General features: G+C 67.0%; 39 protein-coding genes and 1 pseudogene. 28 read left to right on the plus strand and 12 right to left on the minus strand.

The features are described 5' to 3' along the window. The first annotated feature begins 25 nt into the window (after positions 1–25). From VT03_RS34150 to VT03_RS10440, 9 genes are all read left to right on the plus strand, one after another. Positions 26–2,221, plus strand: a complete 2,196-nt coding sequence (locus VT03_RS34150) for a hypothetical protein (protein WP_197489284.1) — start codon at positions 26–28, stop codon at positions 2,219–2,221. Between the two features lie 105 nt (positions 2,222–2,326). Next, complete coding sequence (locus tag VT03_RS10405; protein WP_075092924.1) at positions 2,327–3,577, plus strand: efflux RND transporter periplasmic adaptor subunit; 1,251 nt, start codon at positions 2,327–2,329, stop codon at positions 3,575–3,577. 115 nt (positions 3,578–3,692) lie between these two features. Further along, a complete protein-coding gene (locus tag VT03_RS10410) occupies positions 3,693–7,136 on the plus strand; it encodes an efflux RND transporter permease subunit (RefSeq protein ID WP_075092925.1) in 3,444 nt (1,147 codons plus the stop codon). Positions 7,137–7,233: 97 nt separating this feature from the next. After that, a complete protein-coding gene (locus VT03_RS10415; RefSeq protein ID WP_075092926.1) occupies positions 7,234–7,878 on the plus strand; it encodes a hypothetical protein in 645 nt (214 codons plus the stop codon). Between the two features lie 87 nt (positions 7,879–7,965). Then, positions 7,966–8,871 carry a polyphosphate kinase 2 family protein gene (locus VT03_RS10420; protein ID WP_075092927.1) on the plus strand — a complete coding sequence of 302 codons (906 nt, stop codon included), beginning with the start codon at positions 7,966–7,968 and terminating at the stop codon, positions 8,869–8,871. Between the two features lie 32 nt (positions 8,872–8,903). Continuing rightward, positions 8,904–9,410 carry a cytochrome c nitrite reductase small subunit gene (nrfH, locus tag VT03_RS10425; RefSeq protein WP_075092928.1) on the plus strand — a complete coding sequence of 169 codons (507 nt, stop codon included), beginning with the start codon at positions 8,904–8,906 and terminating at the stop codon, positions 9,408–9,410. 4 nt (positions 9,411–9,414) lie between these two features. Continuing rightward, positions 9,415–10,881: an ammonia-forming cytochrome c nitrite reductase subunit c552 gene (locus VT03_RS10430; protein ID WP_231870635.1), complete on the plus strand. Its 1,467-nt coding sequence runs from the start codon at positions 9,415–9,417 to the stop codon at positions 10,879–10,881. Positions 10,882–11,393: 512 nt separating this feature from the next. Next, on the plus strand, positions 11,394–14,555 hold the full coding sequence (locus tag VT03_RS10435; RefSeq protein ID WP_082846106.1) for a DUF1553 domain-containing protein: 3,162 nt from the start codon (positions 11,394–11,396) through the stop codon (positions 14,553–14,555). A gap of 64 nt (positions 14,556–14,619) precedes the next feature. Then, positions 14,620–16,059: a DUF1501 domain-containing protein gene (locus tag VT03_RS10440; protein ID WP_075092929.1), complete on the plus strand. Its 1,440-nt coding sequence runs from the start codon at positions 14,620–14,622 to the stop codon at positions 16,057–16,059. Positions 16,060–16,119: 60 nt separating this feature from the next. Here VT03_RS10440 and VT03_RS10445 read toward each other — a convergent pair whose 3' ends face one another. The 7 genes from VT03_RS10445 to VT03_RS10475 all read right to left on the minus strand — a co-directional run bounded on the left by VT03_RS10445 (position 16,120) and on the right by VT03_RS10475 (position 25,702). Then, complete coding sequence (locus tag VT03_RS10445; protein ID WP_082846107.1) at positions 16,120–16,905, minus strand: hypothetical protein; 786 nt, start codon at positions 16,903–16,905, stop codon at positions 16,120–16,122. Between the two features lie 247 nt (positions 16,906–17,152). Next, on the minus strand, positions 17,153–18,436 hold the full coding sequence (locus VT03_RS10450; protein WP_075092931.1) for a tetratricopeptide repeat protein: 1,284 nt from the start codon (positions 18,434–18,436) through the stop codon (positions 17,153–17,155). Next, entirely contained in the window at positions 18,433–18,960 is a 528-nt protein-coding gene (locus VT03_RS33355; RefSeq protein WP_075092932.1) for a hypothetical protein, read from the minus strand. The genes VT03_RS10450 and VT03_RS33355 overlap by 4 nt, the downstream gene beginning before the upstream one ends. A 576-nt stretch (positions 18,961–19,536) precedes the next feature. Next, positions 19,537–20,559, minus strand: a complete 1,023-nt coding sequence (locus VT03_RS10460) for a YybH family protein (protein WP_197489285.1) — start codon at positions 20,557–20,559, stop codon at positions 19,537–19,539. A 310-nt stretch (positions 20,560–20,869) separates the two neighbouring features. Further along, the gene (aspA, locus tag VT03_RS10465) at positions 20,870–22,741 is read right to left on the minus strand and encodes an aspartate ammonia-lyase (RefSeq protein ID WP_075092934.1); all 1,872 of its coding nucleotides are present in this window, start codon (positions 22,739–22,741) and stop codon (positions 20,870–20,872) included. A gap of 11 nt (positions 22,742–22,752) precedes the next feature. Then, positions 22,753–24,078: an anaerobic C4-dicarboxylate transporter family protein gene (locus VT03_RS10470; protein WP_075092935.1), complete on the minus strand. Its 1,326-nt coding sequence runs from the start codon at positions 24,076–24,078 to the stop codon at positions 22,753–22,755. A 265-nt stretch (positions 24,079–24,343) separates the two neighbouring features. Further along, a complete protein-coding gene (locus VT03_RS10475) occupies positions 24,344–25,702 on the minus strand; it encodes a DcaP family trimeric outer membrane transporter (protein WP_075092936.1) in 1,359 nt (452 codons plus the stop codon). Positions 25,703–26,202: 500 nt separating this feature from the next. Between VT03_RS10475 and VT03_RS10480 the strand changes: the two genes are divergently transcribed. The 3 genes from VT03_RS10480 to VT03_RS10490 all read left to right on the plus strand — a co-directional run bounded on the left by VT03_RS10480 (position 26,203) and on the right by VT03_RS10490 (position 31,233). Further along, a complete protein-coding gene (locus tag VT03_RS10480) occupies positions 26,203–27,594 on the plus strand; it encodes an MBL fold metallo-hydrolase RNA specificity domain-containing protein (RefSeq protein ID WP_075092937.1) in 1,392 nt (463 codons plus the stop codon). A 126-nt stretch (positions 27,595–27,720) separates the two neighbouring features. Beyond that, positions 27,721–29,397 (plus strand): putative transporter, encoded by a 1,677-nt coding sequence (locus VT03_RS10485; RefSeq protein ID WP_075092938.1) that lies wholly within the window; start codon positions 27,721–27,723, stop codon positions 29,395–29,397. 48 nt (positions 29,398–29,445) lie between these two features. Next, the gene (locus VT03_RS10490) at positions 29,446–31,233 is read left to right on the plus strand and encodes a SulP family inorganic anion transporter (RefSeq protein WP_075092939.1); all 1,788 of its coding nucleotides are present in this window, start codon (positions 29,446–29,448) and stop codon (positions 31,231–31,233) included. A gap of 164 nt (positions 31,234–31,397) precedes the next feature. On the opposite strand, the gene VT03_RS10495 is transcribed toward VT03_RS10490, so the two are convergent. From VT03_RS10495 to VT03_RS10505, 3 genes are all read right to left on the minus strand, one after another. Then, a complete protein-coding gene (locus VT03_RS10495) occupies positions 31,398–32,402 on the minus strand; it encodes a DUF1207 domain-containing protein (protein ID WP_075092940.1) in 1,005 nt (334 codons plus the stop codon). Between the two features lie 123 nt (positions 32,403–32,525). Continuing rightward, a complete protein-coding gene (locus tag VT03_RS10500; RefSeq protein ID WP_075092941.1) occupies positions 32,526–33,362 on the minus strand; it encodes a glycosyltransferase in 837 nt (278 codons plus the stop codon). 37 nt (positions 33,363–33,399) lie between these two features. Next, the gene (locus VT03_RS10505) at positions 33,400–34,842 is read right to left on the minus strand and encodes an ArnT family glycosyltransferase (RefSeq protein ID WP_075092942.1); all 1,443 of its coding nucleotides are present in this window, start codon (positions 34,840–34,842) and stop codon (positions 33,400–33,402) included. A gap of 286 nt (positions 34,843–35,128) precedes the next feature. Between VT03_RS10505 and VT03_RS10510 the strand changes: the two genes are divergently transcribed. Next, positions 35,129–35,428 carry a hypothetical protein gene (locus VT03_RS10510; RefSeq protein ID WP_156514395.1) on the plus strand — a complete coding sequence of 100 codons (300 nt, stop codon included), beginning with the start codon at positions 35,129–35,131 and terminating at the stop codon, positions 35,426–35,428. Positions 35,429–35,881: 453 nt separating this feature from the next. Here VT03_RS10510 and VT03_RS10515 read toward each other — a convergent pair whose 3' ends face one another. Beyond that, the gene (locus tag VT03_RS10515) at positions 35,882–37,414 is read right to left on the minus strand and encodes a TolC family protein (RefSeq protein ID WP_197489286.1); all 1,533 of its coding nucleotides are present in this window, start codon (positions 37,412–37,414) and stop codon (positions 35,882–35,884) included. A 602-nt stretch (positions 37,415–38,016) separates the two neighbouring features. Between VT03_RS10515 and VT03_RS10520 the strand changes: the two genes are divergently transcribed. The 9 genes from VT03_RS10520 to VT03_RS10560 all read left to right on the plus strand — a co-directional run bounded on the left by VT03_RS10520 (position 38,017) and on the right by VT03_RS10560 (position 51,809). Continuing rightward, the gene (locus tag VT03_RS10520) at positions 38,017–39,192 is read left to right on the plus strand and encodes an efflux RND transporter periplasmic adaptor subunit (RefSeq protein WP_197489287.1); all 1,176 of its coding nucleotides are present in this window, start codon (positions 38,017–38,019) and stop codon (positions 39,190–39,192) included. A gap of 69 nt (positions 39,193–39,261) precedes the next feature. Further along, positions 39,262–42,336 (plus strand): efflux RND transporter permease subunit, encoded by a 3,075-nt coding sequence (locus VT03_RS10525; RefSeq protein WP_075097047.1) that lies wholly within the window; start codon positions 39,262–39,264, stop codon positions 42,334–42,336. Positions 42,337–42,781: 445 nt separating this feature from the next. Then, a complete protein-coding gene (locus VT03_RS10530; protein WP_075092945.1) occupies positions 42,782–43,459 on the plus strand; it encodes a response regulator transcription factor in 678 nt (225 codons plus the stop codon). After that, positions 43,456–44,847 (plus strand): sensor histidine kinase, encoded by a 1,392-nt coding sequence (locus VT03_RS10535; protein ID WP_075092946.1) that lies wholly within the window; start codon positions 43,456–43,458, stop codon positions 44,845–44,847. Before VT03_RS10530 ends, VT03_RS10535 begins: the two co-directional genes overlap by 4 nt. Positions 44,848–45,146: 299 nt before the next feature. Further along, a complete protein-coding gene (locus VT03_RS33360) occupies positions 45,147–45,434 on the plus strand; it encodes a hypothetical protein (protein WP_075092947.1) in 288 nt (95 codons plus the stop codon). Between the two features lie 145 nt (positions 45,435–45,579). Continuing rightward, a complete protein-coding gene (locus VT03_RS10545) occupies positions 45,580–46,536 on the plus strand; it encodes a DUF1559 domain-containing protein (protein ID WP_197489288.1) in 957 nt (318 codons plus the stop codon). Between the two features lie 23 nt (positions 46,537–46,559). Continuing rightward, positions 46,560–50,792 carry a cobaltochelatase subunit CobN gene (locus tag VT03_RS10550; RefSeq protein ID WP_075092949.1) on the plus strand — a complete coding sequence of 1,411 codons (4,233 nt, stop codon included), beginning with the start codon at positions 46,560–46,562 and terminating at the stop codon, positions 50,790–50,792. Continuing rightward, complete coding sequence (locus VT03_RS10555; protein WP_075092950.1) at positions 50,789–51,496, plus strand: MotA/TolQ/ExbB proton channel family protein; 708 nt, start codon at positions 50,789–50,791, stop codon at positions 51,494–51,496. The genes VT03_RS10550 and VT03_RS10555 overlap by 4 nt, the downstream gene beginning before the upstream one ends. After that, positions 51,489–51,809 (plus strand): DUF2149 domain-containing protein, encoded by a 321-nt coding sequence (locus VT03_RS10560; RefSeq protein WP_075097048.1) that lies wholly within the window; start codon positions 51,489–51,491, stop codon positions 51,807–51,809. The genes VT03_RS10555 and VT03_RS10560 overlap by 8 nt, the downstream gene beginning before the upstream one ends. Before the next feature lie 137 nt (positions 51,810–51,946). Here the strand turns inward: VT03_RS10560 and VT03_RS35210 are convergent, their stop codons facing one another. Continuing rightward, positions 51,947–52,360, minus strand: a complete 414-nt coding sequence (locus VT03_RS35210; protein ID WP_082846764.1) for a TolC family protein — start codon at positions 52,358–52,360, stop codon at positions 51,947–51,949. A gap of 259 nt (positions 52,361–52,619) precedes the next feature. Between VT03_RS35210 and VT03_RS10570 the strand changes: the two genes are divergently transcribed. The 6 genes and pseudogenes from VT03_RS10570 to VT03_RS33375 all read left to right on the plus strand — a co-directional run bounded on the left by VT03_RS10570 (position 52,620) and on the right by VT03_RS33375 (position 57,065). Continuing rightward, positions 52,620–52,835, plus strand: coding sequence for a hypothetical protein (locus tag VT03_RS10570; protein ID WP_075092951.1), 216 nt, complete (start codon positions 52,620–52,622; stop codon positions 52,833–52,835). Next, entirely contained in the window at positions 52,832–52,999 is a 168-nt protein-coding gene (locus tag VT03_RS33365) for a hypothetical protein (protein ID WP_156514396.1), read from the plus strand. The genes VT03_RS10570 and VT03_RS33365 overlap by 4 nt, the downstream gene beginning before the upstream one ends. Before the next feature lie 211 nt (positions 53,000–53,210). Then, on the plus strand, positions 53,211–53,873 hold the full coding sequence (locus tag VT03_RS10575; protein WP_156514397.1) for a hypothetical protein: 663 nt from the start codon (positions 53,211–53,213) through the stop codon (positions 53,871–53,873). Between the two features lie 79 nt (positions 53,874–53,952). Next, complete coding sequence (locus VT03_RS34970) at positions 53,953–54,078, plus strand: hypothetical protein (protein WP_255378586.1); 126 nt, start codon at positions 53,953–53,955, stop codon at positions 54,076–54,078. A gap of 596 nt (positions 54,079–54,674) precedes the next feature. Further along, positions 54,675–55,493, plus strand: a pseudogene (locus VT03_RS10580) (IS5 family transposase). 879 nt (positions 55,494–56,372) lie between these two features. Further along, positions 56,373–57,065: a hypothetical protein gene (locus VT03_RS33375; protein ID WP_156514398.1), complete on the plus strand. Its 693-nt coding sequence runs from the start codon at positions 56,373–56,375 to the stop codon at positions 57,063–57,065. Positions 57,066–57,671: the final 606 nt, after the last annotated feature.

The following is a 57,671-nucleotide window of genomic DNA, read 5'->3' on the forward strand; positions in this document are numbered from 1 at the left end:
AATTTCCCTGCCGGGAGATGGATTCATGAAACGTTCGGTTTGGCATTTCGCCCTCGTCGGCCTTCTCTCGGTCGCCTTCGCGTCCGGTCCCGCCTGGGGCCGCGGCTTCGGCGGTGGGGGTGGCGGCGGCTTTCGTGGCGGCGGCGGAGGCGGCGGAGGATTCCGCGGGGGCGGCGGTGGTGGCTTTGGCGGCGGGGGCGGGGGCGGTGGCTACCGCGGCGGCGGCGGCGGTTTCGGCGGTGGGGGGGGAATGCCCTCGGGAATGAATCGCGGGGGTGGTGGTGGCGGCGGCGGCGGTCTCTCGGGGAGCGGCTATCGCCCGGCTCCCGCCTCCCGGCCTTCGGCAGCGAGTCGACCCGCCACGAGGCCGTCGAGCCCCGGCGCCGGCAGTCGGCCGGCAACCGGATCAGGTGTCGCGGGACGCCCGGGGGCCGCGACCCGTCCCGGCACGGGGAGCGGTGCGGGCAACCGGCTTCCGACCAGCGGCGGATCGGGCCGCGTCCATCTTCCCGGCAGCGGCGGAGCGGGGGGCGGCAACGGCCTGCAGATCGGCTCGCGTCCGGAGATCAGTCCCGGCGGAGGAATCAGTCGCCCCGATCTCGGAGGGGGCTCGCGGCCGCAGTTGCCCGGCGGCGGCCTGAGCGGGAACCGTCCCGCGCCGCGGCCCGGCGAGGGCTTCGGCGGGGATCGCGGCAACATCGGCAACCTGCCTGGCATCGGTCAGTCACGGCCGGGGGCCGGCAACCGGCTTCCTGGCGCGGGGAACGCGGGCGTCCTTCCGGGACTGGGGGGCGCTGGCCTGGCCGGCGCGGGGCTCGCCGGGAATCGAGGGCCTGGCGCGGGCGCCATCGGTGACCGCGTCGGCGCGGGGAACCTCGGCACGGTCGCCGACCGGCGGCAGGATCTCTCGAGCCGCTTCGATCAGCTCCAGAACAACTGGGGCACCCGCGACGGGAACTTCAATCACTGGGACGGTCCGAACGGCGGCGGCGTCAACCACATCGGCTTCTGGGGGCCCAACGGCTACTGGGGTCACACCGGAGCCTGGGGTCCGAACGGCGGACACTGGGGACACTCGACCGGCATCGGCCGCTACGGGGCCTACGGATCGAGCCGCTACTTCGGCCCGGCGGGGCATTGGTCCCGCAACTGGGGGGGCTGGTACAACGGCTACGGCCCCGCCTGGGGGAACGGCCGCTGGAATTACCTGTGGGATAACTACCCCGTCGCGATGGCCTTCGGCGCGACGATGTGGGGCCTGAACGCGGTCTCGTGGGCGTTCGGCGTCGGGACGTACTGGAACCCCTACTACGACACACCGGTCTATTACAACAACCAGCCGATCGCCACCTACTCCGAGCCGATCTTCGGCGATCCGGTCTATCCCGCGGATCAGCCCGCGGCCGACACCGCCGCCGCGGAACCGGCGGCGGACGCCCCGGCGGACCCGCTGGTCCAGACGTTCGATCAGGCCCGGACCGCCTTCTACAACGAGAACTACGCGGACGCTCTCAAGCTGACGAACGAGGCGCTCTCCAAGGCCCCGCAGGACGCGGCGATCAACGAGTTCCGCAGCCTCGTCCTGTTCGCCCTCGGGCAGTACCGCGAGTCGGCGGCGACGATTCACGCCGTCCTCGCCGCCGGACCGGGGTGGAACTGGACGACCCTCATCAGCCTCTACCCGCGGCCCGAGGTCTACACGGAGCAGCTCCGCAAGCTGGAGATGCAGGCCAAGGCGAGTCCCGACGCGGCCGACCTCCGGTTCCTGCTCGCCTACCACTACCTGACGTGCGACCACAAGGACGCCGCCCTGGTCATGCTCCGCGAGGTGACGCGGCTCCAGCCCAAGGACGAGCTGTCGGCCGAGCTCCTCAAGATGTACTCCCTCGCGACGGAGTCCGCAGACGCGGCTCCCTCCGGTCCGCCTCCCAAGCTCGACGAGCCGGCCTACCCGATCGCGAAGCTGGTGGGAGAATGGACCGCGCGGGATCCTTCGGGTGAGTTCAAGCTCGCTCTCGAAGAGGCGGGCGGGTTCACCTGGAGCTTCCGCAGCAAGGACAAGCCGGTCTCCGTCCGCGGGGCGTACGTCGTCCGCGGCGACAACCTCGTGATGCAGCCCGACTCCGGCGGAACGATGCTCAGCACGATCAAGCTCCAGGACGACAAGACGCTGCTGTTCACGCCGATCGGCAACGCCCGGCCCCTGACGTTCACTCGCTAGCAACCGCGGACGCGCGGGCCGAGAATACCCGCGTGGCCCGCTCGACTTCCCGACGAAACACCAGTCGGACCCGCTCTCGATCAAAGTCTTCACAGGATTGGCAACATGAATCGATGGTGCGAATGGCCCCTCGCGGGGCTCCTGGGCACGGCTCTGCTGACCGGCTCGCTCTCCGGATGCGGAGGGAGCGTGGAGGGGACACCGACCGCCCCGGAGGCGATCAAGGTCATGATCGGCCGTCCCACCGCGAAGGAGGTGACGGACTATCAGGACTTCACCGGCCGGATCGAGGCGGTCGCTTCGGTCGAGATCCGGGCCCGCGTGGCGGGGTACCTGAAGAAGATCGACTTCGACCCCGCCATCGACCGCGGCGCGGAGGTCAAGGAGGGGGACCTGCTGTTCGAGATCGACGAGCGGCCTTTCAAGATCGCCCTCCAGAACGCGGACGCGCAGCTGCTGCAGGCCCAGGCCAAGCTCAAGACCTCGACCGCCGAGCTCGAGCGGGTCCAGCGGCTCATCGACCGGGACGCCGCCACGCAGTCCGATCTCGACCGCACGACCGGCTCGAAGCTGCTGGCCGAGGCGGAGATCCAGTCGGCCAACGCCGCGATCGACCAGGCCAAGCTCGACCTCGAGTTCTCGAAGATCACCTCTCCGCTGACGGGCCGCATCAGCCGGAACCTCGTCTCGGTGGGGGACCTCATCACCGCATCGACCGGCAAGCTGACGACCGTGGTTTCGGTCGACCCCGTCTATGTCTACTTCGACATGGACGAGTCGACGCTGCAGCGGATCCAGACGGCGATGCGGGAAGGGAAGCTCAAGGGCCCCATGGAGGGAGAGATCCCGGTCCTGATGGGGCTCGGCTCCGAGGAGGGATATCCCTACCGCGGCCGGCTGGACTTCATCGAGAACCAGGTCGATCCCAACACCGGCACGATCCGGGTCCGCGGCGTCTTCGCCAACCCGAAGACCGAACGCGGACCGCGGCCCCTCGCGCCTGGCTATTTCGCCCGGGTCCGCCTTCCCCTCGGGGAGCCGCACCCGGCGGTCCTCGTCCCCGAACGGGCGATCGGCCGCGACCTGGGGCAGCCGTTCGTGTACGTCGTCGACGGCGAAAACCGCGTCGTGTTCCGGAAGGTGACGCTCGGCTCCCTGCAGGACGGACTGCGGGTCCTGACCGAGGGCCTCTCCGGTGGAGAACAGATCATCGTCAACGGCCTCCAGCGGGTTCGGGCGGGAGTGAAGGTCGCGGACGCTACGCCCGCCGGCAACCCGGCCGCCCCCCCCGCCGAAACCCCGGCGGCGGCTCCGGAGTCGAAGCCGGCCGCGGAGTCCGCCAAGCCGTCGACCTGACTCCGCTCGCGTGACCGCCCAAGGGGAAACCCTCCGCGCCATGCGATCGTCCTGTTGATCCCTTCGCCCTTCCGTCCCCTTCGGTGTTCGCTCATTCGAGCAGGCAAGACCCCTCATGGCGAAATTTTTCATCGAGCGCCCTGTCTTTGCGATCGTCATCTCGCTGGTGATCGTCTTCGCCGGCGGCGCGTCGCTGATGACGCTCCCGATCGCCCAGTACCCGGAGATCGCCCCCCCGAGCGTCGAAGTTTCGGCGACTTATCCCGGCGCCAACGCGACCGTCGTCCAGGAGACGGTCGCGGCTCCCATTGAGCAGGAGGTGAACGGTGTCGAGAACATGCTCTACATGTCCTCGCAGTCGACGAACGACGGCGGCTACAAGCTGACCGTGACGTTCAAGCTCGGCACGAACCTCGACATGGCCCAGGTCCTCGTCCAGAACCGGGTCTCGCTGGCCCTCCCCAAGCTCCCCGACGTCGTCAAGACGACCGGCGTGAGCACCAAGAAGAAGTCGCCCAGCATCCTGCTGGTGGTCAATCTCTTTTCGGACCTCGACAAGACGACCGGCCAGCCCCTCTACGACCAGCTCTATCTCAGCAACTACGCCACGGTCTACATCAAGGACGAGCTGCTGCGGATCTCCGGCGTCGGCGACGTCGGGTTCCTGGGCCAGCAGGATTACAGCATGCGGGTCTGGCTCGACCCGGAGAGGCTCGCCTCGCGGAATCTGACCGCCAACGACGTCATCGGGGCTCTTAAGGAGCAGAACGTCCAGGTCGCCGCCGGCCGCCTCGGACAGCCCCCGGTCCCGACCGGCGTCGACTTCCAGTACATCCTCTCCACGCTGGGGCGGCTGATCGAGCCGGAGCAGTTCGGCGACATCACGATCAAGACCGGCGAGGCGGGGCAGATCACGCGGCTGCGGGACGTGGCCCGGATCGAGCTGGGGGCCAAGAACCAGGACATGCAGTGCTCCCTCGACGGACAGCCGTCGGTCGGGATGTCGGTCTTCCAGCTCCCGGGCTCGAACGCCCTCGACGTCGCGAACGCGGTGCGGAGCAAGATGAAGGAGCTCGAGGCCAAGCTCCCCGGGTTCCAGGCGGGGGTCAAGTACGCGATCGTCTACGACACGACGCCGTTCATCGAACAGTCGGTCGACGAAGTGTTCCACGCCCTGCGGGACGCCATCGTCCTCGTGGCCATCGTGGTGCTGCTGTTCCTGCAGGACTGGAAGTCGATGATCCTGCCGATGATCGACGTCCCGGTCTCGCTGATCGGGACGCTGGCGGTGATGGCGGCCCTCGGCTTCACGCTGAACAACCTGACGCTGTTCGGGCTCGTGCTGGCGATCGGGATCGTGGTCGACGACGCGATCGTGGTCCTCGAGAACATCGAGGTCTGGCTGGCGAAGGGCTACGACGCCAAGACGGCGACGATCAACGCCATGAACGAGATCACCGGGCCGATCATCGCGATCACGCTGGTGCTCAGCTCCGTGTTCCTGCCGAGCGCCTTCCTCGGCGGGATCAGCGGCCAGTTCTACCGGCAGTTCGCCCTGACGATCTCCGCCTCGATGCTGATCTCGGCGATCAACGCCATGACCATGACCCCCGCCCGCGCGGTGGCGATCTTCCAGTCCCGCGAGCACAAGCCGGGGGCGGAGGGGGGACATGAGCACGGCCACGGACTCGAAGCTCTGCCGTGGTGGGGTTACGTGATCCTGCTGGGCTGGCTCTCGAAGGTGCTCCTCTACCCGCTCGTCGCCGGCCGGCTGGAGGGAGCCTCCTCCTCCGTTCAGTGGGCCGTCGTCCTGCTGTTGGCGGCCCCGGGAGCGGTCCTCGGTTACTGGATCGCCGCCCCGGCCAACGCCGCCCTGGGGGCGTTCTTCCGCCTCTTCAACAAGGGGTTCGACTGGGTGACGCGGATCTACGGGCGGATCGTCGCCGGAATGCTCCGGGTCTCGGCGATCGTCGTCCTCGTCTACGGCGGCCTGCTCGCCGCCACCTACGTGGGGCTCGTCAAAACGCCGATCGGCTTCATCCCGAACCAGGACAAGGGGTACCTGATCGTCAACATCCAGCTCCCCGATTCCGCCTCGCTGGAGCGGACGGCGGAGGTCGTGAAGCGGGTCGAGAAGATCGCCCGCGAGACCCACGGCGTGGCCCACACGATCGGGATTCCCGGCCAGTCGTTCGTCCTCAACGCCGTGAACTCGAACTTCGGCTCGATGTTCGTGATCCTCGACGACTTCGACCACCGCCACGGACCGGAGACCTACTCCGCCAACGTGGGGCAGAAGATCCGCCGGCAGTGCTTCGACGAGATTCTCGACGCCCAGATTTCGGTGTTCGGCGCCCCGCCCGTGGACGGCCTCGGGAACGCCGGCGGCTTCAAGCTGATGATCCAGGACCTGAGCGGCGGCGAACTGGCCAACCTCCAGGAGCAGGCGGACCGCGTCGCCGCCAAGGGGAATGAGCAGCCGGGGCTCGTCGGCCTGTTCAACAGCTTCCGCTCGAACACGCCGCAGATGTACATCGACGTCAACCGGACGAAGTGCAAGGCGATGGGGGTTCCGCTCGACAACGTCTTCGCCGCCCTCTCGGTCTACCTCGGCGGGTACTACGTCAACGACTTCAACCAGTTCGGCCGGACCTGGCAGGTCAACCTGCAGGGGGACGCCAAGTTCCGGATGACGCCCGACGGCATCCGGGCCCTCAAGGTCCGCAACGGCCGCGGCGAGATGGTCCCGCTCGGGACGGTCGCCGACATCAAGGAGATCGGCGGGCCAGTCATGATCACGCGGTACAACACCCGGACCGCCGCCTCGATCAACGGGAGCTCGCTCCCGGGGGTCAGCACGGGACAGATCATCTCCCGCATGGACGCGGTCGCCAAACAGGAGCTGGCGGGGGACATGGCCTTCGAATGGACGGAGCTCACGTACCTGCAGCTCCTGGAAGGGAACGCCGCGATCTTCGCCTTCATCGGCGCGATCCTGCTCGTGTTCCAGGTTCTGGCGGCGCAGTACGAGAGCTGGTCGATGCCGATGGCGGTCCTGCTCGTCGTCCCGATGTGCCTCCTGAGCGCCGTGGCAGGGCTGTGGATGTTCCACCAGGACATCAACATTTTCGTCCAGGTCGGCTTCATCGTCCTCGTCGGTCTGGCGGCCAAGAACGCGATCCTGATCGTCGAGACCGCGCGGCAGCGGAAGTTCGCCGGAGAGTCGCGGTTCGAGGCGGCGGTCAATGCCAGCAAGAACCGCCTGCGGCCGATCATCATGACCTCGTTCGCCTTCATCCTCGGCGTCGTGCCGCTCGTGGTCTCGCACGGGGCGGGCTTCGAGATGCGGCGGACGCTCGGCGTGGCGGTCTTCTTCGGCATGCTGGGGGTGACCGGGTTCGGGATCTTCCTGACGCCGGTCTTCTACTACATCATCGACTGGCTCTCGGACCGGAAGACTCCGGCCGGGGCCGCTCCGCATTCGCCTCCTTCGTCTCCCTCGTCCACTTCCACGGAGGCCGTTCCCGCGGCTCCGCACGCGGTCGGTCCGACCGCGTGAGCGTCATTGTCCATCGCGATTTCCCGGTCGCGGCCCTCGCGGCCCGTGACCGTCCGTTTCTCGATTGCCGTCTGTTTCCCTGTTGAGGACCGTTGCCATGTCGAACGTTCAAGATCTCGTCAGCCGCATCGATTCGGAATTCCAGGCGGTCGAGAAGCAGATCAAGGAATTCCAGAGCGAGCAGGTGCACGCCTACGAGGGGCGGCAGGAGCGGCTGGAACAGTACCAGAAGGTCTGTGAGCAGCTCCGCGGCGTCTGGACGCCGCGGATCGAAGCCCTCGCCAAGCGCTTCGGGGACAAGGTCAAGGTGACCCCCAAGGTCACGCCGTCGCTCCGCGAGGCGAAGCTGGAAGTCAAGTCGCCCCTGGCCGATATCGTGCTGCGGTTCACCGCCGCGACCGACCACGAAGTCCGCAACCTGGTCCTCGACTACGACCTCCACATCCTGCCGATCCTGATGAAGTACGAGAAGCACTCGCAGATCGAGTTCCCGCTCTCGGCGGTCGATCCCGAGGCGATCGCGAAGTGGATCGACGACCGGATGGTCGACTTCGTCAAGACCTACCTCTCGATGCACCAGAACGAGTTCTACCTCAAGGGGCATCTCGTGACCGACCCGGTCAGCGGGACGCAGTTCCCCAAGTACGCCGCCGCCGCGTCGCTCGAATGCGAAGGCAAGACCTACTACTTCATCGGCGAAGAGACCCGCAAGGAGTTCGCCGCCAAGAAAGGACTCCCGTAACCGCCGCGCGCGGCCCTCTCGACCGGCGCGACTTCCTTCCGTCCCGGCACCACCGTGCCGGGGCCCATGCACCAGGACAGGCACCCTATGAAGCCCAAGGAACTGCTCGAGCGGGCCCAGAAGCTGGCCGCTCACTACCGCGTCACCGAAGGCAAGAAGTTCCGGCTCAAGGATGTCGATCCGGACGACACCGCCTGGCTCAAGGAGGAGCAGAAGCCGCAGTCGAAGGAGGCCCTCGAGCACGGGATCGCCGCGCTCGCGGACTTTCAGGAGATGCTCTACGCCCAGGACCGCTGGTCGGTGCTCCTGATCTTTCAGGCAATGGACGCCGCCGGCAAGGACGGGGCGATCAAGCACGTCATGTCCGGCGTCAATCCGCAGGGCTGCCAGGTCGTCTCGTTCAAGGGCCCTACGAGCGAGGATCTGGACCACGACTACATGTGGCGGTGTGCGAAGCAGCTTCCGCAGCGGGGCTGCATCGGGATCTTCAACCGCTCCTACTACGAGGAGACGCTGGCGGTCCGGGTCAACCCGTCGTTCCTGGCGGCCCAGAAGCTTCCGCCGGAGCTGGTGACCAAGAAGATCTGGGACGAGCGGTTCGAGGACATCCGGAACTTCGAGAAGTACCTCACCCGCAACGGCACGGTGGTCCGCAAGTTCTTCCTCCACGTCTCGAAGGAGGAGCAGCTCAAGCGGTTCCTGAGCCGCCTCGACGAGCCGGAGAAGAACTGGAAGTTCTCGCCCACGGACGCCTCGTCGCGGAGCTCGTGGGGGGACTACATGGAGGCCTACGAGGAGACGATCCGGCACACCTCGACCGAGGACTCCCCGTGGTACGTCGTCCCCGCGGACAACAAGTGGTTCACCCGGATCGTCGTCGCCTCCGTGGTGGTCGACACCCTTTCCTCGCTCGACCTCCACTTCCCGAAGGTCGACGCCGCCAAGCGGAAGGAACTGGCCCAGGTCCGCGAGACGCTGCTGGCGAAGGGCTGAGCCACGAACGAACCGATCGGTGACGGAGAACGATGAGCGACGAGAGACCGGAAACCCCGACCAGCCCCCCCCGCTCCCGCTGGAACTGGAGCGTGGCGGCCCTTGCGCTGTGCGCCCTGATCGGCGTCTCGGTCGGGACCGGGAGCTACACCGTCCGGTACGCCGAAGGGTTCTCGTACCTCAGCAGCGATCCGAAAGCCTGCGTCAACTGCCACATCATGCGGGACCAGTACGACGGATGGCAGAAGGCGAGCCATCACGCCGTCGCGACCTGCAACGACTGCCACGTCCCCCACGGATTCGTCGCCAAGTATCTCGTCAAGGCCGAGAACGGCTTCTGGCACTCCAAGGGGTTCACGCTCCAGGACTTCCCCGAGCCGATCCGGATGCGGCCGGTCAGTTCGCGGATCCTGAACCACAACTGCGTCGCCTGCCACCAGGACCTGGTCGGCGGCATTCTGGCCCACGGCACCGCGGGGGACGACGTCAAAGGCTGCGTCCACTGCCACGCCAGCGTCGGCCACGGACCGCTTCGATAAAAGGATGAACAGCATGACCGCCGGTGAGACCCCGCCCCGCGCGAAATCCCCCCGCCGCTGGCTCTACATCGCGACCGTCGCGTTCTTTGCCGTCCTGACGTTCGGCATCGTCGCGCTCCTGATGAACATCAACGAGCGGAAGCAGGAGGCGACGCAGCACTACCTGAAGCTCGTCGACCTGACCGAGGAGACGGTCGATCCCGCCGAGTGGGGAAAGAACTTTCCGCGGCAGTACGACGGCTACCGGCGGACGGCCGAGAACACCTCCCGCCGCCACGGCGGGAGCGAGGCGGTTTCCAAGCTCGACGAGGACCCCCGGCTGCGGCGGATCTTCGCCGGGTACGCGTTCAGCGTCGACTACCGCGAGCGCCGCGGCCACGCCTACATGCTGGAGGACCAGGACGAGACGGAACGCGTGAAGCAGTTCAAGCAGCCGGGGGCCTGTCTCCACTGCCACGCCTCGATCATCCCCGCCTACCGGGCGGCCGGCGACGGGGACGTCATGAAGGGCTTCGAGAAGGTCTGCGCCATGCCGCTCAAGGACGCGCGGGCTCTCGTCTCGCATCCGGTCGCCTGCATCGACTGCCACGATCCGCAGTCGATGCAGCTTCGCGTGACCCGCCCCGGCTTCCTCCGCGGGATCGCCGACCTCGCGGAGCATGTCGCCGAAGAGATGGCGACGCAGGCCGCGAACCCCGAAGACCAGCGCCAGCCGCTCCCGGTGCCGCACCTCACGAGCCTGCACCAGTGGGCCCGCCACAAGAACAAGGGGGACCGCCAGGAGGCATACGACGTCAACACCCTCGCCACCCGGCAGGAGATGCGGAGCTTCGTCTGCGGGCAGTGCCACGTTGAATACTACTTCCGCGGCGAGGGGAAGGTCGTCACGTATCCGTGGCGGAAGGGGCTGCGGGTCGAGCAGATCGAGTCCTACTACGACGAGACCGGCTTCAAGGACTACACGCACGGCGAAACGGGGGCGCCGATTCTCAAGGCCCAGCATCCGGAGTTCGAACTCTGGAACCAAGGGGTCCACGCCCGCAGCGGCGTCTCGTGCGCCGACTGCCACATGCCTTATCGCCGCGAGGGGGCAATCAAGATCAGCGACCATCAGGTCCGAAGTCCGCTCCTCGAGATCTCCCGCGCGTGCCAGACCTGTCATCGCTACGACGAGAAGGAGATCCTGGCGCGGGCGAACGCGATCCAGGACCGGAACCAGGCGCTCCTCGTGCGGGCCGAGACTGCGCTTGTCGAGTTGTTCGACACCGTGAAGGGGGCCAAGGAGGAGGGGGTGGACGGGGCGCGTCTCGAGAGTGCTCTCAAGTGGCAGCGTCAGGCGCAGTGGCGGGTCGACTTCATCAACGCGGAGAACTCGATGGGGTTCCATGCGGCGCAGGAATCGGCCCGGATTCTCGCCGAGGCGCTCGACTTTGTCCGCCAGGGGCAGGTCGAACTCCTGAAGAGCAAGTGATCGCGGGACGCCTCGGAATGTCCTTGCCGGCACGGCTGTGCTCGCTCAAACCCAACGTGCCACGGCAGCCTGGGGTCAAGGGGGCCACGCCCCCTTGCCGCCGGAGGCACTTCCATGAGGAACCGTGGTAAGCAACGGATGTCCGCTTTGTGGGACCGGCGTTAAGGACTCACCACTCGCTCTGGACTCCTCACGGGTTGGTGGGGGGCATCCGGCACGGTGTCCGCGTTTGGACACACACTCCTTCAGACATCCCTCGACGGCCAGGCCTCCGGCGGGCAAAGGGGCGTTGCCCCTCTGCACTCCCCACCAGGGGTACCCCCTGGACCCCGGCTGGGGCGAGACAGGGATCGTCGATCACGCTGGACTGCGCCGCGCGTCGGAAGACTGCCCGTGAGTCCGTCGACTACACTGATCCCCGTCGCCCAACCCGGCGACCGCATCGACAGGGGACGAGTCCGCGCGTCGTTCGAGCAGATCCCGTTCCCGTGAGTGTGAGGGAGTCGCCCCGCATGAAGTGGATCCTCTGCTTGTCCTTCCTGGCGGCCGCGCTCACCGGAGCTCTGCCGGAAGCCGAGGCCGCGCCGCCGCTGGACTTCAACCGCGATATCCGGCCGATCCTCGCCAACCACTGCTGGAACTGCCACGGGCCCGACGAAGCCTCCCGCGAAGCGGAGCTCCGCCTCGACCTCCGCGAGAGCGCCCTCGCCGCCACACCCTCCGGCCGCCGCGCGATCGTGGCCGGAGATGCCTCGGCCAGCGAGCTCGTCGCCCGCATCGAAGTGACCGACGACGCCCAGATGCCGCCCGCCTCGTTTCAGAAACCGCTCTCGCCGCGGCAGCGGGAACTCCTGAAACAGTGGATCGCCGAAGGGGCTCCCTATTCCGCGCACTGGGCCTTCGTCGCTCCCCAGCGACCGGCCCTGCCGGAGGTCGCGGACTCCCGGTGGCCGCGCAGTGAGATCGACCGGTTCGTTCTCCACCGGCTCGAGGCTGAGAAACTGTCCCCCGCGCCGGAGGCGGACCGCGGAACCTGGCTCCGGCGGGTCACCCTCGACCTCACGGGGCTGCCGCCGACGCCGGACGAGCGGTCCCGGTTCCTGGCCGACTCGTCGCCCCACGCCTACGAGGCGGTCGTCGACCGGCTGCTCGAATCGCCGCGGCATGCCGAGCGGATGGCGATGCAGTGGCTCGACTCCGCCCGCTACGCCGATACGAACGGCTACAACAACGACGAAGTCCGCACCCTCTGGCCGTGGCGGGACTGGGTCATCGACGCCTTTGCCCGGAACCTGCCGTACGACCGGTTCCTGACCGAACAGCTCGCCGGCGACCTCCTGCCGGAAGCGACCCTGAGCCAGAAGGTCGCCACGGGGTTCAGCCGGAACCACGTCCTGACGACCGAAGGGGGGATCGTCGAGGAGGAGTACCGCGTCGAGTATGTCGCCGACCGGGTCCACACGACCGCCACGGTCTTCCTCGGGCTGACGATGCAGTGCGCCCGGTGCCACGATCACAAGTACGACCCGCTGACGCAGCGGGACTATTACCGCTTCGCCGCCTTCTTCGACAACGTCCCGGACAAGGTCGTCCCTTACAGCCAGGGACGGATGGCGGAGCCGCTGCTGAAGGTCCCCACTCCCGCCCAGCAGGCCGAGATCGCACGCCTCGAAACGCGGCGCGAGGAACTGGGCCGGCAGCTCCGCGATCGCGCGGCGGCGGTCGATCCGGATCTGACGGCCTGGGAAGCGGCCCTGACTCCCGCCGAGATTGAGCAGGCGAGCCCGGTCGGACTCCTCGCGCACTTCCCGCTCGACGAGACGGAGGGGACCGCGATCGCCAACGGCGTCGCGGCGGGCGGCGGCGGAGTCCTCCAGGGGACGCTCAAGTCGACCGAGGGGAAACTCGGCCGGGCGGTCGAGTTCGACGGGACGCAGTTCATCGCGGCGGACGAAGTCGGCCGGCTGGAGAGCGACAAGCCGTGCTCATTCGCGGCCTGGGTCTATCCCACGAGCGGCGAGGCGAGCACCGTCCTCTCCCGCATCGACGAGGGGAACGCCTACCGGGGCTACGACCTGATCCTGGAAGGGGGCAAGGTCGCCAGCCATTTCGTCCACCACTGGCCCGACCGGGCCTTCAAGGTGATCACGAAGCAGCCGCTGTCATTCAACGCGTGGCACCATGTCGTCGTGACCTACGACGGCTCGCGGCGGGCGGCGGGGATGCGGGTGTATGTCGACGGGCAGCCGCAGGAGATCGAGGCGACGACCGACAACACGCTCGACGGCCCGCTGGAGACCGACAAGCCGTTCCACATCGGCCGCCGCAACGGTTCCGCGCCGTTCCGGGGCCGGATCGACGACGTCCAGCTCTACTCGACCGTCCTGGCCCCCGAGGAAGCGGGCAGGCTGGCGACCGGCAGGACCCTCGCCGGGCTGAAAGGGATCCTGGCGACCGCCGCGGCCGAGCGGACGCCGGTGCAGCGCGAGCGGCTCAAGGCCTACTACCTCGATCAGGTCGACGCCGCGTCGCGGGGCTGGCGGACCGAGCTGGCCGAGATCCCGAAGCAGATCGCGGAAGTCGACAAGGCGATCCCGGTCACGATGGTGATGGCCGAGATGTCCCCCCGCCGGAAGACGCACCTGTTGAAGCGCGGGCAGTACGACCAGCCGGGTGAGGAAGTGCAGCCCGGGGTCGTCGATCTCTTTCCCGAGGTTCCGGCGGACGTCGCGAGCCGTCTCGATCTGGCCCGGTGGCTGACGCATCCGAAGCATCCGCTGACGGCCCGCGTCGCGGTGAACCGCTGGTGGGAGATGCTGCTCGGAACCGGGCTCGTCGAGACGGTCGAAGACTTCGGGATCCAGGGCGCTCTGCCGACCCATCCGGAGCTTCTCGACTGGCTCGCGACGGAGCTGATCCGGCAGAACTGGAATACCCGGGCGCTGCTCAGGCAGATCGTCCTCTCGGCGACGTACCGCCAGTCCTCCCGGACGACTCCGGAACTCCTGGAACGCGATCCGCGGAATCGGCTGCTCGCCCGCGGGCCGCGGTATCGGCTTCCCGCCGAGACCGTCCGCGACAACGCGCTTGCGATCAGCGGCCTGCTGGTGGAGCGGGTCGGCGGACCGAGCGTGAAGCCGTACCAGCCGGAAGGACTCTGGGAAGACGTCTCGGTGGAGCGCCGGGACAAGTACGCCCCGGACCTGGGGGACGGCCTCTATCGCCGCAGCATGTACACCTTCTGGAAGCGGACCTGTCCGCCGCCGGGGATGTCCGCCTTCGATGCCCCGGACCGCGAGACGTGCGTCGTCCGCCGCTCCCGGACCAACACGCCCCTCCAGGCGCTCGTCCTGCTCAATGACCCGACCTATGTCGAGGCCGCGCGGAAACTCGCGGAGCGGACTCTCCTCGGTTCGGCGGACGATAACGCTCGGCTCGTCCGGCTGTTCGAGCTGGCGGTCTGTCGAACTCCGGACGCCCCGGAGACCGAACTGCTCCTGCGGGTGGAGAAGGAGGCCCGGGCGAAGTTCACCGCCGATCCGGACGCCGCGAAGAAGCTGCTTGCGGTGGGACACTCGCCGCTGCCGGAGAAGCTCGACCCGGCGGAGCTGGCCGCCTGGACGACCGTCGCCAGCCTGGTTCTGAACCTCGACGAGACGATCTCGAAGCCCTGATCGACAGGCTGTCACTGCTTCACCCGCCCTGCCCGCCGTCCCGCCTGAACTCCGAGGCCGCCCGATGAATCCCGTCGCCGAATACCTGCAGCAACTGACCCGCCGTACCCTCCTCAAAGGGGCCGGGGCCGCAGCCGGGACCGCGGCCCTCGCCGGTCTGCTGGCCCGCGAGACCCGGGCCGAGGGACTGCGGGGAATCGTGCCGACGCAGCTGGCGCCGAAGGCCAAGCGGATCATCTACCTGTTCCAGTCCGGCGGGCCGTCGCACCTGGAGCTCCTCGACTACAAGCCCCGGCTCAAGGAGCTCCACGGGACGGAGCTTCCCGACTCCATCCGCCAGGGACAGCGGCTGACCGGCATGACCTCCGGCCAGAAGAGCTTTCCCGTCATCGCCCCGAAGTTCCCGTTCCAGCAGGCAGGCGAGGGGGGGACGTGGCTCAGCTCGCTCCTGCCGCACACGGCGAAGGTCCTCGGCGACATCTGCCTCGTCCGCTCGGTCCACACGGAAGCGATCAACCACGACCCGGCCATCACGTTCATCCAGACCGGCTCGCAGCAGCCGGGGCGGCCGTCCCTCGGCGCCTGGCTGAGCTACGGCCTCGGGTGCGAGGCGGAGAACCTGCCGGCCTTTATCGTCCTGATTTCGCACGGGTCCGGGAAGGACTCCAACCAGGGGCTCTTGGAGCGGCTGTGGGGGAGCGGGTTCCTGCCGTCGAGCCATCAGGGGGTGAAGCTCCGGAGCAGCGGCGACCCGGTCCTGTACCTTTCGGACCCGCCGGGGATCGACCGCGACCTGCGGCGGTCGATGCTGGACGGACTGGCGAAGCTCAACGAGCGGCAGCTCGAGCGGACAGGCGACCCCGAGGTCGCGACCCGCATCGCGCAGTACGAGATGGCGCTCCGGATGCAGGCCTCCGTCCCCGACCTGACTGATCTTTCGCAGGAGACGGCCGGCACCTTCGAGCTTTACGGCGAGGAGGCGAAGACGCCCGGGACCTTCGCCGCGAACTGCCTGCTGGCCCGCCGGCTCCTGGAGCGGGGCGTCCGCTGCGTGCAGCTCTACCACCGCGGATGGGACCAGCACGGCGGCCTCCCGACGAACATCCCCAAGCAGGCGCGCGACGTCGACCAGCCGCAGGCGGCCCTGATCTCCGACCTCAAGGAGCGGGGGATGCTCGACGACACGCTCGTCGTCTGGGGGGGCGAGTTCGGCCGGACCGTGTACGGCCAGGGGGGCCTGCAGGACGACTACGGCCGGGACCATCACGGCCGCTGCTTCTCGGTCTGGCTGGCCGGGGGCGGGATCCGGCCCGGCCACGTCCACGGCGAGACCGACGACTTCGGCTACAACATCACCCGCGATCCGGTCCACATCCACGATCTGAACGCGACGATCCTGCACGCGCTCGGCTATGACCACAAGCGGCTGACCTATCGCTTCCAGGGCCGGGACTACCGCCTCACCGACGTCCACGGCGAGGTCGTGACCCCGATCCTCTCCTGACTCCCGGGAACGCGGCCCGCCGACGCTGCCGTTCCCGCGTGCCCGTTCCGGGCTCCGCGGTCATCCGCGTGGCGTCGATTCGCCCTCGTGCTCGTCGGCGCCGATGACCACCCGTCGCACGTTGCGGGCGAGGTCGAGGATGGTCTCCCAGTTGGCGGCAAAGTCCTGGGAGTGGGCGAGATGGTTCCTCAGCGATTCGAGGCCGGAGACGAACTGCTCCACCCCCCGCCGCGAGTGAAAGCGGGTCAGCCCCCTCAGCTCTTCGTCGCAGGCGATGATCTTTCCCTTGTCGGACAGCTGCAGGCAGTCGAGCAGGTCCCTCGCGTCGTTCCGCCGGGTCCGCTCCTCCTGCAGCTCCTTCGCCTTCTGGAGTCGTCCGGGAGAGAGATAGCGCTGCCACTCGGCGCCGGGAAACGTGTCGCGGATGATCTCCGTCACGCGCAGGTCCATCACCGTCACCAGTCCGAAGAGCCACATCCGCATGGCGGCGTTCTGGGTGTCGTGGCGGTAAATGACCCCTCCCAACTGCCCCAGGCTCCGGACGAACACCGGTTCCTGCTCGTCGAGCCGCTGAATCACGACGTGCAGCGGCGCGGAGGACTCGATCACCATCGACGGTTCGAAGGTCCGGTAGGCCGGCGGGGAGACCGGCGGGTCGTCGCGATGCATCCACCGCACGACCTCCCCCTGGAACCGGATCCCCACCACGTCCTGCCGCCGCTCGGTCATGGCTGTCCGGATCGATTCGCCGGGCGTCGTGTCATCGAACGAAAGCAGCGGCTCCGCCACGTCCGCGGCGGTAAAGGCCTCCAGGAAGAGTCGAAGAGCGGGAGTAGTGTCGGTCACGATCGGGGGTGTCGTTCCTGGGGTGGGGACGGCGGACTCCGCCGACGTGCCGGACGGGTCGAGGCCGGCGCTCCGGAGCGGCGCCGCGGGAAGACCATCCGGTCGCTGCTTGCGGCGCGGAGCCCTTCCGTTGCCTTGGGCTCGCGACCGGAACGTCGCTGAGGGCGAGGTTTCCGTGAACGAAAAAGGCTCGTCGCCGGGCCGGCGTCGCCGAGGCGACCGCGGCCGATGCGACGAGCCTTCTAGCTCACTTGGTGAAATCGAGCCCCTTGTCTCCAGCCGGTGCGCCGACCTGCTGGAAGTGGAAGCCGCCGTTCTTGGGCGAGGTGACTTCCGCCACCATCACGCCCCCCGCATCGGGCTGCAGCACGAGCGAATTCCCCTCGGTCGCATAGACCCCTTCGATGGCGGTCGACTTTCCCTTGCCGGTGAAGGTCCACTTGAACTCGCTCTTGTCGTTCAGACTCAGCTCGAAGGAGGAACCTCCCTGTCCCTTGGCCTTCCAGACTCCGACGAGGTCCTGTTTGGGGACCGCGGGAGCCGCGGCCGGCCCGGCGGGCTTCGGCGGCGCGGTTTCCGGAGTGGAGGGTGCCGCGGCGGGGCCGCCGAGCATGGTGAGGAGCTGCTGGGCGACGGTGTCCTGAGGCTGCAGCAGCGTGACTTCCTTGAGCTGCGCCGTCGCGGCGGGGATCGAGTTGCAGGTGATGTAGTGATAGGCCAGGAGGAAGCGGAGATCCGCGGCCTTCGGCTTCTCGAGGACGGCCGCTTCCAGCGCGCGGAGCTGCGCGGTGTAGACGTCCGCCGCCGGATACATCCGGATGAAGGTCGTCCAGTCCCAGCCGGGGCCGACCGCCAGGACGGCGTGAATCGTCGCCGCGGCGTCGGAATACTTGCCCAGGGCGAAGAGACTCAGCGCCTTGAACTCATGCAGCGCAGCGTCATTCGGCGCGAGGGCCAGGGCCGCATTGACCTTCTCCAGCGCCTTCGGGTAGTCGCTGTCGTAGAAGGCCTGCCGCGCTTCGTCGTAGGCCTTCTCCAGCGGGCTGGTTTCGGCAGCGGCTTCGGGAGCCGCGCCGGCCGGGGCCGTGGCCGGCACCGGTTCGGACGACGTGGCGGGAACCGCCTGTTCCGCCGGATAGCTGACCTGCTCGTACGTCGCGAGCGGCTGGGAGTAGTCGTAGTACCCGCCCCCTCCGTAGCTGCCGGCGTCGCTGTAGTACGGGTTGGAGTAGCCGCCGCCGTAGCCGAACCAGTACCCGAGCCGGTTGACCCCCCAGGCGGTCACCCCCAGTGCCGTGTACACCGGGTGCTCGTTCCACATGTGGTCCCAGTAGTTGTCCCAGTGGTCATGCCAGTGGTCGTGGTTCATGTCGTGGGCGTTGTCCCAGTAGTTCTCGGACCAGTCGTCCCACCGATCACCGGCGTTGTCCGCCCAGTCGTTGCGGATGTCCTGCCAGTTCTCGCCCCGGTTGCTGATGCGGTCCTGAAGGTTGTCCGCCCGGTCCTGCCGATTCGCCATCCGGTCGTTCATCCAGTCCTGGCGCGAGCCCGGCCCGTCGTTCCAGTTCGGACGATTCCCGCCAGGTCCCCCGCCCAGTCCCGGAAGGAGCGTGGGCCGCAGTCCCGATCCAGGCCCGCCGACGCCACCAACGCCGCCAATTCCACCGGGACGGCCGACGCCACCGACGCCGCCGACTCCCCCAACGCCGCCGGGACGTCCAACGCCACCGGGGCCGCCAACGCCACCGACTCCCCCAACGCCGCCAGGACCACCGACGCCGCCAACGCCACCGGGGCGTCCGACTCCACCAGGGCCTCCAACGCCGCCGACGCCACCAACGCCGCCAGGACGGCCAACCCCGCCGACGCCTCCGACCCCGCCGGGGCCGCCCGGGCGTCCAACGCCACCGACGCCGCCCGCACCGCCGACGCCCCCAACGCCACCGGGCCCACCGATGCCAGGACGGCCAGCGCCACCGACGCCCCCAACACCGCCGACGCCGCCGACTCCCCCAACGCCGCCGGGGCGTCCGACCCCACCAGCGCCTCCAACACCGCCGGGATTAATCGGCGGACGATTGCCGATGCCCAGACCGGGATTCACGGGCGGTCGATTGCCGCCGGGACCGCCCGGCCGGTTCCCTCCCGCGACGCTCCCCGGCGGGCGAGCCGAGTTTCCTGGCCGGGTCGAGCCGTTGGGAAGCCGAACGTTTCCGGGCTGCGCTCCCCCGCCTCCGGGACGAGACGCTCCCACGCTCGGACCGGACGGCCGGGCGCTCGGTCCGGAGGGGCGCGCACTTGGGCCGGAGGGCCGCGCACTCGGCCCAGACGGGCGGCTCGGCATCCCGCCCCCGGGCCGCCCCCCGCCCCCAACGGGACCGGAGGGGCGACTCATGGACGGGGCACGACCGCCCCCGCCTCCACCGAATCCACCGCCGCCTCCCCCGCCGCGAAAGCCACCACCACCACCTCCGCCGCCTCGTCCACCCCCGCCGCCGCCGAATCCACGGGCCCAAAGCTCCGCGACTCCCAGCAGCAGGCACACGAGGGCGAGCGCAATCACCCGTGAGCGAGTTTGAGCAATCATGGGGGAACTCCTCGGTATTTCGATGGGGGCGGCTCAGCGGCCCCTTAGGGGACGACCGGCGCAGCGGGGGCGTTGCTTGCAACAGGCGACGGCGGACGACGAACCATCGTGAACTCCAGGTCCGCCTGTGCTTCTCCACCGGTCAGCCGATTGGAGACGAGAACGTGGATCCGGTCCTGGCCCGGGACAAGCGTGCGGGTCTCGGACTTGTTCGTGCCGTCGGAACTTACGCCGGTCGTCGTCACGACCCAGGCGTCGTCCGACTGCACCCAGCTCGACGCACCGAAGCCTCCGCGGGAATCAAAGACCCAGCTCCGGAACTGCTTCTTCTGCGGATCCCAACCGATCCGCTGGGTCCCCTTCAGCAGGACCTCGGCTCCTCGGACGACCTGGAACTCCTGGAGCAGGAAGTTGCGCCCCTCGTCCCAGCGGAATGTCGTCTGCACGACTTCCGTGGCGTCTTCGTCGATCCAGTCCCCGACGAGCCATTCCAGGTTTCGCAGGTACTCGTAGTTGCTGACGACCGTCTTCTCGATCGAGCGGGCCGAGATCATCCGCCACACCCCATCCTTCTTCTGGTGGACAACGAGGTAGCGACCCCGGGAGGTCAGCGTCTCCCCATCCGGGTAGAACTCCGTCGCCCCCTCTTCAATGGCGATGTCCGGCGTGATCAGTCGCAGGGAGGTCATGTCGAGACCGATCTCGGCCGTCGGCTCGGCCTCGAACTCCGCCGCGAAGGCCTCCTGGATCGCCTCCGCTCCCACGGTCATCGTCCCGTCCGCTTCTTCGAGCCGCGCCCCGGCGTCAAAGAGCGCGGTGATCGCCGCGGCATCCTTGGCGTTGTACGCGTCGACAAAACTGACCGCCGCGTCCTGAATCGCCTTCTCGTCTGGCGAAGGGGTGTCGTCTGCCGCCTCGGGGACGGCCTTCGCAGCGGGCGAGCCGGCCGCCTCCGCAGCGCCCTGGCCACCCTTCCTGGCGGTGGAGGCCGCGTCCTCGGCCGAACAGAACTCACGACTCAGAAAGACGGCGAAGGCGATCAACGCCAGACGCAACACGACAGACATGATGTGGCTCCCCGAGAATGGACTCCCGTTCTCCGAGGGAGTCCAGCGATCGTTCGCGGAATGGACGGTGCACCGCGCGGCCATGACGTTTGTCCCACCCGAGCCGATCAAACGACGGCCGCATTTTCACGAGTCCGAAGCCGGTTGTCGACCGATCGACCTTGAAGTCCGATTCGGCAATGGACCCTTGCCGGACTGCGCCTCACCCGTTCGATCGGTGAACGCCGATGCCTTGGTCCGTTTGACCCGATCGAGACGAATCGCCCGCCCGGTCGCGAGGCGACGCGGGGGGACGTTCGTGGGGCGGCCGTCACTCGGTCGGCAGCTGGCGGGGATCGGTCATGCTCGCCGGGCTCAGCAGGTCGTCGAGCTGCTCTCTGCTGAGCCATCCTTTCTCCAGGACCAGGTCGTAGACGCTGCCGCCGGTCCTCAGCGCTTCCTTGGCGATCGACGCCGACTTCTCATAGCCGATCACCGGGTTGAGCGCCGTCACGAGGCCGATGCTGTTCTGGACGAACTGCCGGCAGCGGTCCTCGTTGGCCGTGATTCCAGAGATGCACCGGGCGGCGAGCGTCACGCACGCATTCTTCAGGATCATGAGACCGTGCAGGAGGTCGTAGGCGATGATCGGCTCGGCCATATTGAGCTCCAGCTCGCTCGCTTCCGACGCCATCGAGATCGTCACGTCGTAGCCGATGATCTGGAAGCAGATCTGACTGACCAGCTCCGGGATCACCGGATTGACCTTCCCCGGCATGATCGAAGATCCGGGCTGCATCGGCGGCAGGTTGATTTCGTTCAGTCCGCACCGGGGACCGGAGGAGAGCCACCGCAGATCGTTGCAGATCTTGGAGACCTGGACGGCGGCCCGCTTCATCGTGGCGGCCATCTGCGCAAAGGCGCCGGAGTCCTGCGTCGCTTCCACCAGGTTCAAGGCCTTCCGGAGCGGAAGCCCGGAGGTCTCCACGAGGCGCTTCGTCACCAGGTCGGCGTAGCCCGGAGGGCTGCAGATCCCCGTGCCGATCGCCGTGGCCCCCATGTTGATCTCGTGCAGCTCGTCGGCCGACCGCCCGAGGGCCGCCATCGCGGACTGGACCATGACGGCGTAGGCCCCGAACTCCTGGCCGAGCGTCATCGGGACGGCGTCCTGGTTCTCCGTCCGCCCCATCTTGAGGACGTGAGCGAACTCCCGCTCCTTGCCCTGCAGCTGGATCCGCAACTCGTCCATCGCGGCGAGCGTGTCCTTCAGCGAATAGATCACCGCCAGCTTGATCGCCGTGGGGTAGGCGTCGTTCGTCGACTGCGAGCAGTTGACGTGGTCGTTCGGGTGGAGATGCCGGTACTCCCCCTTGGAATGGCCCAGGATCTCGAGGGCCCGATTCGCGATCACCTCGTTGGCGTTCATGTTCGTGCTGGTCCCCGCGCCCCCCTGCATCATGTCGACGACGAAATGCGAGTGGAGCCTGCCGGCCAGGATCTCGTCGCACGCCTTGACGATCGCGTCCGCGCTCTCGCGGGGAATGCACCGGAGCTCGGCGTTCGCCTGGGCGGCCGCCTTCTTCACGCAGGCGAGCCCGTTGACGAAGTGGGCGAACGTCCGCAGCGGAACGCCGGAGATGGCGAAGTTCTCCAGAGCCCGAACCGTCTGGACTCCGTAGTAGACGTTGTTCGGGATCTCGCGCTCGCCGAGCGAGTCGTGCTCGGTTCGATACGACGTCACCTCCGGCGCGAGCGCCTTCTGGGCGGCGATTGCATCGGAGGCGATCCGCAGGCGGTCCGAGATCCGCTGGGCGACCCGCGCGACGAGCCGGTAGTAAACATCCGGCCGGGCCGCCTTGAGCTCATTCATGACGGCCCGGCGGATCACGATGACCGACGTGCCGGTCCCGCGGGCGTAGGCGCTGGTGGAGTGCGCCCCATCATCGAGGAGCAGGCCCTCGGCGATCAGAGCGCCGGCCGTCAGGGTCGCGAGGTGTGTCTGCGAACCGTGCAGTCCGCGAACGATATCGACGGTTCCCGACTCGACGATCCCGAACCACTCGCGAGGCATCGACTCATGAAACAGGCAGGCTCCCCCTTCAAATGGGGTCGAGGTCCCTTTCTGCATCAGCGCGACCAGTTCGGAGGCCGGAATGCCCATGGCGACCGCCGCGGGCTCGATGCGGTCCAGGAGAGTCTTCATTTCGGCGCACCTCAGAAAAAGAGCTTTGCGATGACGAGGCCGGTCGAGACGGCGACGACCGTGGCGACGAGACCGGGCAACAGGAACGAGTGGTTGATCACATACTTCCCGATCCGCGTGGTTCCGCTGCGGTCGAAATTGACCGCGGCGATCAGCGTTCCGTAGGTCGGGATGAAGAAGTACCCGTTGACGGCCGGAAACATCGCGGTCAGCGCGGCGGGGGCGATGCCGAGCGTCACTCCCAGCGGCATGAGCGTCTGCGTCGTAGCGGCCTGGCTGTAGAGCAGCATGGATGTCGCGAACAGCCCCGTCGAGAACAGGGCCGGATAGGCCTCGGCCATCCGCGAGAGTCCTCCGATGATGACCTCGCGGTTGGCGCCGATGAACGTGTCCCCCAGCCAGGCGAGTCCGAGAATCCCGATCACCGCCGTCAGCCCGGCCTGGCAGGTCTTGGTCCGGACGATCTGATCGGCCCGGGCTGTGGTGAGCGAGATCATGACGGCGGCGACCGTGAACATCACGATGGCGATCGTCATCGGCATCGAGACCGCCGTCCGCGCGTCGGCCGGGCCGACGGTTCGGAGGGCCGGGAACAGTCCGCAGCCGACGACGACGCCGACCCCCGCCAGAAAGAGGCCGGCCGACGCTCCGGCCCCACGTGGTAGAGCGGCCGGCGCTTCGTCGTCCCTCGTTCCTTTCGAATCTTCCACCTCTCCCGCCGCCACGCGTCGCAGGTACTCCGGGTCCTGGTCCAGTTCGACGCCGACGCGCGTCTGAACGAGGGCCGCGACGACGACTCCGAGCAACGTCGACGGGACGCAGATCAGGAGGATCGAGGGGAGGCCGATCCCGTGGGAGCCGAGAATCGCAATCAGCGCCGCCGTCGCGGCCGACACCGGGCTGGCGGTGATCGCCTGCTGGGAGGCGATGGTGGCGACCGCGATCGGTCGCTCCGGCCGGACCCGGCCCTTCATGGCGACTTCGTAGATGACCGGCAGGAGCGGGTAGAAGACGTGCCCGGTGCCGGAGAGAAACGTGAAGAGGTACGCAACCAGGGGGGCGACGATCGTGACGTGGCGCGGACTGCGGCGGATGATCCGGGAGGCGACCTGAACGAGGTAGTCGATGCCTCCGGCCGCTTCCATGGCCGAAGCCGCCATGATGACCGTCAGGATGATCAGCAGGACCTCGCCCGGAATGCTCCCCGGCTTCTCGCCGAACAGGAAGACGAGCACCGCCAGGCCGACGCCCCCCCACAGTCCCATTCCAACTCCGCCCGCCCGCGCCCCGATGGCGATGGCGGCGAGGAGGACGAGCAGTTCGAGCGTCAACGTCATCCCGGTCGCTCCGCGGCGGTGCAGCCCAGTACGGCATGCTACATCAGGAGAGGACGTCCCCTTCGTCCGTCGGCCGGTCTCTCCCAGGTGCCGCCGCAGTATGCGGGTCGCAATTCGGAAAAATCAACGAGGGTCCGCATCGATTGCGAGCGGCCGGCGGATGCGGTGGCGGATGCGCGGGCCAACGTTCCGGATCCACCCGGCCGAGGGGCGAGCCGGCTCGGGAACGCAGCCCGTTGAAGGACGCTCCACGGGGCCGACGGGCTCACGGGAGGTTGTACTGCACGGTCGCCTGGATGCGGTGGGAGTCGCCGAAGTTCCCGTTGCGGACTTCGTTCGAGCCGTAGAGGTACTCGACCCCGAGACTGGTGTTGTCGATCGGCGTCCAGATGAGGTTCGCCGCCACGTAGTTCGAGAACTGCGACGTGTCCGGCGGGTCGGTCTCTTCACGACGCCGGAGGGCGAAGCTGTAGACCCCCGTGCTGCTCAGGGTCTCGGTCCAGGCGTGCGTCACCGCGAAGCATCCGCCGACGAACTGGACGGTGTCGACCGTTGTGGGCGAACCGAGTCTCAGGTCGGATCCGCCGCGGTACCGGCCGAGGCCGTCTCCGAAGACGAACTCACCGATGATCTTGTCCTGCTTCGTCGGATAGAGAATGCCGATGAAATTGAACGCGTAGCCGAATCGATCCTGCTGCGGGCCAATGTCCGGTTGATAGGCAACGTCGCGAAAGAGGGCCGCGACAAACCACTCGTAGGATTCGCTCTTGTACTTGAGATGGGTCGCAAAATCGGGGATGGGCTGCGCGGGGACGCCCGGAATGGCGAAGATCACATTGTCGTCGACCGCCGTCGTGGGATTCTCGATGGAGGCGGCCCACTTGAGATTGTCGCTGAGCGTTTCCGTCCACCGGAACTGCGCCTGCCGCTGCACGATGAACGCGATCGGACTTTCAAAATCGAGTGTCCTGGGGATCGCGTTCGGATCCGTGAACACGGTCCACGTCTGGCCGGCGAGGAGCGGACCGACTTCCGTGTAGGCGTGCCGGATCCGGAGTTGATTCCCGTCGGTGAAGAAGTCGGTCTCCACGTACCCGCGGACCGTTCCCCAGTCGCTCGGCGCGCGGACGTCGAGGTTGAGCCGGGTCGCCTTGGCCTGCATCAGCGTGTTCTGGCCGTCGCGCCCGTCGACGGGAATCGTCGTGGGGACCCAGCGATCGCGGACGCCGGCCGGTTTGAAGTCGTGGATGAAGTCCGCTTTGACGAAGCCGCCGAACTTCCACCAGATCTCCGTCCCCGGGATCTTACTCGCCCTGGGGAACTCCGCGGAGTCGGCCTTCGAGGCAATCCAGTGGCCCTGGCTCGTCTCGCTGACGCTCAGTGCCGGACCGAGCTCCGGGGGGGCAGGGGAGGGGGAGGGGGAGGGCGGGGGATCGGGAACGGTCGGACTGAACTCGTCTTCCGCGGGAGGCGACGGCGGCTGCGTGGGGGCGGTCTCCTGGAAGATCGCGTCGACCCGGAAGCGGTCTTCCTCACGAGGTCCCACGGCCTCCTGGCCGCAGGCCGGCGGCACGAAGAGGCCTGCGAGAACAAGCCCAATGGCGATGCGGCGGATTCCGGCCATGGCCATCTTGTTCGCGAACGCTCAGGCAGTGAGAGAATGAGGGTCGTGAATCAGGCGAGGGAAATGGCTTGAGGCTAGAAGTCCTCCCGGTCGGCGGCAATCTCAGAACCGGTTCGATGTCCCCCTTCCGCAAGTTCTGCCGAACGGGGTGCTCCGTGGCACGACAGAGAGTCCGGCGGAGGGCGTCCGGGACGAGCGGCGAGTCGCTTCCGGGGCCGCCCGGGGACGCCTGGAGGTCGACACAAGGCCTGACTTCCATGGCGGAGCGGCCGCGATCCCGCGCGGGTTTGCCGTCGCTCGATGAGCGGCGAGGGCTCCGGGAGGTGGTGTGGCGATCACTTGCATGTCTTCCGGCGGGGCGCAAACTGGGAGTCGTCGCCTGCAGGCCGATCGGCGCCGGAACGGGTTGGGTCGACATGCTTCCGTGCCCAGGGGCCGGCGAACGGGGTCCGCAGGTGGTCTGCCTGTCCACACATTGCTTTCTGCCGGGAGAGCGCATCATGAAGGTCAAGCTGGTCGGTGCATCGGGTGGGGAAGTCACGGGGTCGTGCTATGTGATCCGCGCCAACGGAGCCACGGTGCTCCTTGATGCCGGAATGTTTCAAGGGGGGCGCCAGAGCGAGGCCAAGAACCGGCTCCCCCCCGGCGTCCGACCGGAAACGATCGACGCCCTCCTGCTGACGCACGCGCATCTCGACCACACGGGGCGCGTGCCGCTCCTGATCAAGCATGGATTCCGGGGCCCGATCTATGCGACCAGCGCGACGATCGACCTCGGCGAAATCATCCTCAGCGACTCCGCCCGCCTCCAGCAGCAGGATGCGGAGCGTCAGACCCGCCGCGGAGCGCCGGACGCCCCGCCCGTCGAGCCGCTCTATGCTCCGGAAGACGTGGAGCCGTTCCGCAGCCAGACCCGGACCGTCGCCCTGAACAAGCCGGTCAAGGTCGCCCCGGGGATCACGGCCCGCTGGATCGAGGCGGGACACATGCTCGGGTCGGGGAGCATCGAGCTGACCGTCGAGGAAGAGGGGAAGAAGAAGGTCGTCGTGTTCTCCGGCGACATCGGCCCCGTGACGATGCCGCTCCTCAACCAGTTTCAGACGTTCGAGCGGGCCGACGCCGTGTTTCTCGAATCGACCTACGGGGATCGGGACCATCGCCCCTATGCCGAGACGCTCGCCGACTTCGAACGGATCGTCAAAGAGGTCTCCGGGACCGGCGGCAAGATCCTGATTCCGACGTTCGCGATCGGCCGCTCGCAGCAGATGCTGTATCACCTGGCGGTGATGTTCCTGCGGAAGGACATCCCCGGTTTTCCGGTGTACCTCGACAGCCCGATGGCGATCAACGCCAGCGGGGTCTACACGAAGTATCCCGACCTGCACGACGAGGAACTCGTCGCCTGGAAGAAGAAGGGGCTCCTCCCGCTGAATCCCGCCTACTTTCACACGAGCACGACCTCGGTCGAATCGAAGCGGCTGAACGACCTGCGGGGGCCGTGCGCGATCCTGGCGGGAGCCGGCATGTGCAACGCCGGCCGGATTCAGCACCATCTCAAGTTCAACCTCCCCAATCCGAAGACCCACGTCCTGATCGTCGGTTATCAGGGGTACGGATCGCTGGGACGGAAGCTGGTCGAAAAGCAGAAGACGGTCACGATCCTCGGCGAGAAGGTCCCGGTGAGGGCCAAGATTCACACGCTCAACGGCTTCAGCGGCCACGCCGGCCAGACCGATCTGCTCAAGTGGTTTTCGACGCTGGCCCCCTCGAAGCCCCACGTGATCCTGACGCACGGCGAAGACCGGAGCCGGACGGGTCTCGCCCAGGCGATCCAGACCCGCTTCAAGCTGACGGCGACGCTCCCCAATCAAGGGGACGTCATCGAGATCTGACTGCTCCCCGAGTCCCTTCGCTGGGGGCGGCCCGGACCGGACCGTATTCTTCACGCAGTCGGAGCGGACCTGTCCCGGTCTGTGCGGCCCGGGCGGTCCTCGATCACTTCTGGAACACGGCCTCTCATGAATTGGATTTTTCAGCTCTATCAGACCAACCCGACGGCTCAGGCGATCGCAATTCTGGCGTTCGTCTGCGTCGCCGGGATGAGCCTGGGGGGAATCGGCTTTCGCGGGATCCGGCTGGGGACCTCCGGCGTCCTGTTCGCCGCGCTCTTCGTGGGGCACTTCAGCAAGCCGATCGATCACAAGACGCTCGAGTTCGTGAAGGAGTTCGGCCTGATCCTGTTTGTGTTCTGCATCGGACTGCAGCTGGGGCCGGGCTTCTTCGCTTCGCTGCGGGACTCGGGGCTGCGTCTGAATCTCCTCGCGGCTTCGATCGTCGTCCTGGGAGCCCTGCTGTCGGTCGGGGTCGGGTGGCTGCTCGGCGTGGACAGCGCGGCGGTGCTGGGGGTGTTCTCGGGGGCGACGACCAATACGCCGTCGCTCGGGGCGGCGCAGCAGACCCTCTCGTCGTTCCCCAATGTCTCCGCCGACCGGGCCGCCCTTCCGGCGCTCGCCTACGCGGTGACGTATCCGATGGGGATCGTGGGGATCATCGGGACGCTGCTCCTCCTCCGCTCCCTGTTTCGAGTCGACGTCGATGCGGAGGTCGCGGCTCTCCGCGCCGCGCGGCCCGAAGGACAGCATCCGCTCAAACGTCAGACGCTGATCGTGGAGAACCCGAACCTGGCGGGAGTCCCCATCGGCGACGTGCCGGCCCTCATCGAATCGGGAGTCGTCGTGACCCGCGTCCGGCACGCCTCGGACGGGACCGTCTCGGTGGCGACGCGGACGACCCCTCTGAACATCGGCGACGCCATCGACGTCGTCGGATCGCCGCTCGGCCTGAGCCGGTTTCAGCAGGTTGTGGGCGGGATCCATCCCGACAGCCCCTTCCCGGCCGACGGGCCCCTCCAGCAGACGAAGATCGTCGTGACGAGGAAAGAGGTTCCCGGACGGACCGTCCGCGACCTGCAGCAGGAATCCCTGCGGCATGTCGTGATCACAACCATCCTGCGGGGCGAGGTGGAAGTGGTCGCCACTCCCGACATCGCCCTCCGCTTCGGGGACGTGCTGCAGGTGGTGGGGCCGCAGGCGGACATCGAGCATGCCGAGAAAGTCCTCGGGAACTCGGTCCAGGCTCTCAATGAAACGCACTTCGTTCCGCTGTTCGCCGGCATTGGAGTCGGCATCCTGCTGGGGACGTTTCCGATTCCGATTCCGGGTTTCCCGCAGCCTCTCAAGCTCGGACTCGCCGCGGGGCCGCTGATCGTTGCCATCCTGGTCGGCCGGCTCGGACGGATCGGGGGACTGGTCTGGCATATGCCCCGCAACGCGAATCTGGCGTTCCGCGAACTGGGGATCTCCCTCTTCTTCGCCAGCGTCGGCCTGCTGGCGGGCCCCACCTTCTTCTCGGCGGTCCTGAGCGCCACGGGGGTGCTGTGGCTGGTCTCCGGCCTTTGCGTGACGGTGATCCCGCTGCTGGTCGCGGGAGTCGTCGCGCGAAAAGTCTTCGGGATGAACTACGTGGAACTGTCCGGCCTGCTCGCGGGGAGCATGACCGATCCTCCCGCCCTCGCCTTTGCGGGGAGCGTCTGCCGCTCGGAGTCCCCCGCCGTCGCGTATGCTGCCGTCTATCCGCTGACGATGCTGCTCCGAATCATGTCGGCCCAGGTCCTGGCGGTGACGTTGTGCGGATGACCCTCCCTTCCGGAAGAGCCGACCGGGAACTCCGTGGAACCCCAACCGATGTCGGTCGACAACAAAGTCCCTGAGCGTCGATCGGACGCGAACCCGTCCGGCGTCCACGCCTCGGCGAAGGGAACGCTGGTCGATCGCATTCGTCGCGTTCTTCCGGGCATCGACGTTCTGCGTCAGTACGATCTCTCGAATGGGCGGTCCGACCTCGTCGCCGCGATCGTCGTCGCCCTGGTGCTCATCCCTTCGGCGCTGGCCTACGCGGAGCTGGCCCGCTGTCCCCCGGCGGCCGGCCTTTACGCGGCCGTCGCGGGGATGGTGACGTTTGCGTTCTTCACCCGTTCGCGGCATCTGATCGTCGGCCCGGACGCGGCGATCTCGCTGCTCGTCGGCGCGGCGATCGGCCCGCTCGTCGGAGAGGATCCGGGAAAGGCGGTGGCCCTGGCCGGCATCCTCTCGCTCCTGACCGCGGGGGTCCTGTTCCTCATGGCGCGACTGCGTCTCGGGATCGCGGCCGACTTTCTGTCGAGTCCGGCGCTGCTTGGCTTCATGAACGGGGCCGCGATCGTCATCGTCGGAAGCCAGATCGGCAAGCTCTTCGGGATTCCCCTCACGGAGTCGAACACGCTGCTGCGGTTCTGGGAGTGGATCTCGAATATCGGCAGCGTGCATGGGCCGACCATCGTGATGGGGCTGATCTGCATCGCTGCCCTGGCCTTCTGCCGCCGCGCTCTCCCGCGCGTCCCCGGTGCGATCGTTGTCTTCCTGATCGCCGTCTCGGCCGGGCGGGTCCTGGACTTCACGCTGTTGGGCATGCAGGTGATCGGCGCTGTCGATCTCCGCCTTCCGATCGCGGTCCGGCCTGGGCTGAACCCCTCCGAAGCCGCACCGCTCTTTACGGCGGCGATCGGCATCGCGCTGCTCGTCTTCTCCGAAGGTGTCGTGCTCGGACGGACGGTCGCGAGAAAGCATGGATACCAGATTGATCCGGATCACGAACTGATTGCCTTCAGCGCGGCGAACGCCGCGGCAGGCCTCGTGGGAAGCTTCGCGATCGGCTCGAGCCAGACCCGGACGCTGCTCAACGATGCCACCGGCGGGCGGACTCAGGTGGTCAGCTTCCTCGCGTCAGCGATCGTGATGGTGACGGCGATCCTGCTCATGCCCTGGATTGCCACAATGCCGTCCGTGGCGATCGCCGCGATCCTGATCTTCACCGGCGTGACGCTCGTGGACTTCCCGCTGTATGGGCGGCTCTGGCGGATGCACCGCTTCAGCATGGTGGTCGCGGCGGCGACGACGGCGGGCGTCGTCGTCATCGGCGTGCTGCCGGGGATCCTCCTGGGGATCTTTCTCTCGCTCCTCGGGGTTCTGGCCTCGATCATCCGCCCGCAGGACGCCCTGCTCGGATGCGTACCCGGCTCCACAACGCTGCATGACGTCGGAGACGACGAAGCGGCCGAAACGATTCCGGGCCTCGTGGTCTACCGGTTCTACGGGCCGGTGATTTTCGCCAACATCCGGTTCTTTGTGGAGCGGGTCGAGTGGTTCCTCTCCCAGGAGGAGACGCCGGTTCGAGAGGTGATCCTCGACGCCCGGGCCATCCCCGGCATCGACGTGACGGCGGCCGAGCAGCTCGCGGATTTCGTGACGGCGCTCCGAAAGCGGCAGATCGAAGTCGTCATCGTGAAGGCGCACCTGCCGCTCCGCGAGTCGCTCTCGCACTTCAGCCCGGGCTTCGAGGCCTGCCCCCGCTTCAGCCAACTGTCCGACGCCGTGGCGGCTTTCCAGGAGAGGCAGGATGGCAATCGCCACCCACCGGAGTCACCCGACAGTTGATTCCAAGTCCCCAAGCCAGGTGTTCGATGCGGTTGGCTCTCGCCCTTGCGATGACCTTCTGACACGATCACGTGGTCGGGGATGAAGGCGAGTCTCCCGGAGCTCGGAGGCCCGCGTCGTTCCGCTCGCTTCGACGTACCTGCCTCCGGACATCAGGACACCCATCAGAAGTCGTACCAGATCCCACCGCCGCTCACACGTTCCCTCCGGCCGACAAACTCCCACTGCATCGCCGGACCCTCGTAATGCTGAACGCCGATCCGCCACAGATGATTGGACCGCCGTCCACGCCACTGCCACCCGGCAGTCATGTTCACGCTCGTGATCCAGTCCTCGTCCTGCCGCGTGTGCCAGTTCACGGCCGCAAAGGGCGCCCCGCCCAGCCCTGTCGGCCCTTGAGGGCTGTACTGGAGGCCGTACTGGAACTCGAGCGGCCGCGCGTCCCCATCCGTCCCCGCATAGGCGATCTCCGCATAGACCTGAATCGCCTCGGTCACATCAATGAACGTGCCGGCAATCGCGGAGTCGCGGACATAGTTGATCCGCTGGTAGGTCGGGTTCGCCAGGAGGAACTCGTCGCCGGCATGTGAGCTCAAGTGGTAGTAGCCCGCCTTGAACGCAACGGGACCCTCCCGCCAGACGCTCAGCAGTCCAAACCGATAGTCCGACGCGTCCAGCGGAGCCGAGGGTTCCAGGATCTGCAGTCGGGCCATGACGGCGCCTTCCATCTGCAGTTCCCATCCCTCCGGCCGAACGGGGTCCAGCGTTCCGTGACGGAGAAGGGCCACTCGTCCGCCGAGAACCGCCTCCCATCGCCAGATCCTGTCCGGGCCGATCAGGGAGGCGACGCCGAACCGCGGCTCTTTCTCCCCCGCCAGATACGACGGGTACATCACTCCGTCGGGAAGCAGCTGCCATTCTTCGACACGGAGTGCAGCTGAGCCCGGAACGCCGATCGCCGCGTCGGAGTCGGACACGTCCGGTGCCTCCGCGAAGGCCGGCGTGATGAGGGGGGGAAAGTCCCCCTCGGAGCTGAAGTCCGTTGGGGCGGGGTTCAGGCGTCTTTCCGCGGCGTCGCTGGTGAGGTCCGACTCCGCAACGGCGATCTGTACGAGCGCCAGCAGGATCGCAGCAGCCCCCAGAAGGCATCGAGTGCTCTGCGCCGTCACCGAACTCCCCCCTGATGGCAAACTGGGAACCTGTCTTCGCAGGAAATCGTCTGCTTGGACACCGTCCGATGGAAACGTCTCCAACCTTGAGGTTTTGATCAAGGCCAGTTCCGACGCGGACCCTCAAGCCGCCTCCCTGTCGAGTGAACTCTCTCCGAAGGGCTGGTCGTCGATCGAGAGGCTGTGGTTCCCTCGGGACGCCGGCCCTCGTTCCGCGGGTCGGCTCCCGCACCGGATGCGAACCATCTCGGTCAGGGCCCGGGCGTAGGTCAACCAGTTCACTTTGGAGCCTCGCTGTTCCGACCAGCACTCCAGGGGAAAGTCGTACGCCACTCCTTCCAGTCCGTGATGGAGGGACTTCAGTCGCAGAAGAAGCTCCACGTCGAACAGCCAGCGGGAGTGGAACGGCTCCTTGAGCGATTCGATGAGCTCCGCCGTCACCCGGAACAGCTTCGCGCCGCACTGGGTGTCCCGGGTCGGCAGTCCCGTCATGGCGTGAATCGTCCAGGCCGCGATCGATCCCAGCCGCCGCCGCATCGGATCGCGCCGGATGCGGTGTCCCAGGAGCGGCAGACGGACTCCGATCACGACATGGGTCTCCGGGTCGCGCGCCAGGACCGCTTCCATCAGGGGGACCTGCCGCAACGGGGCGGCGAGGTCCGCGTCCCAGTATCCGACGAATCGGGCTCCCGCGTTGATCGCCGCCAGCAGGCCTTGCCTGACCGCTTCGGCTTTGCCGCAATTCTGTCCGAGGCTTCCCACGGAGCAGGAGCCCGGGTGGTTCCGTCGAAACTGCTGCAGGAGCGGCAGCGTCGCGTCGGTGCTTCCGTCGTTCACGAACAAAACCTGCGACGTCGACTGGCCGCGGAGGAACGTGCCGAACGCCGAAAGGCGCAGCCGCCGTTCTTCGTTGAAGCAGGGGATGACCAGAAGCGTCTGGGGGGCGGTGGTGAGGGCCACGAGGTTGTCCTCTCGGGGGGATCGCGTGTCGGCTCGTTCACGGCAACGAGGCGTATTTCGGAGGGGTGACTTCCATCAGCACCGCGTCGCGCTGCTCGACAATCGGTCTGGCCCTCCCGGACCGGCGTGCCGCGTCGGCCGACTCGCGCGGCATGACCAGCAGAGTTCCGGGGGTCATGAGCGCCGCTTCCTGGTCGGCCGCGGTGTCCGCTCGCTCGGCCTGACCGCGGGTGTAGAAGCGGCTGGAGAACTGAAAGCAGTTGGCGAAGACGAGCGGCTGGCCGGGGTGCCGATGGGCCGCCGCTTCGACGAGGCTGCGAGCGGAGCGTCCGTCGAACAGGTTCGGGCCCCACACGAAGCAGAGCGGAGAGACGGCGATTCCTCCCATGAGCAGCAGCGCCGGAGTCGCCCGCCTCCCCCAGTGCGCGGCGGACTCGCTCCATCGCCCGACGAGGAGCGCGAACGGGGGAATCGCGGTCAGCGTGTAGGTCCAGAGGATGTTGGAGGCGATCGTGAAGAAGAGCAGCGGAGTGAGGGTCCAGCACCAAAGCCAGAGGTCGACCTGCGGCGTCGCCCGGCTCTCGGCGGAGCGGAGCCGCCGGGAGCCTTCCTCCAGCATGACCGGGAACCAGAAGCAGGTGGCGGCGGCCCAGTACAGCCAGATGGTCCCTCGCGGAACGCTGTGGGCATGCCCGAAGCGGTCTCCGTTCCAGTTCGGCTCCAGGAACCGCTGGATGTGCTCGCCGATGACGAAGTATTGAATGAAGCCGGGATGGGCAAGCTCCGCCGGGATGTACCATGCCAGGGCAATCGCCGTGGCGAGCAGGAGGCCGCGGCCGCTCCAGAGCCTGCGGATCACATGGGCCGCGTCCCCGCACAGCAGGGCGTAGGCTGTCAGCGGCATCCCGATCAGCGCCAGGGTCGCCGGCCCCTTGCAGAGGGAGGCGACGCCGATGGCGGTCCAGAAGGACCACCGGCCGGTCGAGTCGTGCGGCGTTTGAAGCGTCTGCCACGCCGCGAGCATGGCGACCGTGACGACCAGCATCTGCGTCGCGTCGGTCATCACGGTCCCGGCGCAGACGATCCAGATCGGCGAGCTGACCAGCGAGGCGACCAGCATCCATCGTCCGCCGCGTCCGATCTCGAACTGCCGCGCCCATCCGAAGAGCAGGCCGGCCGTGGCGAGGGAGACCAGCAGCGACGGGAGCCGCAGGCAGAACTCGTTGTGGCCGAGAAACCGCCAGGAGAGAGCGGCGAGCCAGGTTGCCAGGGGAGGCTTTGCGAGGAACGGCTCATCGGCCGACAGGTGCGGCATCAGCCAGTAGCCCCCTTCGGCCGTGACGCGGGCGAGTTCGCCGTAGCGGGCTTCGGTCTGGTCGGCGAGGGGTTGCGTCGCCATCAGCCAGACGCGGCAGACGAGGGCGAGGACGATCGCTGCCTGAAGCAGCGGAATCTCGTAGCGGGAACGGGTGCGATCCATCGCGAGGTTTCAGAAGACGGTCGCCCGGCAGGAGTCACCGGGCGTCGGCGAACACTAGCCCGTTCGGGAAAGTTCGTTCGAGGGGAGTCGCGGAAGATAAGCAGTTACTCATCGTCCAAGCGTCTGATTGACCTGACGCGATTGTCATGTCTCGTCCTACAGTCCGCGCCGAGAGTTGCCGGGGAGTCGTGATCGTCGCGCTCCCCAGGATGCCTCGCCCCGCCGACAGGATGCCGGGCGGGATGGCGCAACACTCGTTCTCCCTTTGTTCTTGTGCGAGCGCGTCATGGTTGATCGCCTGCGATCCCGCTTTTCCGTGTCGGGGCTGACCGCCGTCGAGGGAGCGCGATGTGTGGACGATCTGACCTTGGAGCTGGCGAGCCGGACCTGGCATCATCGGCCGGTGATCGTGCTGGATTCCGCGGAGCAGCGGGTCATTGTGGAGCTGGAGTGCGACTTCGACAGTTTCGATGTTCCCGACAGTCTGGTGCAGATTCAGTTGCGTGAGTTACGGGACTCGCTTCGTCGGACGCGGTGGGGAGGTCGGCGGTTGCGGATTGAGACGGAGGATGTGTGGGTGCTGTGAGGAGGGAGGGGGAGGAGGCTTAAGGCGGAAGGTAGAGGGGACAGCCGACGTCGCCTTGTGTGGTCGGAGCGCGTGTCAGGCGGACGGGGGGCGATGTGCAGCCCGATAGAATTCGCCCACCGGGTCCAGGGGCACCCTGGTGGGGGATGCAAGGGGGCAACGCCCTCTTGCCCGCCGGAGGCCTGGCCGTCGAGAGATGTCGGAAGGAGGGCGTATCCAAACGCGGGCGCCGTGCCGTATGCCCCCACATCAACCCGCGGGGATTCCAAGGCGAGCGGGGAGTCCTCGACGCCGGTTTCATAAAGGGGACGTCCGTTGCTTACCACGGTTCCTCATGGAAGAGGCCTCCGGCGGCAAGGGGGTGAGACCCCCTTGACCCCGGCTGCCGTGGCACGTTGGGTTTGACGCAGCAACGCTGTGCCGGCAAAAGCGTCCTGCACGAAGTCCACGGGTCTACAGTGCGCCCGGCCGCTCCGACGGAGAGACCAACAACGACTCCAGCGGCAGACCCGTCGCCGCCGTCACCCCGGCCGCCGCCTGCGAAATCTCATTCAGCGAGTCAAGCAGCGCCCGGCGGTTCTGGATCAAACTGTTCCGCGACTGGAACACCCGCAGGATGTCCACCTCCCCCGCCACGAACTGCTCCTCCAGCTTCTGAAGCTCCACCGGAAGCTGGCCCGACGCTGAGTCGTCACTGAACGTCGTCAGCAGCCGGAACGCCCGGTTGTAACGGTCGATCGCCGCTTCGGCTTCGAGACCGGCCCGACGCTCAAGCTGCCGCCAGGCCATCACCCGCTGCTGCAACTCCGCCTCGCGAAGCCGCAACAGCGGCGTCCCGGTGTTCCAGACGGGAATGTCCATCTGGGCGCGAAAACCCCAGAAGGTGGTCCCGACATCGTTCCGCTGGTAGTAGGGACCGAGCTGCACGTCGGGAACACGGGCCGCATCGGCGAGATCGGTCCCGGCCCGCGCGACATCGACATCCGACCGCGCGGCAAGGACATCCGGCCGGCCCGCCCCCTGCGCGACGGACAGCGGAGCGGCAATCGACGGGCCGGTCGGAACGTCGATCGTCTCCGCGGCGCCGTCTTCATTCCCGCCGCCGCCGCCGCCGCCGCCCCAGGCGACGCCGAACAGCGGTCGCCACGGATAGCCTTCGAGGCCATTGGCGAGCGGAATTTGAAGCGTCGGGGAAAGCCCCAGGTGCCGCCGCAGGTCGAGGAGGGCCGTCGCGGCGGTCGCTTTCGCCAGGACCAGTTGCTGCTGCGTCGACCGGGCATCGAGCCGGACGATGGCGACGTCCGCTCCCGTCGCGTCTCCCGCTTCCAGCCGCTTTTCGAGAATCCGCAGCAGCTCCTGATTGTTGTCCGCCGTGGCCTGCGCCAGGTCCCTGAGGCCGGCCTGATAGAGGGCCGTGAAGTACAGCCGCTCCGCCTGGGCGATCGTGTTCAACTCGGCCTGCAGGATCGTCCAGCGGATGCTGTTCAGCTGGGCACAGGCGATGTCCTCGCGATACCGCTGCTGATGGGCGAGCTGGATCTGCTGCATGACGAGGACGTAGTGGTTCGTCGTCCCCGGCGGGCCGATCCGCCGGTCCTGGTACGGAGTCGCCTGGATCTGGACGTACGGATTGAACGGATACGTCTCCGCCACCCCCACGGCCCCCCGCCCCACGCGCTCCGTCTGCCGCTGGGTGATGAGATCGGGGTTCTGCGCGAGCGCCGTCGTGATGGCGTCGAACACCGTCAGTCCCGGCGCGGCATCGACGACCGTTGCGGGCGGACTGGTCGCCTCAGCGGCGACGGCGACGGTTTCGTTCGTCGACTCGACCCCGTCGACCTGCTCGATCTCCGCCGCGGAGGACTCGTCCACCTCGTCGTCGATCCCGCGCCGCTCATCGGCAGAAGCGATCCGCACCTCCTCCGCGGGAGCGGAGAGGGCCGCCGACCTGGGGGCGGTCCGGCAGCCGGCAAACGGGCTCAGCAACAGGAGAGTCGGTATCCATACCGGACGGAACTGGCGCACGGTGATCCCCAACGGTGCGAGAAGGTCAGGCGTGAATCGCGCGGCGGGCGATCAGCGAAGGTCGCCAGCGATTCGCGTCGTCACCGCAGGTCTTCCGGACCGCAACGCGGGACGCCTTCTTAAGGTCGTCCGGCGAACGTTCGCACGCTGATCGTCTTGGCCCATTTGCCCGCCGATCCGGCCCCGATGGCAACGTCGTGACGATTGTGTCGAACGGTGCGATTGGCCCAGGTCGGACATCCGCTTCCCGCCCCGCGAGTTCGTCAGTCGAACTGCGCGAGATAAGAAAAAGCTCATCTTGCCGCCGTTTCCCGCGCCATCGCGGCAGGAACATTGGCGACCCTCCTGACCGCCGGTACCGTCGATCGTTCGTCAGCGAACAGTCGTCACAACAGACGGACGACGTTCGAACCGATCGGGCTTCCGAGCCCCGCCCCGCTCCCTTTGACGCCCCCGCCCTTTTGATGCCTCACCGATCGATGCGCGGAACGCCCACCTCACTCCTTGTTATCGGCCTCCTGCTCGCCGGTTGCGAACGAAAATCGGCCCCTCCGCCGACCCCCGTGGCACCGGCCAAGATCGCGGCGGTCGTCTCGGAAGAGTCGCTGAACCGGATCACCCTGACGTCCGACGCGGTGAAGCGGCTCGCGATCGAGACGGCGAAGATCGAGACCCGCTCGCTGCCGCGGTTCCGCCCCTACGGCGCGGAATGCACGCTTCCCGGCGGCGCGCTGCTGATCGTCCCCGCGCCGGTCGCCGGAACGGTCCGGACACCGGCCGGCCGGGGGGCCTTCCCGCAGCCCGGCGCCTGGGTGGCGATCAACGAACCGCTCTTCGAGCTCCTGCCGCTCCTGTCCCCCGAGCGGGCCGTCCTGACCCCCGCCGAGCGGGTCCAGATGGCCCAGACCCGCAACACGATCGCCCAGTCGCGGATCGACGCCGACGGACTCGTCCGGCAGGCGGAGGTCCAGGTCGACGCGGCCAAGATCGCCCTCGCCCGGGCGGAGCGGCTGGAGAAGGACAAGGTGGGAACGGTCCGGGCGGTCGACGACGCGCAGGCCCAGCTCTCCCTGGCCCAGAAAGGTCTTGAAGCGGCCCAGGCTCGGAAGACGCTCCTCGACGAAGCCTCGCTGGAAGGAGCGGAGGCGGGAAGCCTGGCCCCGCTGGCGATCACCGCTCCGATGGCGGGCCAGATCCGGACGACCCACGTGGGACCGGGCGAAGTGGTCTCGGCCGGAAACCCGCTGTTCGAGATCCTCAACGACAAGGTCCTGTGGCTCAAGGTCCCGGTCTATGCCGGCGATCTGCCGACGCTCGACACCTCCGCTCCGATCGCGGTCACCGATCTCGCGGCCCGCTACTCGGCGGATCATCTCATCGCCAAGCCGATCCAATCGCCGCCGACGGCGACGCCCCTCGCCTCGGCGGTCGACCTCTACTACGAGGTGGCCAATCCCGAAGGAGCGCTTCGCCCCGGCCAGCGGCTGACGGCCCAGCTCCCGGTGAAGGGGGCGACCGATCAGGCGACCGTCCCCTGGTCGGCGGTGATCATCGATATCTACGGCGGCCAGTGGATCTATGAGCGGCTCGACGAACACCACTTCGTCCGCCGCCGCGTCGAAGTCGCCTGGGTCAAGGACGGACTCGCGATTCTGACGCGCGGCCCCGCTCCGGGGACGACGGTGGTCACGGCCGGCGCGGCCGAGATCTCCGGTGCCGAGTTCGGTTTCGCCAAGTGATCCGGGGAGTCGCCGCGGAACACCGCGTCCACTTCCCCCGCCGACATTCTCCGTAAGGTGCTGTTCCCGATGGCCTGGCTCGTCTCCGCCGCCTTGCGACTCCGCGTCGTCGTCGTCGCTCTCTCGATCCTGCTGATGGTCGTCGGGATCCGACTGGCGCCGGACCTCCCGCTCGACGTCTTCCCCGAGTTCGCGCCCCCCTACGTCGAGATCCAGACGGAAGCCCCGGGACTCTCGGCCGAGGAGGTCGAGAACCTCGTGACGTTCCCGCTCGAGAACGCCCTCATCGGGACGCCGGGCCTCAAGACCGTCCGCTCGAAGTCGGTGCTGGGGCTCTCCTCGATCCGCCTCATCCTCCAGGACAATGTGGACCTGTACCGCTCGCGGCAGCTCGTCCAGGAGCGGCTGGCGGTCGAGGCCCCGCGGCTCCCCGCCGTCTCCCGTCCGCCGGTCATCATGCAGCCGCTGTCGTCGCTGAGCCGGATGATGAAGATCGGCATGACGTCGAAGACCCTCTCGCAGCAGGAGCTCAGCGAGCTGGCGGTCTGGACGATTCGGCCGCGGCTGATGGCGATCCCGGGCGTGGCCAACGTCGCCATCTGGGGACAGCGGGACAAGCAGTTCCAGATCGTCGTCGATCCCGACCGGCTGCGGTCCCACGAAGTGACGCTCGACTCCGTGCTCAAGTCCGCCGCCGAGGCGACCTCTCTCGATGCCGGGGGCTTCGTCGACACCCCCAACCAGCGGCTGGCGGTCCGTCAGGTGACTCCGGTCCGGACGGTCGAGGACCTCGCCAAGACGGTCGTCGCCTTCCGGAACGGGGCCCCTCTCCACATCGGCGACGTGGCGGCGGTCCAGACCGGGACGGCCCCGCCAATCGGCGACGCGATCATCAACGACGTCCCCGGAATCCTGCTGATCGTCGAAAAGCAGCCCGCCGCGAATCTGCTGGCCGTCACCCGCGAAGTCGACCGGGCGATCGAGACCCTCCGGCCCGGGCTGGCCGATGTCGAGATCGACGCCTCGATCTTCCGCCCGGCCACGTTCGTGGAACGGTCGATCGACAACCTGACGCACGTCCTCGTCCTGGGGTGCGGGCTCGTCATCGTGGTCCTGATGGCGTTCCTGTTCGATCTGCGGACGGCCCTCATCAGCCTGACCGCCATCCCGCTCTCGCTCATCGCGGCGGTCCTGGTCCTGTACGCGTGGGGGCTGACGATCAACACGATGGTCATCGCCGGCCTCGTGATCGCGCTTGGCGAGGTCGTCGACGACGCGATCATCGACGTCGAGAACATCGTCCGCCGGCTGGGGACGAACCGCACGTTGCCGAATCCCCAGTCGACCTTCCAGGTCGTCCTCGATGCATCGCTGGAGGTCCGCAGCGCGGTGGTGTACGCGACGGCGATCGTGATTCTCGTCTTCGTTCCGATTTTCTTCCTCGAAGGACTCCCCGGGGCCTTCTTCCGGCCGCTGGCGATCGGCTACGTCCTCTCAATCCTCGCCTCTCTTCTCGTGGCGGTGATCGTCACTCCCGCCCTCTCGCTGCTGCTGTTCTCCCGAGCCCGTGCGCACAGCCACGACCCGCCGCTCACCCGGTGGCTCAAGGTCCCTTACCGGGCGATGCTGCCGTGGGTCATTCATCGTCCGAAGCTGGCGGTCGCCTTCCTGGTCGTGATGCTGGCCGGCACGTTCGTCGGCCTCAGCCGGCTCGGTCAGGAGTTTCTGCCGAACTTTCAGGAGACCGATTTCCTGATGCACTTCGTCGAGCGGCCGGGGACGTCGATCGAGGCGATGGACCGGATCACGGTTGAGGCGAGCCGCGAACTGCGGGCGATCCCGGGGGTGCTGAACTTCGGGAGCCATATCGGCCGGGCGGAAGTCGCCGACGAAGTGGTCGGCCCGAACTTCACGGAGTTGTGGATCAGCATTGATCCGAAGGTCGACTACGACTCGACGCTGCACCGCATCCAGACCGCCGTCGACGGCTATCCGGGCCTGTACCGGGACGTGCAGACGTACCTGCGGGAGCGGGTCAAGGAGGTGCTGACGGGGGCCAGCTCCAGCATCGTGGTGCGGATCTTCGGTCCCGAGCTGGCCGGGCTGCGGGAGAAGGGGAAAGAGGTCGGGGCGGTGATGGCGAAGATTCCGGGGGTCACGAACCTCAAGGTCGAGTCGCAGGTGCTGGTCCCGCAGATCGAGGTCCGCCTCCGGCCCGAGGCGGCCGAGCGGTTCGGGCTGACTCCCGGCCAGATCCGCCGCGCGGTGACGACGATCCTCCGCGGTTCGAAGGTGGGGGAAGTCTATGGCGGTCAGCGGAAGTTCGATGTCGTGGTGTGGGGGACCGATGTGGCCCGGACCGATATCGCGTCGCTGAACGAGGTCAGGGTCGACACGCCGACGGGGGGGCAGGTGCCGCTTCGCGACGTGGCGGATATTGAGGTCGTTCCGGCGCCGAACGAAGTGAAGCGGGAGGGGGGCTCGCGGCGGATCGACGTGACCTGCGATGCGGCGGGGCGGGACCTGGGCTCGGTGGCCCGGGATATCGAGCAGGCGGTGTCGGCGATGCACTTCGAGCATGGTTATCACCCCGAGATCCTGGGGGAGTACACGGCCCGGCAGGATTCGGAGCGGCGGCTGATCGCTTTCGGTGCGGCGGCGCTGGCTGGGATTCTGCTGATCCTTTACATCGATTTTCAGTCGGTGCGTCTGACGGCGCTTGTGTGTCTGACGATCCCGTTCGCCCTGATCGGCGGGGTGGCGGCGGTGTGGATTTCGGGGGGGCGGTTGTCGCTGGGGTCGCTGGTTGGGTTCGTGACGGTGCTGGGGATTGCGGCCCGGAACGGGATCATGCTGGTCAGTCATTACCGGCATCTGGAGGAGGTGGAGGGTGAGCCGTTTGGACCGGGGCTGGTTCTGCGGGGGGCGGAGGAGCGGCTGGCGCCGATTCTGATGACGGTGCTGGCGACGGCGCTGGCGCTGGTGCCGTTGGCGGTTGCCGGCAATAAGCCGGGTCATGAGATTGAGTATCCGTTGGCGGTAGTGATTCTGGGTGGTCTGGCGACTTCGACGTTGCTCAACATTGTTTTGTTGCCGCCGATTTATCTGGCGTATGGGAGTTCGAAGTCGGGCGTAAAGAAGTGACCCATTTCACCGGGGTCCAGGGGGCACCCTGGTGGGGAGTGCAGAGGGGCAACGCCCCTTTGCCCGCCGGAGGCCTGGCCGTCGAGAGATGTCTGAAGCATGTCGTATCCAAACGCGGACAGCGCGTTGGATGCCCCCTCACCAACCCGCGGAGATTGCAGAGCGAGCGGTGAGTCCTCCACGCCGGTGCCACAAAGCGGACGTCCGTTGCGTACCACGGTTCCTCGTGGAAGCGCCTCCGGGGTCAAGGGGGCGAGGCCCCCTTGACCCCGGCAGCCGTAGCACGTTGGGCTTGAGCAATCAGCGCTGTGCCGGCGGGCCGGATTAAATTTGGCTTATCTGCCGCCTTCGAAACAGGCGAGCCGAAATCCCCTCCCACTACCATCCCCGGGTTTGCGACCGGTTTCCCCACCGGCCAGACTCGGTCCTCTGGGACGAGGATACGATGTCCAACGTACTGATCGTCGAAGACCATCGCACCCTCCGCTCCAGCCTCGAACAAGGCCTCCGCGAAGAAGGTCACACCATCTTCGCCGTGTCCAGCGCCACCGAAGGACTCCTCCTCACCCGCACCGAACCCCTCGACGCCATCATCCTCGACCTCCAACTGACCGACGGAGACGGCCTGACCCTGCTGCGGGAAATCCGCAAAAGCGGCCGCGCCACGCCGGTCCTGATCGTCAGCGCGAGAGACTCCGTCGAAGACCGCATCCTCGGACTCGACACCGGCGCCGACGACTACCTCGTCAAACCGTTCGCGTTCGGCGAACTCCTCGCCCGCCTCCGCTCGCTCCTCCGCCGCGGCGCCGTCGCCTCCGAAGCAGTCCTCCGCCACGACGACCTCCAGATCGACCTCATGACGCGCAAAGTCACCCGCCAGGGCGAGGAAATCTCGCTCACGCGGCGACTGCTCGAACTGCTCGAATACCTCCTTCGCCACAAGAACCAGGTCGTCACCCGCGAGATGCTCGCGCGCGACGTCTGGAAGGCCTCCACCGCCACCTGGACGAACGTGATCGAAGTCCAGATCCGCGAACTGCGGATCAAGATCGAACGCCCCGGCTGGTCGCGGATCCTGCACACGATTCGAGGGGAAGGCTACCGCCTGGGAGACCCGCCGTGACCGGCTGGAGCATCCGCTGGCGACTGACCCTCTCGAACGCCGCCGTCCTGGCCGGCCTCTTCGCCGTGTTCTGCGGCGTGATGCTGTACCTCGTCCACGGACATCTGCAACGAGAAGAAGACGCGTGGCTCTCCGAGGAAATCCACGAGCTCCGCCAGGACGTCAAACTCGCCCGTGATCGCGAGCACCTCCAGGAAACCTTCGACACCCGGTACGCCATCCACTCGGACGTCCACTTCCGTGTCACCGCTCCGGATGCAGCCGTCATCCAGAGCCGCTTCCTCCGCGACACGGCCCTCCCCCGGCCCGGTCACCTCGACGAGACCGAGCCGCCGCAGTTCGAGGACGTCGATCTCCCCGGCCTCGGACAGTTCCGGCTCCTCAGCCTGACGGCCCGGGATAGCCAGGACCGTCCGCTCCTGTTGCAGGTCGCCTCCGCCAAGGCCGAGATGAGCCAGGACTTTCAGTGGTACCTCGGGACCGTCGTCGCCGCGGTTCCGATCGCCCTCCTCGTCGCCATCGCGGCTGGCTACGGCCTGGCGTGCCACGCGCTGGCGCCGGTCGAACAGATGGTCGCCACGGCGGAACGGATCTCCGCGGAGCGGCTCGATGAGCGGCTGACGATCCGGAACCCGCGCGATGAACTGGGACGGCTCGGCCTGACGCTCAACGCGATGTTCGACCGGCTGCACCGCGCGATCGATCAGATGCGGCGCTTCACGTCGGATGCGGCCCACGAGCTGCGGTCGCCGATCGCCGCGCTGCGGACGAAGGCGGAAGTCATCCTGCGGGCTCCTCGGGAGGCCGAGGTCTACCGCCTCGCGATGGAACAGACCGCCGACGAAGCCGCGCGCCTGACCGAGCTGGTCCATCAGCTCCTGACCTTGAGCCGTTACGACGCCGGGCAGTTCCCGCCGCTGGAAGATCGCGTGCGGGTGGACCTCCTGGTGGCGGACGTGGTTGAGCAGTTCCGCAGCCGGACCACCGACTGGCGGCACACGCTCGTGGTTCAGCCGCTCCCTCCCTGGAGCCTGGTGGGGGACGACATCCTGCTGAGCCAGCTGTTCTTCAACCTGCTCGACAACGCCACGAAGTACACGCCGCCGGGAGGGACGATCTGCGTCCGCGGACGGGAGGCGGGCCAGGAACTGGTCGTGGAGGTCGAGGACGACGGGATCGGGATTCCCGAAGAGCTCCAGGGGCGAGTCTTCGATCGGTTCTTTCGCGTGGACTCGTCCCAGAACGACGATCGCTCGGGCGTGGGCCTCGGTCTCGCCATCTGCCGCGCCGTCGTCGAAACCCATCGCGGCCGGATCGCGGTCCGCAGCGCCCCCGGGAAAGGCAGCTGCTTCGGGGTGACACTGCCCGGCGCGCCGGCGGCAAGCTGAAGCGATTCCGGCGGAAGAATGTCTGTCGCCGGGCATCGGTCAAACGGCACGGCGAGCCGTCGACGGCTCATTGCCCCGCCTGACCTCGCGGCGGGGTACCAGTCGCAGAACGGCGAAATACCTGCCGCGCGTGGCGATCATCTGCGCTCCCGGTCCCCGGCCGATTCGACTGACGACGTTCGATTGCTGGGACCTGCTCGAAAAACATCAGGGACATCTATTGGAATGAGAGTTGCCCTCGGCGCATCTGGCGATGCGGGTGCCAGCGGTGTGGCCCGTCGTGAGATTCCACCTCGGGCATGATGACGAGAACTGTGCGGACACTTCTTCTGGCTGTCGTTGTTGGCTTCCTGCCCCTCTCCTTCCTGAGCCTGTCGGGATGCAGCGAGTCCCCACCCTACCCCCAGGCGCAGGTGGCGAGCCCCGAAGGGCGAAAGGGGACGTGCATCGCCTGCAGCCGCGAGATCCCCTCGGTCGGTGCAGACAACCTCGTCACCGTCGGCGGGATCCAGTTCATCGTCTGCGGCCCGGAGTGCCGGGAGAAGACGGCGAAGGGGACTGGCGCGGACCACGGCCACGAACACTGATTCGGATTGGCCGAGCGTCGGGACGCAGTCACGTCGGTACGGAACCCACTCAGTCCGTCATGACAGCCTGCTTGTGATCCTGCGGGACCACGCGTCTCTCCGCAGAAATGAACGAATCGAACTCGATCCGATTGAGGAGAGGACATTGATCAACAGAACGAGAGGCGGATTCACTCTGATCGAGCTTTTGGTCGTCATCGCGATCATCGCGGTGCTGGTCTCGATCCTGCTCCCCGCCGTGCAGCAGGCCCGCGCCGCCGCCCGGGCCGCGCAGTGCCGCAACAACATGAAGCAGCTCGGTCTCGCGCTCCACGGCTACGCCGAGACCTACGGGATGTTTCCCCCCGGCCACATGGACACCTACACCGACGGGATCTCGGCCGGGGCCCGCCATCACTTCGGCTGGCTGACCTCCCTGCTCCCCTATGTCGACCAGGGAGCGCTCTACGCCAAGATCCGCTTCGAGAACGTCACCGCCTTCTCCCCCAACGTCCACATCAATCCGGAGTTCTATCCGGTCGGGACGTTCGAGATCGCGACCTTCCTCTGCCCCAGCGATCCGGTGCGGCGTGCCAATCCCGACATGGCTCCCGCCAACTACCTCTCGAGCCAGGGGAACCTCTGCAACTGCCGCGACACGGTCTGCGACGGCCTGTTCGGCCACAGCTCCTACACCCGGCTGTCGTGGATCAAGGACGGCCTGTCGCAGACGATCGCCGCCGGCGAGACCCTCAAGAGCGACATGAACCCCGCGACGGTCGACGACAACTACATCTTCACCAACTCCGCCGGGGCGAGTGCCCAGGATCTGGGGACCTGTCAGGGGGTCGCCCCCACCGCCTCGGACCGGGGGACGGTCTGGATCGGCGGGCAGCCGCAGTTCAACATCATGGCCACGATCAACACCCCCAATCACCGGTTCTTCGACTGCATTGCTCCCAACTACGGCTGCACGAACTTCGCCGCCCGGAGCGCCCACACCGGAGGGGCCAACCTGGTGCTGGCGGACGGTTCCGTTCACTTCATTTCCGAGAACATCGAGCTCACGGTCTACCGCGCCCTCGGAAGTCGCGCCGGGTCTGAGAAAGTCGGGGAGTTCTGATCTTGGGCACTTTCCGATCGGCCATGGCAACACTCCGCGGCCTCCTGTTCGTTCTTACGCTGGCCGCCTCATGGACGGGGTGGGCCAGCCACGCCGTCGCGCAGGAAGCCCTGAACGCCAAGCCGGCGCCGGAGGCGCCCGCAGCGACGGCCGCCGCGGACATCGGCTTCATCGGCCTGCATGGCGGCATCTACGAGCAGCTGCAGAAGCACGCGGCGGGGCTCAACCTGCGGCTGGTCTACTTTGAAGATGGCGAGATCGCGCGGCGGTCCGCCGATCTGGGGCAGGTCCGCGTCCTGTACGTCCAGCATGTCCGTGAAGAGGACCGGGACGCCTATCAGGCGGCGATCCGGCAGGGACGGACAAAGAACCCCGCCCTCGCGATCTACGTCTTCCCGGCGAACTCCTTCGAGTTCCTCAAAGGGCTCGCCCCCGCCGGCGCGGTGGAGCAGGACGCCGAGGCGCAGAAGTACTACGGCTCCTCGGGCGAGAACCTGCGGCGGCTGCTCGTGTATACGGCCGCCAAACGGCTCGGACGGGACCTGAAGATCGAACCGGCCGAGATCGTCGAGCAGGAGGGGTTCTATCACCCTGGTCACAGTGACTTCTTCCCGACGTCCGCGGCGTTCGAAACCTGGCGTCGCGGCCGCCCCGGGGCACCCGCCGAGGGGCCGCGGCTCCTGATCGCCGTCCACGCGACGCACCTCGCGTTTCAGCAGCCCCGCGTTGTCGACGCGTTGATCCGGGAGTGCGAGCGGCAGGGGGCGATCGCCGCCGCGATCATCGACGGCCGTTCGCCCCGGTACGCCGAACAGGCGGAAGCCTTCGCGCCGCAGGCGGTCATCCACACCTGCCACAGCGGCGACCCGCTTCCGCTGCGGCTCAAGCTGAACGTCCCGCACCTCCACTCGATCTTCCTCCGCAAGCAGTCGATCGATCAGTGGCAGTCGAGCCTCGAAGGGCTCGCGTCGAGTGAGCTGGCATTCCACATCATCGGGCAGGAGCTGATCGGCGCGATCGAGCCGCAGGTCGCCGCCGGGACCACGCAGGGGATGGGGAGCGCCGAGGCGTTCCAGCCGATCCCCGACCGGGTCGAGCATCTCGTCTCCCGGGCGCTGTCGTTCGCCCGCCTGGCCCAGACTCCTCCCGCGAAGAAGAAGGTCGCCGTCATCTATTACGACCGCGAGATGGGGAAAGGGGAGCTGATGCGCGGCAGCTCGACGGGGATGCACATGAACGCCCCGCGGAGCCTCATCAACGTCCTTGAGGCGATGTCCCGGCACGGCTACGACATCCAGCCGGTTCCCCGCCACGAAGACGAGCTCCTCGGCTGGATGATGGAGCGGGGCCGGCAGGTCGGGGTCTGGGCTCCGGCCGAGCTCGACCGGCTGGTCCGGACCGGCCATCCGGTCCTCGTCCCCGAGGCGAAGTACCGGGAGTGGTACCAGCGAAAGGTTCCCGCCGATCGTCGCGAGCAGCTCGAGGCGAAGTGGGGCCCGCCGCCCGGGCGGTTCATGGTCTGGGAGAACGGCGGCCAGAAGCACATCGTCATTCCCCGGATCGAGCTGAACAACGTCGTGCTGCTCCCCCAGCCGCTCCGCGGAGAGCTGCATGGCCGCGAGGAGGCAAGCGCCCAGACGCACGACAAGGTGACGACTCCGCCGCACAACTACCTGGCGACCTACTTCTGGCTGGAGCAGGAGTTCGGCGCGAACGCCCTGATCCACTTCGGGACCCACGGGTCGGAGTTCGCCCTCCCCGGGAAGCCGAACGGCCTCGCCCGCCGCGACTGGTGCGACGTGATCATGGGATCGATGCCGAACTTCAATCCCTGGATCATCGAGAACATGGTGGAGTCCTCGCCGGTCCGCCGGCGGGTCTACGGCACGCTGCTGAGCCACCTGCCGCCGCCGATCGTCGATGCTGGCCTCAGCGACGAGCTCGAGAACCTGCACGAGACGGTCGACAAGTGGACGACCCTCGAAGAGGGGGCCCTGAAGCAGAAGTTCCGCGAAGAGATCTCGCGGCAGGTCCGGGCCTGCCACCTCGACACCGACCTCAAGCTCGTGGGGCCCGACGATCGGCTGCTCGAGCCGCATGAGATCGAGGCGGTCTCGAAGTACCTCCACGCGATCCAGGAGGAGACGACCCCCACAAGCCTGCACGTCTACGGCGAGCGGCCCCGCGCCGACCTGCTGATTCCGTACATGGTCACGATCCTCCGGGCCCCGTTCCTGCGGGAGCTGGGCCGGCTGCAGCACGACCATCAGCACGAAACCGGCATCGACCATGATCACGACCACGACCATGCCGTCCGCCCCGCCGCCGAGAAGATCCTGACCCTCGTGCTCCGGCAGGGGGTCGCGCCGCTCGATGCGGTCAACCTGACGCTCGGAACGGAGCTCAAGGAGCTTCCGGAGGTCCTCGAGAAGGGATTGAAACTCGTCGTCGCGCTCAACGCGGACTTCGACAAAACGACCGACGAGATCGACAACCTGCTGAAGGGACTCGACGGCCGGTTCGTCCCGCCCGGGCCGGGGAACAGCCCGATCCGGAACCCGAGCGCGGTCCCGACCGGCCGGAACATGTACCTCCTCAACCCCGAGGAAGTCCCGACCCCGCCGTCGTGGGAGCTGGGGCGAAAGCTCGCCGACGATCTCATCACCCGGCACCAGTCGCAGACCGGCGAGTTCCCGACCAAGATCGGCTTCGACCTCCGGAGCAGCGCCACCTTCCGGGACTACGGCGTGATGGAGGCTCAGATCCTGCACCTGATCGGCGTCGAGCCGGTCTGGGACGAGCGGAACCTGGTCAACGACGTCCGCCTCGTCCCCCGCGAGACGCTCGGGCGGCCGCGGGTCGACGTCTTCGTCGCCAGCGGGGGCTGGTACGAGTCGAACCTCCCGTCGCGGCTCAACCTGTGGGACAAGGCGATCCGGCTCGCCGCCCAGTCGGACGAGCCGGACAACCCGCTGTTCCGCAACACCGCCCGGCTCAAGGAGACGCTTGCCGGGCAGGGGATCGCCCCCGACCGGGCCGCGCTCCTGTCGCAGGCCCGGATCTTCGGCCGCGCCCCGGGAAGGGAATCGGGGGGCTTCCTTGCCTACCGGGTCGCCCGCTCAGGGGACTGGAACAGCCGGGACGACATCGCCGCCGCCTACCTGGCCGAGAGCAAGCACGTCTTCACCGAGGGGGCCTGGGGCGAGCCGGCCGCGCCCCTCTACGACGCCGCCATCCAGGGGACGCACACCGTCGTCCGGAGCTGGTCCGACCACATGACCGGTCCGCTCGCCAGCCGCTATACGTGGCTGCACGGGGGGAGCCTCAGCCTCGCGGTCGAGGCCCTGACCGGGAAGCGTCCGGAGTACGTCTTCTCCGACGTCCGCGATCCCGACAAGGCGGGGATCGTCAATGCTGAGGAGGCCCTGCGGCGGGAGTTCCGCGTCCGCCTCTTCAACCGGAAATGGCTCGAAGGGATGATGAAGGAGGGGTACTCCGGCGCGGACCACATCCGGTTCCTGACCTCGAACAGTTTCGGCTGGGAAGTGATGCGGCCCGGCAGTGTCGGGACCGACAACTGGAACGAGATGAAGCGGGTGCTGGTCGACGACAAACTGAATCTCAACCTCCGGGAGTGGATGGAGCGGAACAACCCGTATGCCTTCCAGGACACGCTCGCCACGATGCTCGAGGCGACCCGCAAGGGGTACTGGGAGGCGGATCCGCAAACGGTGCAGGAGGTCGCCGTCGCCTATGCGGAGAGCGTCGCCCGCCACGGTCTGTCGGGCCACATGACGAGCGGCGGCAACCGGCCGCTCGATACCCTGGTCCGGGGTGAGCTCGCCAAGGTCACGTCACCGGGGGGGGCTCAGCTCCTCGAAGGCTACGTCCGCGGAATCGAAGCCCAGACGCAGGCGTCTCCGTCGGAACTCGCTCAGGCGACCGCCCCCGCCCCGGGCGCCGCGCCCGGGGCAGCAATGCCCGCCCCCGCTGCGGCGCCGGCCTCGGCACCCCCTGCGGCTGGCTCGGCTCCGAATGCGGCCGCACCTCCACCACCGGCACAGGCCGGAGCGTCTCCTCCTGCGACCGTTCCCGTGGAAGGTCAGCGGCTGCAGGCTTCGGCTCCCCCGGCCAGTACCGACAAGCAGGCGGGGGCTTCGGGGACTCCCCTGTGGGACTCGACTCCCTGGTTCATCGCGGGAGCAGCAACGCTCCTCGTTCTGGCCGGCTTTGTGTTTCGGCGAGGCGCCCCGTGACCGACCGCATCGTCGACATCCTGTTCCAGATCTCCACGGGACTTCTCGCACCGACCCTGGTCGTGCTGCTGATCCTGATGGGGGGGATCCTGCTGCTCCTCGGCGGGATCACCCGCGAGTTCCTCGACCGCCGCGTGCATCTCCAGACCTGGCGGGCGTTCCTCGCGAGGGCCCGTTCGACCGGCGCGTGGGACGAGGGGTTCTATGACCTGCGGCTCGTCGGCTACCCCGCCCGGTTTCAGGCCCGCACGCGGGACGCGCGGCACAACCCGCTCGTGGCCCGCAAGTGTCTCGAGGACCTCGAGCTCGACATGGCGCGGCGGATGGCGTGGCTGACGTTTGCCATCCGGGTCGGCCCGATGCTGGGGCTCGTCGGCACGCTGGTCCCCCTCGGCCCGGCCCTGATGGGACTGGCCGCGGGTGACATCCAGTCGTTGTCGGGCAACCTCGTGATCGCCTTCACGACCACCGTCTTCGGAATCCTGGTCGGCGGGGGCGCGTTCACCGGCAACCTGATCCGCCGGGCCTGGTACGAACAGGACCTCAGCGACCTCGAGTACCTCGCCGACCTCCGCGAGCACGGCGCACGCCTCGGCAGCAACGGCGAAGGCCACCCGACCAGCCTCCCGCTCGGCCCCGCCTCCGTGGGAGCAGGCCCCCGTGCGGGCCACGAAGCCCCGCGGGCCGGAGGCCGTCATGCGTAACAAGCCGCGCCGCTGGGACTCGGGGGACGACGATCCGCTGGCGGGTCTCGTGAACCTGTTCGACGTCTGGATGGTGTTTTCGATCGCGCTCCTCATCGCCATGATCGGCGCCGCCCGCTCGCAGACCTCGGCAGCGTCGGGGCCAAAGCCCGATCCCGCCACAGCCGCGTCGCCGACGCTCGAGCAGTTGATCGACACGCAGCGGAAGTTGCCCTCCTACCGAGTCAGCGAAGACAAGCTCTCCGGCCAGGGCCAACGCCTCGGCACCGCCTACCGGCTTCAGTCCGGCGAAGTCGTCTACGTCCCGGATTGACGCCGCCGCCGCCATCCCACGTTGAAGCCGGAACCACGCCTCGGCGCTGTGCCGGGGCCGGCGCGAAATGGAAACGGTTTCTTCCTCTCCAGGTCGAACATCCGTGTTCGCCGCGAAGCGGGACCGACTTCCCGGCGTCACGCGCCCTCGAACCAGCCGATGGCGCGGCAGAGTTGGAACTGGGCGATGTTGTAGTCGATCACGGCGTTGAGGTACGTCTGGCGCGACGTCGCCAGAGCCTGGGACGCCTGCAGGACCTCGATCGGAAGTCCCTGGACGTTCTCGATCCGCTGCAGGTTGAGGGCGTAGGACTTCTCGGCCGCCTGAATCGCGGCGCGCGCCCGTTCGACGCTGCGCTCCCGCTGCGAGGCCTGGCTGTGCGCCTCGGAGACTTCACGGGCGATGCGGTCGAGGAGCGCGACCTGCCGCCATTGCGCCTGGCGGACGAGCGACGACGCTTCGTCGCGGGCCGCCCGCTCGCTGTAGCCGAGGTTGCGGATCTCCCAGTCGGCGACCGCATCGGCATCCAGACGGTCGTCGGTATTGCGAATTCAGATGCCCCGTGCAGCCTGACGAGAGTTGTTGGCAGGCAAAGCACCGCGGCTCCGGTGTTCACATAACAATTGCAAGAGTGCCAATGGACTGTCGTGCATGCGGTGATAAGATGAGAGGGAATTGCGAGTTCGGGGTCCCTTTCCATCGATCACCGTCGAATGTCCCGCGTCGTTGCCCTCCTGCTGATTCCGCTTTGCCTGATGGGGCAGCCGATGCCTCACGTGCACGCGGGGGCCGCCGGGAAGGGCGATCACGATGGCCGGAACCATCTCCACATGGGTCACGGTCGTGCGGGGCACGGTCACGCGGGTCACGGTCACCACCATTCGCACGGCGGCGGACACCGGCATCGACACGATCGCCCTCATCACCATCACGATGATGAGGCCCGGCTCCCGGGATGCTCGGAGCTTCCGGATCATGACGCTGACGCCGTGTTCCTCGGCGATCTCTCGCCTGGCGGCCCCTTGAAGCGCGTGGCTGTGCCGCAATGGGATCTGGCCGTCGACATGGCCTGGGCTCCGCTGGTGCCGGTCTTTGCGGTCGAGCGCCTTTGCTGCCGTTACATCGCCGATCCGCCTGATCCGTCGGGCGGGACGCCGATCTATCTCCAGACCGCTTCTCTGCGGATCTAACCGCGGGCTGTCGCCGTGCGATGTCATCGCACCCGCGCGACGTTCTTTTCGGTCGACAAGGCCGTTCCCTTCGCCGCTCGAGGCGAATGGGAGCGCTGGCCGCTTTCCACGACCACCTGCGCCCCTCATCGGACCGAACACCGGTCGGCGTTTCTCATGAACCGGCGGTGACACGCCGCCACTGAGATTTCGTTTGAGCGAAAGGCTCGCCATGAAACCCTCCAGAGTGCTCCTGTGGCTCGTCCTCCTGGGCGTCCCCATCGGCGCGGCCGTGGTCACGCGCCACACCTGGCTACCGCTCCTGCAGAAACGGACCCCTCCGCCTCACACGGCCGACGACGGCGAAAGGCCGAAGGAGAAGCCGCGGATCCTGGAGCTGAGTCCGCAGGCCCGTCAGAACCTCGGTCTCGTGGCGAGGCCGGCGAAGCTTCAGTCGTACTGGCGGACCGTCCAGATCCCCGGCGAGATCGCGGACCGCGCGGGGGTCTCGGACCGGGGCCTCGTCGAGGATGCGATCGTCGACGTCGAGAACATCTTCCGCCGCCTGAAGGAGAACAACGCGTCGCCGACGCCAAGGCCGGCGCTCCTCGTGGTCTACGAGGCGAGCCGCGAGATCCGCAGCGCCATCGTGTTCGGGACGACGCCCGGCAACGCCCGCAACATGCACTTTGACGGACGTCGAGTCGAGCTGCGGTTTGGCGAGATCGGATTCGCCCAGTGCCTCTGCCAGATCTTCTGTTCACACCAGCGATCGTATCGTCACTGGATGCTGCGCCACGTCCCGAATCGCACGAGTTCCGCACGCGCGGCCCACGCGGCATCAGGTGTTCGCCGGTCTCGACGCCCACAACGATGGAAAGCTGACGCTAGCTGAGTCACTGGGGATCCATCCTCCGGACAAGCAAGCCGGCCAGAGGCCGGCGTTTCGAAGGCTGGGCTGCGATGGGGACGGATTGCTGGCGCGCCGCGAGTGGACTGACGAGATCTCTGGAGAGCTCCCCGCCGACTGGGAGTTCCGCGTTCGGGACGACGATGGTGACGGAGACCTGGCGTTCGGAGAGTTCACGAGCGTCATTTAAGAGAAGTGGCGGAACCTCGAAGCCCGCAAGTTCCGACTGGCGGCTGGAACCGCGACGGTCGGATTTCGCTGGACGAGTTCCGCGGCCTGCCAGGGCGGGTTCCGCTCCCGGAACGCGCCGATTCCCGATCCGGTCCGGGACGAATTGGAGCAGTCTTGAAGGGACCGTTGGTCCACCTGGGAGTCAGCGCGGAGATGTCGACCGGCGCGGTGGGAAAAGTCCCGCCGAAAGATCTGGCCAGGAAATTCGCCTCCCTCCCCCGTGCGGCGTGGGATCGGGATGGAGACGGGAGGGTCTCCGCAGAGGATTGCCGCAAGTTCCTGGCGATTGCCTATGACATTCGCGACGAGCCGGGACGGTTGATCCGCCAAGACAATGGCCGGATCGTAAACTATCACGCCATCCAGGAGTGGGATCGGGACCAGAGCGGGACTCTGTCTCGTTCCGAGTTCGTCACGAACCACTGGAGTAAGAAGGAGAGCGAGTCGATCTTCGCAAAGGGAGATTCAGAGCCTATCCCAGAACCGTTTCGTGAATTGGCCCGCTCTGTGCATTTCGAGAGGTATCGACTCTCGAACGTGCATGGAGGTGCGCCCGTGGCTGTCAGTGACGCGTCAAAGTTTCACCAGATCTCCGATTCGCTCTGGGAACGGATCGAGCCCACGCTCCCGGTTTACAAACCGAATTGTCGAGGGGACGTCCACGTCTGCCTCTACGCCGTGTTGTGACAGGCATCCTGTACGTGCTGCGGACGGGTTGCCAATGGAAGGCAATGCCCCAGGAGTTCGGCTCCGGCAGCGCCATTCACGCCTACTTCCAGGAGTGGGTCAGGCGCGGCCTGTTCCGCAGACTGTGGCGGACCGCGCTTGAGGAATACGATGACCTGAAAGGGATCGACTGGGAGTGGCAGAGTCTGGATGGGGCGATGACCAAAGCGCCGCTCGGGGGGGAAAAAGACGGGGAAGAACCCCACAGATCGCGGGAAACTGGGGGTCAAACGCTCGGTGCTGACTGATGGCCGGGGTGTGCCGGTGGGAGTGGCCGTGGCCGGCGCCAACGTGCACGATCAGAAGTTGGTGGTCGAGACGTTCCAAAGCCTTCCCGTTCGCCGTCCCCCGGGACGACGTCGTCGTCAGCATCTGTGCGCGGACAAGGGCTACGACGCGCAGGCCATCCGCCAGACGGCGGCCCGTCGCGGATACGTCGTCCATATCCCTCGGAAGGGGACCGAGCCTCCGCGTCCTGTGCGGCGACGGGGTCGGGCGCGACGGTGGGTGGTGGAACGTCTGCACTCGTGGACGAACCGCGCCCGACGCCTGCTGACCCGGTGGGAAAAGACAGCGGTCAACTACCTCGCATTTCTCCACCTGCAGTTCGCCATCACCGCTTGGAGGACGGCCGGGGTTCTCGGATAGGCTCTTAGAGGTGAAAAGATCACTTGTGCAAGGGATCGCGGAGTGGCCGGCGGAGAGTTCGAGGGGGAGGCGAACAGGGGAGTCATACGTGACGTGGCCTCTGCCGTGAACAGGAGAATGTAGAGGAGTCGCAGCGGGCGAGAGGGGTACCAATGAACGCGGACTGTTCCGGTTGTTGCCATAAATGGTCCCCTGCGATGAGCCGGGGGTCACGTCTTCATAAAAATTCGAATTGGCTGAAGGCTCCACCTGCGGAACCCTGGGGATTGATACCACCGAGAAGTGCTCCTCGGAGTGACGGTCGTCGCAGGTCGAATACGACGGGTACTCACGTCAAGTAGTTCAAAACGACTGTTGGCAGGGCGGCCCTTGTCGCTCCCCGGTGCGGCCGGTGGCTGTCTCGTGTGATTCCATGCGCCAATTCATCGGTGGTGGGAGACTCAGGCCAGGTTATCTCTTCATCAGAGTCTCTCCGGCTTCCCTTGCAACACCAAAGGCGGGTCGTCACCATCCTGTCGTGGCCAGAGGGTGACTGGGCGAGGGGCCTCGAGACTAACGGGGCGTTAAAAGGGAAGGGGCCGCCATGAGGCAGTTCGTTCTGAACGTCTTCGCAATGGTGTCTAGATCGCATTTCTCGACCGCGACGACGCAGACGTCGATCCATCCGGAGAAGGCGAGGGGTCTCACTCCTTTCGGCCCTACAAAATGCGTGATGGGTGGCGCCGATGCTGAACTACGAGAGCGAGATGAAGCAGACGCCCTTCATTTTCAGTAGGTTCAGATGCGAGGAATCCTCTGTAAGTGCTCGTTCGTTTGGCCTCAGGCATTAACAAGTGTATAAATATGTGCGTCGGTGTGATAATTGGCCGATCGTATCAAATGATTTTGGAGTCATTGCATGCCAAAGCGAAGTGCGCTTTTTCTATACTCTTGGTCGCCTACGATTATGCCATCGATGTGCAGGTCGATCCTTGGCAATTCGCGGTGCAGGTTTCCGAACTTCGAAGTCTGGGATTGTCGTTAAGCGATCTCCGATGGTTGGTTTTGAAGGGATTCGCCATTCATGGTCAGGAATGCACACTTCCCGGCGATTCGACTCGCTCGTTTCGCATTCTGCCGTATGCCTCGCTCGTTTTCTCTGAAGGGATATGCGTGGCATTGAGTTCCCACGGTGCATCGGAACTGCGCAGGCATTGCGATGAATCAATGCGATCGGAGACTTCTTTCTCAGTATCAGATTCAGCTGCGGCCGCGCAGTCCGTGTTACAAACTCCCTCCGCCGCACCTCGGACGGTGCCGATCTGGAAGAAGGAGATCCGGGAGCTCTGGTACCGCGATCAATTGATCAAGCGTTTTCGCGTTCCTGCCGACTCTCAGGAGCGCATCCTGGATGCGTTTCAGGAAGATAAGTGGCCAGAGTGGATTGACGATCCGCTTCCACCGAAGAATGGGGCCGATTCGCGTCGGAGACTACGCGAGGCAATCAAGTCGCTGAACCGCAACCGAGCGGCCACGGCATTGAGATTCCATAGTAATGGAGATGGGATCCGAATTCATTGGGAATGCGAATAGCTTGCGTCCGAAGAGCCTTACGTTCTGATTGCCCAGGCGATTGGATCAATCGCCCCGGGAGTGCCCCGGGAGTGCCCCGGGAGTGCATGTTGGCAACTCTCTCCACAGGTGCCAATGTGGCGTATGAGGAGGTCGAGCTACGGCCGCCCGGTGAGTCGTAGAACTCTTGCTATCCATCAAGACCAATATTCCAAAGCACGGCGGCGATAAGGCGCACGGTCAGAAAAATAGTAGGGATCTGAGGACTGTCCGTGACGTTTTCTCCGGAAAGCAGAGCCAATTATGAAGCAGTGTTTCTCGCAATACATGCTCACATCCCTTCTGTTCCTCTTGATTGCACGCCTCCAGGCTGCGGACTCCCAGTCGTCGGCGGATTCCGGCTCCAAGCCGACTTATCTCGATCGCAATGCCTACGAAGACAGTTTTGCTTATTACGGGCCACAGGGATTGTGGAAGAAGTTTCAGAAGAGCGAGACGCTGCAGGCGGGACGTGACACCTGGTTCTTCTGGACGGGGGGGGATGGCCCAGGAGGAACCCAGAACTTTTACCGGGCTCTGAGTGTCTACTCGTCGAGTCTCTCTCTTCAAGGCAAGATTCAGTTCTAC

It is taken from the genome of Planctomyces sp. SH-PL14, assembly GCF_001610835.1.
In the GTDB taxonomy this organism is placed as follows: Bacteria; Planctomycetota; Planctomycetia; order Planctomycetales; family Planctomycetaceae; genus Planctomyces_A.

Excerpts from the sequence above, each read along its gene's own strand:
- VT03_RS34150 (WP_197489284.1), top strand. The coding sequence starts at position 26 with ATGAAACGTTCGGTTTGGCATTTCGCCCTCGTCGGCCTTCTCTCGGTC.
- VT03_RS10405 (WP_075092924.1), top strand. The coding sequence starts at position 2,327 with ATGAATCGATGGTGCGAATGGCCCCTCGCGGGGCTCCTGGGCACGGCT.
- VT03_RS10410 (WP_075092925.1), top strand. The coding sequence starts at position 3,693 with ATGGCGAAATTTTTCATCGAGCGCCCTGTCTTTGCGATCGTCATCTCG.
- VT03_RS10415 (WP_075092926.1), top strand. The coding sequence starts at position 7,234 with ATGTCGAACGTTCAAGATCTCGTCAGCCGCATCGATTCGGAATTCCAG.
- VT03_RS10420 (WP_075092927.1), top strand. The coding sequence starts at position 7,966 with ATGAAGCCCAAGGAACTGCTCGAGCGGGCCCAGAAGCTGGCCGCTCAC.
- nrfH (WP_075092928.1), top strand. The coding sequence starts at position 8,904 with ATGAGCGACGAGAGACCGGAAACCCCGACCAGCCCCCCCCGCTCCCGC.
- VT03_RS10430 (WP_231870635.1), top strand. The coding sequence starts at position 9,415 with ATGAACAGCATGACCGCCGGTGAGACCCCGCCCCGCGCGAAATCCCCC.
- VT03_RS10435 (WP_082846106.1), top strand. The coding sequence starts at position 11,394 with ATGAAGTGGATCCTCTGCTTGTCCTTCCTGGCGGCCGCGCTCACCGGA.
- VT03_RS10440 (WP_075092929.1), top strand. The coding sequence starts at position 14,620 with ATGAATCCCGTCGCCGAATACCTGCAGCAACTGACCCGCCGTACCCTC.
- VT03_RS10450 (WP_075092931.1), bottom strand. The coding sequence starts at position 18,436 with ATGAACGACCGGATGGCGAATCGGCAGGACCGGGCGGACAACCTTCAG.
- VT03_RS10460 (WP_197489285.1), bottom strand. The coding sequence starts at position 20,559 with ATGTCTGTCGTGTTGCGTCTGGCGTTGATCGCCTTCGCCGTCTTTCTG.
- aspA (WP_075092934.1), bottom strand. The coding sequence starts at position 22,741 with ATGAAGACTCTCCTGGACCGCATCGAGCCCGCGGCGGTCGCCATGGGC.
- VT03_RS10470 (WP_075092935.1), bottom strand. The coding sequence starts at position 24,078 with ATGACGTTGACGCTCGAACTGCTCGTCCTCCTCGCCGCCATCGCCATC.
- VT03_RS10475 (WP_075092936.1), bottom strand. The coding sequence starts at position 25,702 with ATGGCCGGAATCCGCCGCATCGCCATTGGGCTTGTTCTCGCAGGCCTC.
- VT03_RS10480 (WP_075092937.1), top strand. The coding sequence starts at position 26,203 with ATGAAGGTCAAGCTGGTCGGTGCATCGGGTGGGGAAGTCACGGGGTCG.
- VT03_RS10485 (WP_075092938.1), top strand. The coding sequence starts at position 27,721 with ATGAATTGGATTTTTCAGCTCTATCAGACCAACCCGACGGCTCAGGCG.
- VT03_RS10490 (WP_075092939.1), top strand. The coding sequence starts at position 29,446 with ATGTCGGTCGACAACAAAGTCCCTGAGCGTCGATCGGACGCGAACCCG.
- VT03_RS10505 (WP_075092942.1), bottom strand. The coding sequence starts at position 34,842 with ATGGATCGCACCCGTTCCCGCTACGAGATTCCGCTGCTTCAGGCAGCG.
- VT03_RS10510 (WP_156514395.1), top strand. The coding sequence starts at position 35,129 with ATGGTTGATCGCCTGCGATCCCGCTTTTCCGTGTCGGGGCTGACCGCC.
- VT03_RS10525 (WP_075097047.1), top strand. The coding sequence starts at position 39,262 with ATGGCCTGGCTCGTCTCCGCCGCCTTGCGACTCCGCGTCGTCGTCGTC.
- VT03_RS10530 (WP_075092945.1), top strand. The coding sequence starts at position 42,782 with ATGTCCAACGTACTGATCGTCGAAGACCATCGCACCCTCCGCTCCAGC.
- VT03_RS33360 (WP_075092947.1), top strand. The coding sequence starts at position 45,147 with ATGATGACGAGAACTGTGCGGACACTTCTTCTGGCTGTCGTTGTTGGC.
- VT03_RS10550 (WP_075092949.1), top strand. The coding sequence starts at position 46,560 with ATGGCAACACTCCGCGGCCTCCTGTTCGTTCTTACGCTGGCCGCCTCA.
- VT03_RS10560 (WP_075097048.1), top strand. The coding sequence starts at position 51,489 with ATGCGTAACAAGCCGCGCCGCTGGGACTCGGGGGACGACGATCCGCTG.
- VT03_RS10570 (WP_075092951.1), top strand. The coding sequence starts at position 52,620 with ATGGCCGGAACCATCTCCACATGGGTCACGGTCGTGCGGGGCACGGTC.
- VT03_RS10575 (WP_156514397.1), top strand. The coding sequence starts at position 53,211 with ATGAAACCCTCCAGAGTGCTCCTGTGGCTCGTCCTCCTGGGCGTCCCC.
- VT03_RS33375 (WP_156514398.1), top strand. The coding sequence starts at position 56,373 with ATGATTTTGGAGTCATTGCATGCCAAAGCGAAGTGCGCTTTTTCTATA.